54 protein-coding genes and 1 tRNA gene (2 of these 55 running past the window's edge) are annotated in these 56,900 nt (G+C 64.2%); 32 read left to right on the top strand and 23 right to left on the bottom strand.

Going from position 1 to position 56,900, the window contains the following annotated elements; all coding sequences use genetic code 11:
- From AB6802_RS01320 to AB6802_RS01330, 3 genes are all read right to left on the bottom strand, one after another.
- A protein-coding gene (locus AB6802_RS01320; protein ID WP_371008190.1) for an aldo/keto reductase crosses the window boundary here: on the bottom strand, positions 1-235 show its beginning. The gene continues 626 nt to the left of window position 1, outside the view; only the first 235 of its 861 coding nucleotides appear in the window; its start codon is at positions 233-235; the stop codon falls past the left edge of the window.
- 75 nt (positions 236-310) lie between these two features.
- Positions 311-700 (bottom strand): DUF305 domain-containing protein, encoded by a 390-nt coding sequence (locus AB6802_RS01325; protein ID WP_371008191.1) that lies wholly within the window; start codon positions 698-700, stop codon positions 311-313.
- 43 nt (positions 701-743) lie between these two features.
- Positions 744-3,245: a heavy metal translocating P-type ATPase gene (locus AB6802_RS01330; protein WP_371008192.1), complete on the bottom strand. Its 2,502-nt coding sequence runs from the start codon at positions 3,243-3,245 to the stop codon at positions 744-746.
- Between the two features lie 154 nt (positions 3,246-3,399).
- Here AB6802_RS01330 and AB6802_RS01335 point away from each other — a divergent pair, with 154 nt between their 5' ends.
- Genes AB6802_RS01335 through murJ form a run of 3 tightly spaced genes read left to right on the top strand, consistent with a single transcriptional unit; the run spans position 3,400 to position 8,729 of the window.
- Complete coding sequence (locus tag AB6802_RS01335) at positions 3,400-4,275, top strand: glycosyltransferase family 25 protein (RefSeq protein WP_371008193.1); 876 nt, start codon at positions 3,400-3,402, stop codon at positions 4,273-4,275.
- Between the two features lie 10 nt (positions 4,276-4,285).
- Positions 4,286-7,087 (top strand): [protein-PII] uridylyltransferase, encoded by a 2,802-nt coding sequence (locus tag AB6802_RS01340; protein ID WP_371008194.1) that lies wholly within the window; start codon positions 4,286-4,288, stop codon positions 7,085-7,087.
- A 40-nt stretch (positions 7,088-7,127) separates the two neighbouring features.
- Positions 7,128-8,729: a murein biosynthesis integral membrane protein MurJ gene (gene murJ / locus AB6802_RS01345; protein WP_371008195.1), complete on the top strand. Its 1,602-nt coding sequence runs from the start codon at positions 7,128-7,130 to the stop codon at positions 8,727-8,729.
- Here murJ and AB6802_RS01350 read toward each other — a convergent pair.
- Positions 8,704-9,108 (bottom strand): type II toxin-antitoxin system VapC family toxin, encoded by a 405-nt coding sequence (locus AB6802_RS01350; protein WP_371008196.1) that lies wholly within the window; start codon positions 9,106-9,108, stop codon positions 8,704-8,706. The genes murJ and AB6802_RS01350 overlap by 26 nt on opposite strands.
- Positions 9,108-9,353 carry a type II toxin-antitoxin system VapB family antitoxin gene (locus AB6802_RS01355; protein ID WP_371008197.1) on the bottom strand — a complete coding sequence of 82 codons (246 nt, stop codon included), beginning with the start codon at positions 9,351-9,353 and terminating at the stop codon, positions 9,108-9,110. Before AB6802_RS01355 ends, AB6802_RS01350 begins: the two co-directional genes overlap by 1 nt.
- Before the next feature lie 180 nt (positions 9,354-9,533).
- On the opposite strand from AB6802_RS01355, the gene trpS reads away from it, so the two are divergent.
- The 3 genes from trpS to AB6802_RS01370 all read left to right on the top strand — a co-directional run bounded on the left by trpS (position 9,534) and on the right by AB6802_RS01370 (position 12,011).
- Positions 9,534-10,601: a tryptophan--tRNA ligase gene (trpS, locus tag AB6802_RS01360; RefSeq protein WP_371008198.1), complete on the top strand. Its 1,068-nt coding sequence runs from the start codon at positions 9,534-9,536 to the stop codon at positions 10,599-10,601.
- Positions 10,602-10,742: 141 nt separating this feature from the next.
- A complete protein-coding gene (locus AB6802_RS01365; RefSeq protein ID WP_371008199.1) occupies positions 10,743-11,234 on the top strand; it encodes a universal stress protein in 492 nt (163 codons plus the stop codon).
- A gap of 207 nt (positions 11,235-11,441) precedes the next feature.
- Positions 11,442-12,011: a NifU family protein gene (locus AB6802_RS01370; protein WP_371008200.1), complete on the top strand. Its 570-nt coding sequence runs from the start codon at positions 11,442-11,444 to the stop codon at positions 12,009-12,011.
- A 146-nt stretch (positions 12,012-12,157) separates the two neighbouring features.
- Here the strand turns inward: AB6802_RS01370 and AB6802_RS01375 are convergent, their stop codons facing one another.
- Complete coding sequence (locus AB6802_RS01375) at positions 12,158-12,775, bottom strand: L,D-transpeptidase (protein WP_371008201.1); 618 nt, start codon at positions 12,773-12,775, stop codon at positions 12,158-12,160.
- A gap of 227 nt (positions 12,776-13,002) precedes the next feature.
- Here AB6802_RS01375 and cueR point away from each other — a divergent pair, with 227 nt between their 5' ends.
- From cueR to AB6802_RS01400, 5 genes are all read left to right on the top strand, one after another.
- On the top strand, positions 13,003-13,419 hold the full coding sequence (gene cueR / locus AB6802_RS01380; protein ID WP_371008202.1) for a Cu(I)-responsive transcriptional regulator: 417 nt from the start codon (positions 13,003-13,005) through the stop codon (positions 13,417-13,419).
- Positions 13,420-13,499: 80 nt separating this feature from the next.
- Positions 13,500-13,573, top strand: a tRNA-Cys gene (locus AB6802_RS01385).
- Positions 13,574-13,631: 58 nt separating this feature from the next.
- The gene (locus tag AB6802_RS01390; protein WP_371008203.1) at positions 13,632-14,132 is read left to right on the top strand and encodes an MmcB family DNA repair protein; all 501 of its coding nucleotides are present in this window, start codon (positions 13,632-13,634) and stop codon (positions 14,130-14,132) included.
- 188 nt (positions 14,133-14,320) lie between these two features.
- Positions 14,321-15,067 (top strand): SDR family oxidoreductase, encoded by a 747-nt coding sequence (locus AB6802_RS01395; RefSeq protein ID WP_371008204.1) that lies wholly within the window; start codon positions 14,321-14,323, stop codon positions 15,065-15,067.
- A 42-nt stretch (positions 15,068-15,109) separates the two neighbouring features.
- Positions 15,110-16,156, top strand: a complete 1,047-nt coding sequence (locus tag AB6802_RS01400) for an RNA polymerase subunit sigma-70 (protein WP_371008205.1) — start codon at positions 15,110-15,112, stop codon at positions 16,154-16,156.
- Positions 16,157-16,159: 3 nt separating this feature from the next.
- Here AB6802_RS01400 and nhaA read toward each other — a convergent pair whose 3' ends face one another.
- From nhaA to AB6802_RS01425, 5 genes are all read right to left on the bottom strand, one after another.
- Complete coding sequence (gene nhaA, locus AB6802_RS01405; RefSeq protein WP_371008206.1) at positions 16,160-17,350, bottom strand: Na+/H+ antiporter NhaA; 1,191 nt, start codon at positions 17,348-17,350, stop codon at positions 16,160-16,162.
- Between the two features lie 116 nt (positions 17,351-17,466).
- The gene (locus tag AB6802_RS01410) at positions 17,467-18,030 is read right to left on the bottom strand and encodes an ActR/PrrA/RegA family redox response regulator transcription factor (protein ID WP_371008207.1); all 564 of its coding nucleotides are present in this window, start codon (positions 18,028-18,030) and stop codon (positions 17,467-17,469) included.
- A 214-nt stretch (positions 18,031-18,244) separates the two neighbouring features.
- Positions 18,245-19,570, bottom strand: coding sequence for an ActS/PrrB/RegB family redox-sensitive histidine kinase (locus AB6802_RS01415; RefSeq protein ID WP_371008208.1), 1,326 nt, complete (start codon positions 19,568-19,570; stop codon positions 18,245-18,247).
- 144 nt (positions 19,571-19,714) lie between these two features.
- A complete protein-coding gene (hrpB, locus tag AB6802_RS01420; protein WP_371008209.1) occupies positions 19,715-22,177 on the bottom strand; it encodes an ATP-dependent helicase HrpB in 2,463 nt (820 codons plus the stop codon).
- 55 nt (positions 22,178-22,232) lie between these two features.
- Positions 22,233-23,123 (bottom strand): DMT family transporter, encoded by an 891-nt coding sequence (locus tag AB6802_RS01425; protein ID WP_371008210.1) that lies wholly within the window; start codon positions 23,121-23,123, stop codon positions 22,233-22,235.
- Positions 23,124-23,146: 23 nt separating this feature from the next.
- Here AB6802_RS01425 and AB6802_RS01430 point away from each other — a divergent pair, with 23 nt between their 5' ends.
- The 16 genes from AB6802_RS01430 (at position 23,147) to AB6802_RS01505 (ending at position 38,220) form a co-directional block, all read left to right on the top strand.
- Complete coding sequence (locus AB6802_RS01430; protein ID WP_371008211.1) at positions 23,147-23,845, top strand: PIG-L deacetylase family protein; 699 nt, start codon at positions 23,147-23,149, stop codon at positions 23,843-23,845.
- 233 nt (positions 23,846-24,078) lie between these two features.
- The gene (locus AB6802_RS01435) at positions 24,079-25,410 is read left to right on the top strand and encodes an ABC transporter substrate-binding protein (RefSeq protein ID WP_371008212.1); all 1,332 of its coding nucleotides are present in this window, start codon (positions 24,079-24,081) and stop codon (positions 25,408-25,410) included.
- Between the two features lie 219 nt (positions 25,411-25,629).
- Positions 25,630-26,577, top strand: coding sequence for a carbohydrate ABC transporter permease (locus AB6802_RS01440; RefSeq protein WP_371008765.1), 948 nt, complete (start codon positions 25,630-25,632; stop codon positions 26,575-26,577).
- A complete protein-coding gene (locus tag AB6802_RS01445; RefSeq protein WP_371008213.1) occupies positions 26,574-27,524 on the top strand; it encodes a carbohydrate ABC transporter permease in 951 nt (316 codons plus the stop codon). Before AB6802_RS01440 ends, AB6802_RS01445 begins: the two co-directional genes overlap by 4 nt.
- Complete coding sequence (locus AB6802_RS01450; protein ID WP_371008214.1) at positions 27,521-27,727, top strand: hypothetical protein; 207 nt, start codon at positions 27,521-27,523, stop codon at positions 27,725-27,727. Before AB6802_RS01445 ends, AB6802_RS01450 begins: the two co-directional genes overlap by 4 nt.
- A gap of 2 nt (positions 27,728-27,729) precedes the next feature.
- Positions 27,730-28,836 carry an ABC transporter ATP-binding protein gene (locus AB6802_RS01455; protein WP_371008215.1) on the top strand — a complete coding sequence of 369 codons (1,107 nt, stop codon included), beginning with the start codon at positions 27,730-27,732 and terminating at the stop codon, positions 28,834-28,836.
- On the top strand, positions 28,829-29,842 hold the full coding sequence (locus AB6802_RS01460; protein WP_371008216.1) for an ABC transporter ATP-binding protein: 1,014 nt from the start codon (positions 28,829-28,831) through the stop codon (positions 29,840-29,842). The genes AB6802_RS01455 and AB6802_RS01460 overlap by 8 nt, the downstream gene beginning before the upstream one ends.
- Before the next feature lie 48 nt (positions 29,843-29,890).
- Positions 29,891-31,528, top strand: coding sequence for a dihydroxyacetone kinase subunit DhaK (locus tag AB6802_RS01465; protein WP_371008217.1), 1,638 nt, complete (start codon positions 29,891-29,893; stop codon positions 31,526-31,528).
- A 10-nt stretch (positions 31,529-31,538) separates the two neighbouring features.
- The gene (dhaL, locus tag AB6802_RS01470) at positions 31,539-32,132 is read left to right on the top strand and encodes a dihydroxyacetone kinase subunit DhaL (RefSeq protein WP_371008218.1); all 594 of its coding nucleotides are present in this window, start codon (positions 31,539-31,541) and stop codon (positions 32,130-32,132) included.
- Complete coding sequence (gene dhaM, locus AB6802_RS01475) at positions 32,132-32,521, top strand: dihydroxyacetone kinase phosphoryl donor subunit DhaM (RefSeq protein WP_371008219.1); 390 nt, start codon at positions 32,132-32,134, stop codon at positions 32,519-32,521. The genes dhaL and dhaM overlap by 1 nt, the downstream gene beginning before the upstream one ends.
- Positions 32,522-32,540: 19 nt before the next feature.
- Entirely contained in the window at positions 32,541-32,843 is a 303-nt protein-coding gene (locus AB6802_RS01480) for an HPr family phosphocarrier protein (RefSeq protein WP_371008220.1), read from the top strand.
- Positions 32,844-32,884: 41 nt separating this feature from the next.
- Positions 32,885-34,459, top strand: a complete 1,575-nt coding sequence (ptsP, locus tag AB6802_RS01485; RefSeq protein WP_371008221.1) for a phosphoenolpyruvate--protein phosphotransferase — start codon at positions 32,885-32,887, stop codon at positions 34,457-34,459.
- 7 nt (positions 34,460-34,466) lie between these two features.
- Complete coding sequence (locus AB6802_RS01490; protein ID WP_371008222.1) at positions 34,467-34,898, top strand: hypothetical protein; 432 nt, start codon at positions 34,467-34,469, stop codon at positions 34,896-34,898.
- A 32-nt stretch (positions 34,899-34,930) separates the two neighbouring features.
- Entirely contained in the window at positions 34,931-35,917 is a 987-nt protein-coding gene (gene dhaK / locus AB6802_RS01495; protein ID WP_371008223.1) for a dihydroxyacetone kinase subunit DhaK, read from the top strand.
- A 286-nt stretch (positions 35,918-36,203) separates the two neighbouring features.
- Entirely contained in the window at positions 36,204-37,229 is a 1,026-nt protein-coding gene (locus AB6802_RS01500) for a nucleotidyltransferase family protein (protein ID WP_371008224.1), read from the top strand.
- A gap of 7 nt (positions 37,230-37,236) precedes the next feature.
- Positions 37,237-38,220, top strand: coding sequence for a methionyl-tRNA formyltransferase (locus AB6802_RS01505; RefSeq protein WP_371008225.1), 984 nt, complete (start codon positions 37,237-37,239; stop codon positions 38,218-38,220).
- A 9-nt stretch (positions 38,221-38,229) separates the two neighbouring features.
- On the opposite strand, the gene AB6802_RS01510 is transcribed toward AB6802_RS01505, so the two are convergent.
- The 3 genes from AB6802_RS01510 to AB6802_RS01520 are packed head-to-tail and all read right to left on the bottom strand — an operon-like array spanning position 38,230 to position 39,925.
- A complete protein-coding gene (locus AB6802_RS01510; RefSeq protein WP_371008226.1) occupies positions 38,230-39,210 on the bottom strand; it encodes a serine kinase in 981 nt (326 codons plus the stop codon).
- The gene (locus tag AB6802_RS01515) at positions 39,207-39,638 is read right to left on the bottom strand and encodes a lasso peptide biosynthesis B2 protein (protein WP_371008227.1); all 432 of its coding nucleotides are present in this window, start codon (positions 39,636-39,638) and stop codon (positions 39,207-39,209) included. Before AB6802_RS01515 ends, AB6802_RS01510 begins: the two co-directional genes overlap by 4 nt.
- Entirely contained in the window at positions 39,638-39,925 is a 288-nt protein-coding gene (locus AB6802_RS01520; RefSeq protein ID WP_371008228.1) for a PqqD family protein, read from the bottom strand. Before AB6802_RS01520 ends, AB6802_RS01515 begins: the two co-directional genes overlap by 1 nt.
- A 579-nt stretch (positions 39,926-40,504) precedes the next feature.
- Between AB6802_RS01520 and AB6802_RS01525 the strand changes: the two genes are divergently transcribed.
- The 3 genes from AB6802_RS01525 (at position 40,505) to AB6802_RS01535 (ending at position 44,488) form a co-directional block, all read left to right on the top strand.
- Positions 40,505-42,412, top strand: coding sequence for a propionyl-CoA synthetase (locus tag AB6802_RS01525; RefSeq protein WP_371008229.1), 1,908 nt, complete (start codon positions 40,505-40,507; stop codon positions 42,410-42,412).
- Between the two features lie 107 nt (positions 42,413-42,519).
- Complete coding sequence (locus AB6802_RS01530) at positions 42,520-43,599, top strand: acyltransferase family protein (protein ID WP_371008230.1); 1,080 nt, start codon at positions 42,520-42,522, stop codon at positions 43,597-43,599.
- A 121-nt stretch (positions 43,600-43,720) separates the two neighbouring features.
- Positions 43,721-44,488 (top strand): metallophosphoesterase family protein, encoded by a 768-nt coding sequence (locus tag AB6802_RS01535; RefSeq protein ID WP_371008231.1) that lies wholly within the window; start codon positions 43,721-43,723, stop codon positions 44,486-44,488.
- Positions 44,489-44,563: 75 nt separating this feature from the next.
- Here AB6802_RS01535 and AB6802_RS01540 read toward each other — a convergent pair whose 3' ends face one another.
- The 6 genes from AB6802_RS01540 to AB6802_RS01565 all read right to left on the bottom strand — a co-directional run bounded on the left by AB6802_RS01540 (position 44,564) and on the right by AB6802_RS01565 (position 52,200).
- Positions 44,564-46,945: a polysaccharide biosynthesis tyrosine autokinase gene (locus tag AB6802_RS01540; protein WP_371008232.1), complete on the bottom strand. Its 2,382-nt coding sequence runs from the start codon at positions 46,943-46,945 to the stop codon at positions 44,564-44,566.
- Positions 46,946-47,115: 170 nt separating this feature from the next.
- A complete protein-coding gene (gene galU, locus AB6802_RS01545; protein WP_371008233.1) occupies positions 47,116-48,012 on the bottom strand; it encodes a UTP--glucose-1-phosphate uridylyltransferase GalU in 897 nt (298 codons plus the stop codon).
- A 125-nt stretch (positions 48,013-48,137) separates the two neighbouring features.
- Entirely contained in the window at positions 48,138-49,088 is a 951-nt protein-coding gene (locus tag AB6802_RS01550) for a glycosyltransferase family 2 protein (protein WP_371008234.1), read from the bottom strand.
- Positions 49,078-50,013, bottom strand: a complete 936-nt coding sequence (locus AB6802_RS01555) for a glycosyltransferase family 2 protein (protein WP_371008235.1) — start codon at positions 50,011-50,013, stop codon at positions 49,078-49,080. Before AB6802_RS01555 ends, AB6802_RS01550 begins: the two co-directional genes overlap by 11 nt.
- The gene (locus AB6802_RS01560; RefSeq protein WP_371008237.1) at positions 50,013-51,002 is read right to left on the bottom strand and encodes a glycosyltransferase family 2 protein; all 990 of its coding nucleotides are present in this window, start codon (positions 51,000-51,002) and stop codon (positions 50,013-50,015) included. Before AB6802_RS01560 ends, AB6802_RS01555 begins: the two co-directional genes overlap by 1 nt.
- Positions 51,003-51,027: 25 nt before the next feature.
- Entirely contained in the window at positions 51,028-52,200 is a 1,173-nt protein-coding gene (locus AB6802_RS01565) for a glycosyl transferase family 1 (RefSeq protein ID WP_371008238.1), read from the bottom strand.
- 193 nt (positions 52,201-52,393) lie between these two features.
- Between AB6802_RS01565 and AB6802_RS01570 the strand changes: the two genes are divergently transcribed.
- Positions 52,394-53,893 (top strand): lipopolysaccharide biosynthesis protein, encoded by a 1,500-nt coding sequence (locus tag AB6802_RS01570; protein ID WP_371008239.1) that lies wholly within the window; start codon positions 52,394-52,396, stop codon positions 53,891-53,893.
- A 56-nt stretch (positions 53,894-53,949) separates the two neighbouring features.
- A complete protein-coding gene (locus AB6802_RS01575; protein ID WP_371008240.1) occupies positions 53,950-54,972 on the top strand; it encodes a phosphoribosyltransferase in 1,023 nt (340 codons plus the stop codon).
- A 33-nt stretch (positions 54,973-55,005) separates the two neighbouring features.
- Here the strand turns inward: AB6802_RS01575 and AB6802_RS01580 are convergent, their stop codons facing one another.
- The 3 genes in view from AB6802_RS01580 to AB6802_RS01590 are tightly spaced (at most 56 nt apart) and all read right to left on the bottom strand, a layout consistent with a single transcriptional unit that may run on beyond the window.
- Entirely contained in the window at positions 55,006-56,085 is a 1,080-nt protein-coding gene (locus AB6802_RS01580; RefSeq protein WP_371008241.1) for a glycosyltransferase, read from the bottom strand.
- A gap of 56 nt (positions 56,086-56,141) precedes the next feature.
- Positions 56,142-56,585 carry a hypothetical protein gene (locus AB6802_RS01585; protein ID WP_371008242.1) on the bottom strand — a complete coding sequence of 148 codons (444 nt, stop codon included), beginning with the start codon at positions 56,583-56,585 and terminating at the stop codon, positions 56,142-56,144.
- A gap of 11 nt (positions 56,586-56,596) precedes the next feature.
- Positions 56,597-56,900: the end of a GMC oxidoreductase gene (locus AB6802_RS01590; RefSeq protein ID WP_371008243.1), read on the bottom strand. Its footprint extends 1,142 nt past the window's final position; only the last 304 of its 1,446 coding nucleotides appear in the window; the start codon falls outside the window, past its right edge; it ends in the stop codon at positions 56,597-56,599.

Genomic DNA, 56,900 nt, shown 5'->3' on the forward strand with positions numbered 1-56,900 from the left:
GGCGCCCTTCCATAGCCTGCGCCACGACCTCCTCCGAGCCGCCGCTGGCATACATCTCCGCCGTGTCGATCAGCGTAATGCCGAGGTCGAGCCCGAGCTTGAGCGCCGCGACCTCATCGTCGCGGCGGCGCCGGTCCTCGCCCATCTTCCAGGTGCCTTGACCCAGCACCGGAACGGTTTCGCCGGACGGTAGCTTCAAGGTTCTGATCGACGAGGGACTGGTTGACGGGGGCATGGCTTTCTCCGCGTAGGGCCGGATCGCAGCACCGGCTCGATCGAAAATCCAGACCGAAGTCCTCGCCCCGAAAGGCTACTTCGCCGGATGCTTGGCGAGCCAGTCCCGCATTTGTTTGATCTCGGCCTCCTGCGCCGTGACGACGCCTTCGGCCAGCTTGCGGATTTCCGGATCCTTGCCATTGGCGATCACCACCTTGGCCATGTCGATAGCGCCCTGATGATGCGGGATCATGCCGCGGACGAAATCGACATCGGCATTGCCGGTGTATTTGATCATCATGTCCTTGTGCATCTTGTCCATCGCCTTCCTGTAGCCCGCGGTGGCGGGGCTTTGCGCGCCCATCGCCATCTTGGACATGTCGTGCTTCATCTCCTCCGAAGAGGCGGGCACGCTTTCGAGGAATACCGCAAGCAGCATTCCCGCCGCCATCAACAGCAGCACGATTTTCTTGGCCAAGGTCATTCAAGTCTCCTTTGTGGTTGGGTTTCGTATCTGGGGGTTTTGCTCAGAGTTTCAACGTTCTCAGCCGCAAGGCGTTGGCGATGACGGACACCGACGACAGGCTCATCGCCGCAGCGGCCAGCATCGGCGACAACAGCGTGCCGGTGAGCGGATAAAGCACGCCGGCCGCGACCGGCACGCCGAGCACATTGTAGAGGAAGGCAAAGAACAGGTTCTGGCGGATATTGCGAAGCGTCGCCTGGGCAAGCGTGCGGGCTCGCACGATGCCGTTGAGATCGCCCTTAACCAGCGTGATGCCGGCGCTTTCGACGGCGACATCGGCGCCGGTACCCATGGCGATGCCGACATCGGCGCTGGCCAGCGCCGGCGCATCGTTGACGCCGTCGCCAGCCATCGCAACGCCGGCGCCTTTGCCGCGCAGTTCATCCACCAATGCGCTCTTTCCTTCCGGAAGCAAGCCGGCGCGCACCTCGTCGATGCCGAGCTTGCTCGCAATCGCGCGAGCGGTACGCTCGTTGTCGCCGGTCGCCATGATGATACGCAGGCCCTTGTCATGCAGGGCTCTGATCGCCTCGGCCGTGGTCGCCTTGACGGGATCGGCAACGGCAACGACGCCTGCGAATGCGCCATCGACAGCGACGAACATCGCCGTCTTGCCCTCGGACTGCATCGCCTCGGCATTGGCCGCCGATGTTTCGACCCCGAGGTCGGCCATCATCGCGGCATTGCCCAATGCGACCTTTCTGCCCGAAACCGTGCCGGAAACGCCCTTGCCGGTGACCGCCACGAAGTTCTGGGCGTCCGCCACCTTCACACCGCGAGCGGCCGCGCCCTCGACGATCGCTTCGGCGAGCGGGTGCTCCGAACCCTTTTCGAGCGCGGCGGCGAGCGACAGCAATTCGTTCTCGTCGATACCGTCAAAGGCGACAATATCGGTCAGTCGCGGCCGGCCTTCGGTCAAGGTACCGGTCTTGTCGACGATCAACGTGTCGACGGAGGCAAAACGCTCGAGTGCCGCCGCTTCCTTGATCAGCACGCCGGCATGCGCGCCGCGACCGGTCGCGGTCATGATCGACATCGGCGTCGCAAGGCCGAGCGCGCAGGGGCAGGCAATGATCAGCACCGATACGGCCGAGACGATGGCGAAGACCAGGCTCGGCTCAGGGCCGAAAAGTGCCCAGGCGACGAAGGCCACAATGGCGACCAGAACAACCGCCGGGACGAAATAGAAAGACACGCGGTCGGCCAAGCCCTGGATCGGCGCGCGCGAACGTTGCGCTTGGGCGACCAGCTCGACAATGCGCGACAGCGTCGTCTCGGCGCCGACCTTGTCGGCGCGCATGATCAGTGAACCGTGCTTGTTCAACGTGCCGCCGGTAAGGGTGTCGCCTTCGTTCTTTTCGACCGGCAGCGGCTCGCCGGTGATCATCGATTCATCGATCGCCGAACGACCTTCCAGCACCATGCCATCGACCGGCACGGCGTCGCCGGGACGGAGGCGCAGGCGGTCGCCCGTCTTGACGCCGTCGAGCGGAACGTCCTTCTCGGAGCCATCGACGCCGATCAGCCGCGCCGTTTTCGGTGCAAGGTCGAGCAGGGCTCGGATGGCCGAGCCGGTCCGCTCGCGGGCTCTGAGCTCCAGAACCTGGCCGAGGAAAACCAGCGCCACGATGACGGCGGCCGCCTCGAAATAGACGGGGACGGCGCCGTCGTGGTCACGGAACTGATGCGGAAAGACATCCGGGAACGGCGTCGCGACAAGGCTGAATAGATAGGCAGCGCCGACGCCGAGCGAAATCAGCGTCCACATGTTGGGGCTGCGGTTGAGGATCGATTCCCAGCCGCGATGGAAGAACGGAAACGCCGCCCACAGCACCACCGGGCTCGCCAGCGCCAGTTCCAGCCAGGTCTTTTCCCGGCCATCGATAAAGCTTTCCAAGCTGACGCCCAGCATCGGCGCCATGGCAATGACCAGCAGCGGCAAGGAGAGTGCGGCGCTGGCCCAGAACCGCCGCGTGAAATCGATAAGCTCCGGGTTAGGCCCCTGTTCGCCGGTCGGCACGCCCATCGGCTCCAGCGCCATGCCGCAGATCGGGCAGGAGCCGGGCTTGTCGCGGACGATCTCGGGATGCATTGGGCAGGTGTATTGGGTGCCCTTCGGCGGCGGCTGCTGTTCCGGCTGGCCAGCAAGGTATTTCGTCGGCTCCGCGTCGAACTTGGCCTTGCAGCCCGCCGAGCAGAAGTAGAAGCCTTGGCCTTGATAGCGTGAAAAATGCTTCGCGCTGGCGCGGTCGACGCTCATGCCACAAACCGGATCGGTGGCCGTCAGGTAATTTTCGGGATCGGCAACGAATTTCGTGCGGCAGCGCTCGCTGCAGAAATGAAAACCCCGCCCGCCACGCTCGGCCGTCGGCTTGCCAGCGGCCGGATCGACAATCATGCCGCAGACAGGATCGCGCGTAATTGTTCCGGCGGCCGGCGCAGCTTCCTTAGCGGCGCAGCAGGACGCGCCATGGCCATGATGATGATGGTCGGAATGGGTCATGCTGTACGCCTCGGAATTCTCGAATTGAGGCTGAGGTAGTCCTTCCAGTAACTGGAAGGTCAAGGGCCGATTTTCGATTTTCCAGCCGCGCCGCCGCGAACACCGACCGACAAGCCGCGCCAATTAAAATCGATATCACGCCATGGCCGGTGTTATGGACATCGCCGTTTTTTGGTTGCATCAAGTCCGCCGGATGAAATGCCTCGTCATCAATCTCGACCGGTCCAGCGATCGGCTCGCCCACGTGGCGGCCGAATTCGACGGGATCGGGATTTCGTTCGAGCGAATCGCGGCTGTCGATGCGCGCGGTCGGCTGGACCTTGCCTCGATGCAGCAGTTGACGGGGCACGTCTCGCAGTCGCGCCTGACCGATGCCGAGATCGCATGCCTGCTCAGCCACAGGGTCTGCTGGTCGATCATAGCCGCCGGCGACGACGCTCATGTTGCCGTGTTTGAGGATGACGTCGTGTTCGCGTCCGCGGCCGGCGCCCTGCTTGCCGATGCAGGTTGGATCCCCGCCGATGCCGATATCGTCAAGCTGGAAACCTTCTTCTGGCCGGCCATGATCGGTCCCCGGCGCATCGCGGCCGGCCACGGGTTTTCGCTAAACAGGCTGTACAACCCGCATCTTGGCTGCGCGGGCTACATCGTGTCGAAGCGGATCGCCGGCGCCCTCGTCGACGCCACCAAGGAGATCGACATGCCGGTCGATCACGTGATCTTCGATCCGGTTCGCCAACGTCGGCCCGTCCGGAAAATCTATCAGCTCAGTCCAGCTTTGTGCGTGCAGAAGCAGCATCTCGAGGACGGCGCCCAGCTGCCGAGCCTGATCCCGGACGACCGGGACGGGTCGGGCACCGCGGTCAAGCCGCGACTATCCACGATGGCGAGGATGAAACGCGAGGTCGAGCGGCTCGCGCGCCAGCTCTACAGGATCTGCCGGCTGCAATTTTCGTCGATCGTGCCATTCGATCACCATGGCGAGCGAATGTACCGGCCCCATACACAGCGCGGGGAAAACGCGCTATAGACGCCGCCGAATGGCCAAGATCTCCCTGAAACTCGACGAAATCATCGATGGCGACGCCTTGCGTCGCGACATGACCGCGCTGACGGCGGCCACGGCCGGCGACGGCTCCGGGCCGACCGTCCGCGCGGCGGTTCTGCAATTGCTCAAGGTCCGGCTCGCCGAAGGGCGGAAAACAGCCGAGGCCATGCTGATGCAGGATGGCGGCGGCAATGCCTGCGCGGAGCGGCTGTCGCATCTGATGGATGAGCTGATCCGCGCGCTCTACGATTTCGCGGCAACCCACGTCTACCGTGTGAAGAACCGCTCGGCGGCCGAGCGCATGGCCGTGGTCGCAGTGGGCGGCTACGGGCGCGGCACGCTGGCGCCGGGATCGGACATCGATCTGCTTTTCCTGTTGCCCTACAAGCAGACGCCCTGGGGCGAGCAGATCGTCGAATACATGCTCTACATGCTGTGGGACATGGGCCTGAAGGTCGGCCACGCCACCCGCAACATCGAGGAGTGCCTGAGGCTTTCGCGCAGCGACATCACCATCCGCACCTCGATCCTCGAGGCGCGATACCTGTGGGGCGAGCAAAAGCTCTTTGACGAATTGCTGACCCGCTTCGACCATGAGGTGGTGCGCACGACCGGGCCGGAATATGTGCAGGCCAAGCTCGCCGAGCGCGACGAGCGCCACGCCAAGGCCGGTGAAAGCCGTTATCTTGTCGAGCCCAATGTGAAAGACGGCAAAGGTGGACTGCGCGACCTGCAGACACTGTTTTGGATCGGCAAATATTTCTATCGCGTGCGCACCGGCGAGGAACTGGTCGAAAAAGGCGTCTTCACCGAGGCCGAATACCGCGAGTTCCAGAAGGCCGAGGATTTCCTGTGGGCGGTGCGCTGCCACATGCATTTCCTGACCGGCAAGGCCGAAGAGCGGCTGCATTTCGACATCCAGCGCGAGATCGCCGAGCGGCTCGGCTACACCACGCATCCCGGCCTGTCGGCGGTCGAGCGCTTCATGAAGCACTATTTCCTCGTCGCCAAGGATGTCGGCGACCTGACCCGCATCTTCTGCGCGGCGCTCGAGGAAGAGCAGGCCAAGCACGTGCCTGGCTTCAACCGCATCTTCCTGACCTTCCAGCGCCGCAAGCGCAAGCTTGCCGGCACGTCGGACTTCATCGTCGACAACCACCGCATCAACGTCGCCGACGACGGCGTGTTCGAGCGTGATCCGGTCAATCTGCTCAGGCTGTTCTGGTTTGCCGACAAGCACGGGCTGGAGTTCCATCCCGACGCGCTGAAGCTGCTCACCCGCTCGCTCGGTCTCGTCAACAAGTCGCTCAGGCGCGACGAGGAGGCCAACCGGCTGTTCCTCGACATCCTGACCTCGGACCGCTACGCCGAGCTCAATCTGCGGCGCATGAACGAGGCCGGATTGCTCGGCAGGCTGATCCCCGACTTCGGCAAGATCGTCGCCATGATGCAGTTCTCGATGTACCACCACTACACGGTGGACGAGCATCTGATCCGCTGCATCGGCGTGCTGGCCGAGATCGAGCGTGGCGACGGCGCGAAAGTGCATCCGCTGTCGCATTCGCTGATGCCGGGGCTGAAGAAAAGCCGCGAGGCGCTCTACGTCGCGGTGCTTCTGCATGACATCGCCAAGGGCCGGCCGGAGGACCATTCGGAGGCCGGCGCCAGGATCGCGCGGCGCATATGCCCGCATATGGGGCTGTCCGCCGCCGATACCGAGACGGTCGCCTGGCTGGTCGAGAACCATCTGGTGATGTCGATGACAGCGCAGACGCGCGACCTCAACGACCGCAAGACGATCGAGGATTTTGCCTCCATCGTGCAGTCCGTCGAGCGGCTGAAGCTGCTGCTGATCCTGACCGTCTGCGACATCCGCGGCGTCGGTCCGGGCGTGTGGAACGGCTGGAAGGGGCAATTGCTGCGCACGCTCTATTACGAAACCGAGCTGCTCTTGACCGGCGGCTTCTCCGAAGTCTCGCGCGCCCTGCGCACGGCGGCGGCGCGCGAGCGGCTGGCCGAGGCGCTCGCCGCCTGGCCGGCGAAGGAGCGCAAGGCCTATGTCGCCCAGCACTATGAAAACTATCTGCTGACCGTCGACCTGCCGGATCAGCTGCGCCACGCCGAATTCATCCGCGAAGCGGACGCGGCCGACAAGAAGCTGGCCACCATGGTCAAGACGCATGAATTCGAGGCGGTGACCGAGATCACCGTGCTGGCGCAAGACCATCCACGCCTGCTTTCGGTGATTGCCGGCGCCTGTGCGGCGGCCGGCGGCAACATCGTCGACGCGCAGATCTTCACCACCTCGGACGGACGCGCACTGGACACCATCCTGATCTCCAGGGAGTTCGACCGTGACGAGGACGAGCGCCGCCGCGCCGAGCGCGTCGGCCGGCTGATCGAGGACGTGCTGTCGGGCAAGAGCTGGCTGCCGGAGATGATCGAAAAGCGCACCAAGCCCAAGCGCGGCGCCAAGGCCTTCCGCATCCCGCCGCTGGCCGAGATCCGTAACACGCTGTCCAACCGTTTTTCGGTGATCGAGGTCGAGGGACTGGACCGGCCGGGGCTGCTGTCCGAGATCACCGGGACGCTGTCGGACCTGTCGCTAGACATCGCCTCGGCGCATATCACCACCTTCGGCGAAAAAGTCATCGACACCTTCTACGTTACCGACCTCACCGGACAGAAGATCGACAGCCCGTCGCGCACCGCCACCATCCACAAGCGGTTGATCGATACGCTTGAAGGCAAAGCCGCCGAACGCAACGGCAAGGCCAAGGCGGCGGCCGAGTGATCATCCATTTGACGCAATTTTTCCGGCAGACCCCCCTAGCATGAGCCTTGTCAAGAAATTCGCCACCGTCGCCTCCGGCACGTTGATGAGCCGCGCGCTCGGCTTTGGCCGCGAGATGCTGATGGCGGCAGCGCTGGGCACCGGCCCGGTCGCCGACGCCTTCAACGCCGCCTTCCAGTTTCCCAACACCTTCCGCCGGCTGTTTGCCGAAGGCGCCTTCAACGCCGCCTTCGTGCCGCTGTTTGCCAAGGAGATCGAAACGCACGGCAATGAAGGCGCCAAGCGCTTTTCGGAGGAAGTGTTCGGTGTGCTGTTTTCGGCGCTGCTGGCGCTGACCATCGCCATGGAACTGGCGATGCCGCTGATCGTGCGTTACCTGGTGGCGCCGGGCTTTGCCGACATTCCGGGCAAGTTCGAGACGACTGTACGGCTGGCGACGATCATGTTTCCGTACCTGATCTGCATGTCGCTCGCCGCCATGATGGCCGGCATGCTGAACTCGCTGCGCCGCTATTTCGCGGCTGCCATCGCGCCGGCCTTCCTCAACATCATCCTGATCGGCGTGCTTGGCTATGCCTGGTATCACGGGCTGGACGCGCATGATGTCGGCTTCGGCCTGTCCTGGGGCGTGCTGGCGGCGGGTATCGTGCAGTTGGCCATCGTCTGGGTCGCGGTGCGCAATGCCGGCATTTCGGTCGGCTTCCGCCGGCCGAAGATGACCCCCAACGTCAAGCGGCTCTTGATTCTGGCGCTGCCGGCGGCGATCACCGGCGGCATCACGCAGATCAACCAGCTGATCGGCACGGCGATCGCCTCGGCGCAAAACAGCGCTGTGTCGTCGCTGGCTTACGCCGACCGCATCTACCAGCTGCCGCTCGGCGTCGTCGGCGTGGCGGTGGCGATCGTGCTGTTGCCGGAACTGTCGCGGGCGCTGAAATCGGGCAATCTGATCGAGGCCGCCAATCTGCAGAACCGCTCCGTCGAGTTCACTTTGTTCATGACGCTGCCGGCGGCCGCCGCGCTCTGGGTGATGTCGGAGCCGATCGTGCGGCTGGTCTATGAGCGCGGCGCCTTCGCCGCCAACCATTCGACGCCGACGGTAGCGGCAATCCTGGCCATCTTCGGCCTCGGCCTGCCGGCCTTCGTGCTGATCAAGGCCTTTACGCCCGGCTATTTCGCGCGCGAGGACACGCGCACGCCGATGATCTTCGCCGCCATCTCGGTCGCCGTGAACGTAACCACCGCTCTGACCCTGTTCCCCTCGATGGGCGCGCCGGGCATCGCGGTCGCTTCCGCCGTCGCCGGCTGGGTCAACGCGCTGATGCTGCTCGCCATGCTGATCAGGCGGGGACACTGGGGCCGCGACGTGCCGCTCTTGAAGCGCATTCCGAGGCTTGTGCTGTCGGCGGTGATCATGGCCGCGGCGCTCTTCTTCGCCGAGCATTATTTTGCCACGCAGATCGGGCCTGGTTCACCGCTGGTCGTGAAAGCGACGACCGTGCTGGCGCTGGTCGCGGGCGGTGCCGCACTCTATTTCATCGCCGCCTTCGCAACCGGCGGGGCCGATTTCGGCATGATCCGCAGGAACGTGAAGCGCGGGTCGAAGGCACCGCCTGTTACGGGACAGTCTCCAGATCCGTGAGCCTGAATTCGTCGGCTGTGGAGAGCATTGGAGAGGCGTAGTAGCGGGCGCAGGCATAGTGGAAACAATCCGCCAGGTTCAGGCGCATGGCGTTGCTGCGAAATCGTGATGCGGCCTCAATGGAGAGCGACGCTGCCTCGGGCGCGGGGGGAAGCTCGCGCAATGCAATTGCCCGCTCTTCGAGAAAGCGGCCCACAATTTCTGCACTTCTGGCGACCGGAATGGCCAGCTTTTCCGGTCGCGCTAGCGCCATCGCTGCCTCCCAAACGGCGATAGCGGAAGTAAACGGTGCCGACGCTTCGGTGACCGCGCGCGCGCAGCGCTCCGCTTCGACCTCGTTGCTTAGCATCGCGACGATGGCTGCTGCGTCGACAAACATTAGTCGTCGCCAGAGAATTCATCGTAGACCGAGCGAGGCAGCGGCTTGCGCGCCTGCTCGCTGAGCTTGATCCCAAACTCTCTTCGGAGCCGTGCTGCCGTTTCCAAAGGTGTTTCACGATTGCGGCGACGCTCCAATGCCTCTCGCATCGCAATCACGATCGCCTCGGTGAGACCGACGCCTTCAGCCTTGGCGAAAGCGCGTGTTAGCCGGTCGGCCTCCTTATTGTTGATGTTGATGGTCAAAGCTACATTCCTTTATGTAGCTTGAAAGATGTAGCTGGCGCGCAGGAATGTCAATACCCCGCTAGATCACAATCAGCCCGGAGCGTGCCTCTTGATCGGATGCCGTGCTTCGTCCATAAGCGCGCCGTCGAAAGACTTTCGCCGCGCGCGAAACGGCCCTCCACAAGCCATGAGGAACTCATGTCCGCCTTCAAGCCACTCGTCTTTTCGGGCGTCCAGCCGACCGGCAATCTGCATCTCGGCAACTATCTCGGCGCCATCAAGAAATTCGTCGCCCTTCAGGAACAGTCCGACTGCATCTATTGCGTCGTCGACCTGCATTCGCTGACGGCGCAGCTCGTGCACCAGGATCTCGGCGACCAGACGCGCTCGATCACCGCCGCCTTCCTCGCCTCCGGCATCGACCCCAAGAAGCACATCGTGTTCAACCAGTCGCGGGTCATGCAGCATGCCGAGCTCGCCTGGATTTTCAACTGCGTGGCGCGCATCGGCTGGATGAACAAGATGACGCAGTTCAAGGACAAGGCCGGCAAGGACCGCGAGAACGCCTCGCTTGGCCTGCTCGCCTATCCGAGCCTGATGGCCGCCGACATCCTGCTCTACCGCGCCACCCATGTGCCGGTGGGCGAGGACCAGAAGCAGCATCTGGAGCTGACCCGCGATATCGCGCAGAAATTCAACAACGACTTCTCCGAAAAGATCGCCGCACTTGGCGTCGGCATCGAGATGCAGGTCGGCGAAGAGACGGTGAACGGCTATTTCCCGATCACCGAACCGGTGATCGGCGGTCCGGCGGCGCGCATCATGAGCCTGCGCGACGGCTCCAAGAAGATGTCGAAGTCGGACCCGTCCGATCTGTCGCGCATCAATTTGACGGACGATGCCGACACCATCTCGAAGAAGATCCGCAAGGCCAAGACCGATCCGGAGGCCTTGCCGAGCGAGGTCGACGGGCTGGAAAGCCGGCCCGAGGCGGAGAACCTGGTCGGCATCTATGCTGGGCTCGCGGAAATCTCGAAGGAAGACGTGCTGAAGGAATATGGCGGCCAGCAGTTTTCCGTGTTCAAGCCGGCGCTCGCCGATCTTGCCGTGGAAAAGCTCGCGCCGATCGCTTCCGAAATGCGCCGCATCGAGGGCGACCGCGCCTATGTCGACGCCGTGCTCCAGGATGGCGGCAACCGCGCCCGCGCGCTCGCCGAAGGCACGATGAAAACGGTGCGCGACATCATCGGCCTGCTGCAGGACTGATCGCTCCTGCCGCGTTGACTTTCCATCGCCGATCCGGCCGGCGCTTTGCGCCGGTCGGGGCCATCGCCTCGCCGTACAGTGGCTTGCCGCCAGTCCGTGGCGGTGGCAGATTGCGGCCGAAACCATACCGAGCAGATAGACATGGTCTCCAAACGCCTCAGCCGTGAAGCCGGCCATCGCAGGAAATTCCTGACGATCATCGATGACACACCAGAGTGCGAGCGCGCCGTCGCTTACGCCTCGAAGCGGGCGCAGAGCACCAGCGGCGTGCTGGTGTTGCTCTACGTCATCGTGCCGGACGATTTCCAGCACTGGCTGGGCGTGGAAAAGATCATGCGCGAAGAGGCCACCGCCACCGCACGCGCGGCCTTGGATGGGTATGCCAACAAGGTGCGCCAGAAGCTCGGTATCGAACCGGAGATGGTGGTGCGCGAAGGCAAGCCGACCGAAGAGATCCACAAGCTGATCGAAGAAGACCAGGACATCGCCATTCTGGTGCTGGCGGCAGGCGCCGGCAAGGAAGGCCCGGGACCGCTGGTCGGCGCCGTGGCCGGCAAGGGCGCCGCCTTCCCCATTCCGGTCACCGTGGTGCCGCAGAACCTGTCCGACGAGGAAATCGAAAGCCTCGCCTAGGTGTATCGATCTTCAGGTGAGTCCGGCCTGCGAACGGCGGCTTCAGCCTGACCTGAATCTCGACACACCTTGATCCAGAGCACGGCGGCATGCAAAAACACTCCACCAGCCAGCCATGCGCGCGACGTGTTTCGCTTGAATGTCCAGCCGATAGAGCCTATTTAGAATTATTCCAAACTATCGGCCCTGAAGGGCCTGGAGATACCCATGTTCATCCAGACCGAATCGACGCCGAACCCGGCGACGTTGAAGTTCCTGCCCGGTAAGGAAGTATTGCACGAAGGCACCGCCGATTTCCGCGACGCCGACAGCGCTGGCGAGGCCTCGTCGCTGGCCGGCCGGCTGTTCGAGATCCCGGGCGTCACCGGCGTTTTCTTCGGCTACGATTTCATCACCGTCACCAAGGACGGCCCGGACTGGCAGCATCTGAAGCCGGCAATCCTCGGCGCCATCATGGAGCATTTCATGTCGGGCGCGCCCATCATGGCTCAGGCCGGCCCAGCCGCCGAGACCAGCGAGACCGGTGAGTTCTACGACAAGGCGGACGAAGAGCTGGTCATCACGATCAAGGAATTGCTCGACACCCGCGTGCGTCCGGCGGTTGCCCAGGACGGCGGCGACATCACCTTCCGCGGTTTCGAAAACGGCACCGTGTTCCTGCATATGAAGGGCGCCTGCGCCGGCTGCCCGTCGTCGACGGCGACGCTGAAGCACGGCATCCAGAACCTGCTTCGCCATTTCGTTCCGGAAGTGCAACAGGTCGAGCAGGTCGCCTGATAATTCTACTCCGCCGTCCGACTCGGCGGAGCGAATTCTCCCTATCCAAACAGCAAAAACAAAAAACCGGGCCCCAACAGCCCGGTTTTCTGTTTTTGGACGTCTTGTTGTTGCCTAGACGGTCCGCTTACGAAACTTTTCAGTGCCTACAGCACGATGACTTTGGCGCCGATCGAGGCGCGGTCGTAGAGATCGATGATGTCCTGGTTCATCAACCGGATGCAGCCCGACGACATGGCCTTGCCGATCGAGAACCATTCCGGACTGCCGTGCAGCCGGTAGCCCATGTCGCCGCCCTTGTTGAAGAGATACATGGCGCGGGCGCCGAGCGGGTTCTTCAGGCCCGGCTCCATGCCGCTGGCGAATTTGGCGAGCTCGGGCTGGCGCTTGATCATCTGCGAAGGCGGCGTCCAGGTCGGCCATTCGCGCTTCAGCGCGATATGGGCGGTGCCGTGCCACTCGAAACCCTCACGGCCGACGCCGATGCCGTAGCGCATCGCCATGCCGTCGTCCTCGATGAAGTAGAGGAACTTGTTCTGCGTATCGACGATGATGGTACCCGGCTTCTCCGAAGAGTCGTAGCGGACTTCCTGGCGATGATACTTGGCGGGAACCTTCTCGATCGGTATGCGCGGCAGCTGATAGCCGGCATCCGTCATCGCGCCATAGTTGTTGGTGAACAACTGACCACCAACCGTGCTGCAGCCGCTGATCGCGGTCGACAGCGCAAGGGCGGCGAAAACTGCAAACGACTTCAAGCGCATGAATAGGTCCGATGCCCCGCCTCGATGTCAGCGGCACGAGTCGGCCGCTTTGTTACCATCATTCATGCTGGCATTTCTTTTGCTTGCCAAGCGGGCACTGCCTATATGGATAGGCTTACGTGCCGGTAAGTGCCGTGCTGCGGCATTTCGGCAACAGCTGTCACAGGATTGTGAAGCAAAATCAATGAGCCTCTGTGAAGGGCCGCACAGAAACATAGGAGAGCGCCATGAATGTCGGTGATGCAGCCGAGCGTTCCGGCCTGCCGGCCAAGACCATCCGCTACTATGAAGAAATCGGCCTGATCCGCCCGGCGCGGGCCGAAAACGGCTATCGCGATTACTCCGGCGACGACATCCATCGGCTGGCCTTCCTGCGCCGCGCGCGCAATCTCGGCTTCTCAATCGACGATTGCAGGCAGCTCATGGCGCTTTACCAGGATCGCGGCCGCGCCAGCCACGACGTGCGCGAGATCGCCGCCGCCCATGTCAGGGCGATCGAGGAGAAGGTGCGCGAATTGCAGTCGATGCGCTCGACGCTGCAGACGCTGATCCACGCGTGTCATGGCGACGAGCGGCCGGATTGTCCGATCTTGGATGACATGGCGGGAGCGGCAGACGGCGACAGCAAGGCGGTGCACGCGTAGTCGACCGGTAAGCGCTCGCACGCCGTCAGGGATCGACCAAGTTGGACTAGCTGCTGATGAATTGGGCATAGAGGCAGCAAGGTCTGAGGGCGGGACGGTGACGCATCGGTCTGCAAAACCGACGTAATGGGTTCAATTCCCATTCAGACCTCCAGCTTACCGTTGATTTTACCGGGTTCAAACCGTGAACAAAATCTGGCATGGTGCAGGCCATGCCACTTATTTCCCCGATTCCCCTCAATCCCCTGATCGACGGCCGCCAGTCCGAGCGCGCCATGCTGGTGCGGCGCGGCGTGCAGCGGCTGCTCATGGAAATGGGCGCGCATGTGCTGCCGGAGCTGTCTTTGGCCACCGGGCGCCGTGCCGATCTCGTAGCGCTGACGCGGCAGGGCGATATCTGGATCATCGAGATCAAATCCTCGATCGAGGATTTCCGGGTCGATCGTAAGTGGCCGGACTACCGGCTGCATTCGGACCGCTTCTTCTTCGCAACGCATCCCGGCGTGCCTTCGGAGATCTTTCCGGAGGAATGCGGCTTCATTCTCTCCGACGGCTATGGCGCGGAAATCCTGCGCGATGCGCCGGAGCACCGCATGGCGGCGGCGACGCGTAAGGCGCTGATGCTTCGGATCGCCCGCGCCGGCGCGGCGCGGCTCCTGGCGGCGGAGCTTGCCGGCGTGGCGGTGCCGGCGCTGGATGGCGAGAGCGAGTAGCTTTCATTGCCAATATCCACGTGCCGGCCGACGCCCGGCATCAGGCGGCCTGAGCCAACCCTGCCAGAGGCCAACGAGAACGGGGGCTGGTGAAAAATTTCGTTCCGCACCGATGATTTCCGCTTGTCCCGTTTGTCTTAACCAACAGGCGGACCCGGATGCCCGGCTGCCCGGAAAGAGGTGATCACATGAAATCTCTGCAAAATCAGAATGTCGTCGTCGTCGGAGGCAGCCGGGGTGTCGGCCGCTCGATCGTGGAGGCAGCGCTTGGCGAAGGAGCGACCGTGCTTGCCGTCGCCCGTGGGGCCGCCGACCTGAAGCAACTCGCCTGGGAGCGCCCGGGCTTGCGGACCCTCAGCCTGGACGCGACGGCTGAAACCGCGCCGGAAGCGGTTTTCGATGCGCTTGCGCCTGATGTGCTGGTGCTCAGCGCCGGCGCGCTCGCCCCGTCCGCGCCGATACAGGAGCAGAGCTGGGAGGTCTTCTCGACGAACTGGGAGATGGACGTCAAGGCGTCGTTCCTGTTCTGCAGGGCGGCGCTTCAGGGGCGGCTCCAGCCGGGAAGCCGGGTGGTGCTGATCTCCAGCGGCGGTGCCTTTAGCGGCGGGCCGCCGAATTGCGGCGGCTATGGCGGCGCCAAGCGCATGCAGATATTCCTGGCCGGCCATTGCCAGAAGGAATCCGACCGGCAGGGCCTCGGCCTGCGTTTCATAGCGCTGTCGCCGGTCCGCATCATGCCGGGCACCGGTGTCGGCGATCGCGGCATCGCCGGGATTTCGGCCTATATGGGCATCCGCCCGGCCGACTTCCTGGCCAGCATGAGCGACATGCAGACGCCTGCCGATGTCGCGCGTGCCGTGGTGGCCTTAGCCACCGACCAGACCCAGGGCAGCTCTTTCAGCGTCAGCGGCAGTGGCCTTGCGGCGGCGGCATGAGGCGCGCAGGATGCCGGCCGAACGCAGCTCCCCGGACCGCGCATGACTGATGCTTCCGGCCCCATCGAGCCTTTGGGCCGGCCAGGCTGGCCGGCTCTCGACCGGCTGGCCTTCGAGCGCCTGACGGCGCTGCACCGCCGCGAGCTCAAGCTGCACTGCTACAGGATGATGGGCTCGCTGCATGAGGCGGATGACCTTGTCCAGGATACTTTGCTCAGCGCCTGGCGCGCGCGGTCACAGTTCGATGGGCGCGGTTCGGCACGCGGCTGGCTCTACACGATCGCCACCAACAGCTGCCTCAATGCGATCAAGGCGCGCTCGGCGGCTCGGCGGCTGCTCAAACAACCGGAGCAGACGCCCTCGGATGGGCCGGCGACCGGCGGACCGGTCATCGACCTGCCATGGCTGGAGCCTTATCCGGATGCGGAGTTGCCTGATGTCGTCGACCAGACGCCCGGGCCGGAGGCACGCTACGAAGCCCGCGAAGCCGTGCGGCTCGCTTTCGTCGCGGCGATCCAGTTGCTGCCGCCAAGGCAGCGCGCCGCCTTGCTGCTATGCGATGTGCTTGGATGGTCCGCCATCGAGACCGCGCAATTGCTGGGCGGAACGACCGCCTCGATCAACAGCGCCTTGCAGCGGGCGCGCACGACGCTCGGTGCGCGATACAGGCAGGGACGCCTGCCGCAGCGATCCCAGCCCGATGCGGAGGAAGGCCTGCTGCTCGAACGCTATATGCATGCATGGCAGGCCGACAATCTCGACGGACTTGTCGACCTGTTGCGCGAGGACGCCATCTACCACATGCCGCCCTGGCGGGAATGGTACCGCGGACGCCCGGCGATCGGCGCTTTCCTGGCAAGCGTCTGGGGCAATTTCGCCGGCTATCGCGCGGTAGCCATCGCGGCCAATGGCCAACCGGCGGTCGCGGTCTACGCGCTCGGCCGGGACGATTTGGCATGGCGAGCCCATTCGCTGCATGTGATTGAACCGGCCGACGGCAAGATCGCCTCGCTGACGATCTATGTGCCGCCGCTGGCGCCGAGATTGTTCCCAGCTTTCGGCCTGTCGCCGGAACCTGGCGTAACTTGAGGACTATCCCAAGTCCTCGTCCGCCCCGCCGGCCGCCGGCGCCATCAGCAGCACTGCCGCGCCAACCAGCGCCGCGATCAGCGACCCCGCCAGAATGCCGACCTTGACCGCGTCCTGAAGCGCCGGGTTGCTGGCGAAGGCGAGCAGACCGATGAACAGACTCATGGTGAAGCCGATGCCGCATAGAAGCGAAATGCCAATCATGTGCAGCCAGCCGGCGTTGACCGGCAGGTCGGCGAGGCCGAGCCGGATAGCAATTGCCGAGGAGCCGAAGACGCCGACCAGCTTGCCAAGCACCAGGCCGGCGGCGACGCCCAAAGTCAGCGGCTCGACCAGCGCGGCGGCGCTCAAGCCGCCGAGCGAGACGCCGGCATTGGCGAAACCGAAAATCGGGATGACGAAGAAGGGCACGAGCTTATGCAGGCCATGCTCGAGCCTATGCAGCGGCGAATACTCGCCATCGTGGCCGATGCCGGGACTACGCTCCAGGGGAATGGTGAGCGCAAGTGCCACGCCGGCGAGCGTGGCGTGCACGCCCGACTTCAGCACCAGCACCCACAGCACCGCGCCAAGCACCAGATAGGGGATCAAGTTCATCACCCGCATGCGGTTGAGCACGACGAGCACGGCAATGACCGCGAAAGCCGCCGCCAGATAGGCGAGCGACAGGCCGCTGGTGTAAAACAGCGCGATGATGATGACGGCGCCAAGGTCGTCGATGATGGCCAGGGCCGTGAGGAAGATTTTCAGCGAGGCCGGCACGCGGCTGCCGAGCAGCGACAGAACGCCCAGCGCAAAGGCGATGTCGGTGGCGGTCGGGATCGCCCAGCCGGAAAGTGCGGTCTGGTTGTCGCGGTTGATGGCGACATAGACCAGCGCCGGCACCAGCATGCCGCCGGCGGCGGCAATGCCGGGCAGCACACGGCGCGGCCAGGTCGAAAGCTGGCCGTCCAGCACCTCGCGCTTGATCTCCAGCCCGACCAGCAGGAAGAACACCGCCATCAGCCCGTCATTGATCCAGTGCGAGACGCTGAGCGGTCCGAGATAGGCATGCAGGACGGCGAAATAGGTCCCGGCCAAAGGCGAATTGGCGACAATCAGCGCCAGCGCCGCGGCAACCATCAGGATGATGCCGCCGGCCGCCTCGCCGTCGAGGAATTCACGCAGGATCGATTTTGGCTGCTCGTCTTGCATAGGCTCTCCAATGTCGGGGTTTCCCGATCGGCATCATTGGCGATGATGCGCAGGCATCATCGGCGACGCAAGTTGCTCCGCTTCGCGTCGCTACGCCCTAGGATGATGAAAGTGGCCTAGCGCGGCGCGCGCTTAGCCAGAATCCGCTGCAAGGTCCGGCGGTGCATATTCAGCCGGCGCGCGGTCTCGGACACGTTGCGGTCGCACATCTCGTAGACGCGCTGGATATGCTCCCAGCGCACGCGGTCGGCCGACATCGGGTTTTCCGGGGGTGCGGCGCGCTCGCCCGAGGTACGGGTCAGTGCCGCAAAAACGTCGTCGGCGTCCGCCGGCTTGGAAAGATAGTCGATCGCGCCGAGCTTCACGGCCGTAACCGCGGTGGCAATGTTGCCGTAGCCGGTCAGGATGATGGCGCGGGCGTCGTCGCGCTTTTCGCGGATGGCGGCCACGACATCGAGGCCGTTGCCGTCGCCCAGCCGCATGTCGACCACCGCATAGGCCGGCGGATGGGCGCGCGCCTTGGCGACCGCCTCCTCCACACTCTCGGCCGTCTCGACCACGAAGCCCCGTGTTTCCATGGCCCGGGCGAGCCGGGTGAGGAATGGCTTGTCGTCCTCGACGATCAACAGCGAGGTGTCATCGCCCTCAACCATTGCGCCAGTCGTTTCATCTCCGCTCATTATCGGCACCCTAACGACCTGGAGCGCTTTCGTATCGTTCTAGCGAACGCGCCTTAAGTCCCTGTTTCCAAGCATGTCCTTTTTCCCGGAAACACTGCACAGTTTCGGGCGACGTGCCTTACTTTTACGCAGATACAGTTCTGCAACAGCAATGTCCAATTTTTACAGCCGGCAACAGAGCTGCCATGCGGTAATTGCAAGGCTTGGAAATGCGCTAGGCATTGTCGAACATGGTCGCCGAGGCAAGGTCCTGATTGAGGAAGAGGCCGCGCGGCCAGGCGATCTGAACCACGGCGCCTTCGCCGAGCCCGCTCGAATTGCGGAAGTCGATGGTGGCGCCGGAGCGCTCGAGCAAAGTCTTGGCGATGAACAGCCCAAGCCCCAGGCCGCCGCCGGCCTCGGTGCCCTGTCGCGTCGACATATAAGGCTCGCCGATGCGGTCGATTATCTCCGGCGGAAAACCCGGGCCGTCGTCGATGATGGAAAAGGTGACTTTCTCATTGTCCCAGGCCCAGCTCACGGTGACCGACTTGCGGGCGAAGTCGACAGCGTTCTCGACCAGATTGCCAAGCCCATAGATGACACCGGGGCTGCGCTGGCCGACCGGCTCGGGGCCGATGCGCTCGCCGGGCCGCAGCCGGATCGAGATGCCGAAATCGCGGTGAGGCGCTGTCACCTCCTCGACCAGCGAGGTGAGCGGCATGCGCGACATATGCACTTCGCCTTCCGATGAAAGGCTGGTCAGCCGCTTCAGGATTTCGCGGCAACGCTCGCTTTGCGAGCGCAACAGCTTCACGTCCTCGCCGTATTTCGGATCCTTGCCGAGCGCCTTTTCCATCTCCTTGGCGACAACTGTGATGGTGGCCAAAGGCGTGCCGAGTTCATGCGCGGCGGCCGCCGCCAGCCCGTCCAGCGCCGAAAGATGCTGTTCGCGCTGCAGCACCAGTTCGGTGGCGGCAAGCGCATTGGCGAGCAAGCGCGCCTCGGCGGCGACGCGGAAAGCGTAGATGGCGGTGAAGGAGATCGAGGCGAAGACCGCCATCCACATGCCGGCGACATAGATGAACGGCATCGGCAAAGGCGAGCCCTCGTACCAGGGCAGCGGCTGATGGAAGAACACCAGAAGCGTGGCGGCGGCCATGACCAGCGCGCCCAGCACGGCGGTGAGGCGCAGCGGCAGCGACGCGGCCGAAATGACCACGGGCACGGAAAGCAGGACCGAGAACGGATTGGTCAGGCCGCCGGTCATATAGAGCAGGCCGGTGAGCTGGATGCCGTCGAAGGTGAGGATCGCGAAGGCCGAGAGCGGCGTCAGCCGGTGCGCCGCCGGATAGCGGAAGGTCAGCCACAGATTCATCCAGGCCGAGCAGGCGATCAGCGCAAAGCACATCGACACCGGCAGCGGGAATTTCAGGCCATAGGCAACGACCAGCACCGTCAGGCTCTGGCCGACGATGGCGAGCCAACGCAGGCGGATCAGCGTGTTGAGCCGCAGCCGCTGGCTTTGCTGGGAATCGGGCACGCGCAGGATGTTGATCATCGACTTACGATTATAGCCGCGCGATGGTGTGCGCTAGTAGCACTGTAAAGGTGGCAGCGGTGTTCCATCATTCGTCTCGGTGCGCCATGATGGGCGTTTACGCCAACCACCAAGGTTATACCGTTCGCTATCGTGGCCCCGTCGCTAAGTCCCGCGTGGCTTGGCGCGGCTGGTGGCGGTGGCCAGAAGCGGGTTTTCCGGCCAGACATGCCTGGGGTAGCGGCCGCGCATGTCGGTGCGCACATCCGCCCAGGAGCCGCGCCAGAAGCCCGGCAGGTCGCGCGTCGTCTGGATGGGGCGATGCGCCGGCGACAAAAGCTCCAGCGTCAGCGGCACCGTGCCGTTGGCGATCGAGGGATGACGGTCGAGGCCGAACAACTCCTGCACGCGGATCGCCAGCACCGGCCATTCGCCATCATAGCGGATCGGCACGTGGCTGCCGGACGGCGCGTCGAAATGGGTCGGCGCCAGCGCATCGACCTTGCGCTGCAGATCATGCGGGACCAAGGCCATCAGCGCCGCCGAGAGGATGGCGGGCTTGATGGCCGCGAAAGACGCGTCGCCGGCAAGGAACGGCACGAGCCAATCGTCGAGGCGGTTCAGAAGCCCGGCATCGGAAACATCCGGCCAGGGCGCGCCCAGGCCGCGATGCAGCCAGCCAAGCCGCTGGCGCAGCGTCTCGCCGTCCTTGCCCCAGTCGAGCAGCGACAGGCCATGCCCGCGCAACGCGTCTGTGATGGCGCGGTCGGCATCAGCGCCGGACGGCGCCGGCAGCATGCGTTCGGACAGCGTGATCGCGCCGAGCCTGGCGGTCTCGCGCACGCGCACAGAGCGCCGCTCGCGGTCGAAGCCGGCCTCGCGCTTCGTCTCGATGCGGTCGGCAAGGGCGGCGCGGATGTCGGCTTCGTCGACAGGCGCAGCGGCGGTGATACGGGCATTCTGCGCCTTGCCCTGCAAATCGGCGACGACCAGCCAGGTTTCGCCGGCCAACGGATCGGCGGCGTCGACCATGGCGCCGGAGCCGTTGGCGAGCACGAAGCGGCCCCGCTCGCCGCGCGCCCGTGCGACACGGTCCGGCCAGGCATGGATCAGCAAAGCGCCGGCCGAGGCCGCCTCGCCGCGTTGCCCCCCGCCAGCCTGTCTCGCCAGGCGCTCGACGAGTTGCCGCGCCGCATTGGCGCGCGGCGACTTCTCGCCGCGAAAGCGGATCAGCCGCCGTTCCAGATCGGCGCTGTCGCCGCCCAGCCCGCGCTCGGTAAGCAAAACGGCAAGTGTGGCCGCCGCGAGCGCCTGCCCGGTCTTCGCCGCTTCGGCCAGCATATGCGCCAGCCGCACCGGCAGCGCGAGCTTGCGCATGGCAGCGCCCGCTTCCGTCAAGCGGCCGGCATCGTCGATGGCGTGCAGCGCCTCGAGCAGCGTGCGGGCCTCGTTGAGCGCCGGCGCCGGCAGCGGATCGAGAAAGGACAGGCTCGACGGATCGGCGACGCCGAAAGCAGCACAATCTAGCAGCAGGCCGGACAGATCGGCCTCGAGGATTTCCGGCGGCGTGAAGGCGGGGAGTGCCGTGGTCTGTTCGGCGCGCCACAAGCGGATAGCGACGCCTGGCTGCGTGCGACCGGCGCGGCCGGCGCGCTGGTCGGCCGAGGCCTTGCTGACGCGCACCGTTTCCAGACGGGTCAGGCCGCTCGCCGGCTCGTAGCGCGGCAAACGCGACAGGCCGGAATCGATGATGACGCGGACGCCGTCGATAGTGATCGAGGTCTCGGCGATCGACGTCGCCAGCACCACCTTGCGCCGACCCGCCGGCGCAGGTTTGATGGCTTGATCCTGCGCCCGATTGTCGAGCTGGCCGTAAAGCGGCACGATATCGGTATCGGCGCCGGCAACGCCCAGAAGCCGTTCGACGGTGCGTTCGATCTCGCGCTGTCCGGGCAGGAAGGCGAGCACGCTGCCCGGCTCCGTGGCGAGCGCCGAACGGACCGCCCTGGACATCGCGTCCTCGATGGCCACGCCGGCCGGCCGTTCGTCGTAGCGGATGTCGACCGGGAAGGCGCGACCTTCGCTTTCGATCACCGGCGCACCGGAAAGCAGCTTTGCGACACGCGCGCCGTCGAGCGTCGCCGACATCACCAGCAGGCGCAGGTCGGGCCTCAGTGCTCCCTGGACATCGAGCGCCAGCGCCAGGCCGAAATCGCCGTCGAGCGAACGCTCGTGGAATTCGTCGAAGATCACCGCCGAAACGCCGGGCAGTTCCGGATCGTCGAGGATCATGCGCGACAAAACACCTTCGGTGACGACGAGGATTTTTGTGCGCGCCGAAGTACGGTTCTCCATGCGCATGGCATAGCCGATGGTGCCGCCGGGTTCCTCGCCGAGCAGCTCGGCCATGCGGCGGGCGGCGGCGCGGGCGGCCAGCCGGCGCGGCTCGAGCAGGACGATTTTACCTGTGCCGAGCCAGGCCGCATCGAGCAGCGCCAGCGGCACCAGCGTCGTCTTGCCGGCGCCGGGCGGCGCCACCAGCACGGCACTGTTGCCGGAGCCAAGCGCTTCGCTCAGCGCCGGCAGCACGGCGGATACCGGAAGCTCCGGCAAGGGTTTTGTCGTCATCGCGCCCGCATATCAGCGGTTGCGGTCGCCGCGCAATGTGCGAGGCCACGGCCGGTCAAAGCCTGGTCCGCGTAAACGGATTCCAGCGCACGGTGCCGAGCCTGACCTCCTCGCGAACCATCGTCAAAAGGCCGGATGCGCCGACGACGGCAAGGCCGACAAGCGAAACGGCGTCCGGATATTCCTTGAAAAACATGGCCCCCAGCACTACCGCCCAGATCATCTGCGAATAATGTGTCGGCGCGATGCGGTTGGCCGGCGCGTACTTGACCGCGAGCAGATGCAGCAACTGGCCACCGGCGGTGAACAGGCCGCCCAGCACCAACCAGGCCATTTGCCACAGATTGGGGAGCGAGAACGACGTCGCGGCGGCGCCGATGCCGTTGAACAGCAGGCCATAGCCGATCAACGTGCCCAACATGGTCGTGCGCTTTTCCTGTTGGGCGAGAGAGCGCATCAGGACGACGATCGTTGCGGCGACAAACGCATTGGCAAGCGCCGCGAGGTGGCCGAGATGCAATTCGCGAAAGCCTGGACGCACCACAAGCATGACGCCGACAAAGCCGGTGAGCACGGCCAGCCATCGCCAGGGACCGACCTTTTCCTTCAGAATGACGGTCGAAAGAACGGTGACCAGCATCGGCGCCAAAAAGATCAGCGCGTAGACCTCCGCCAGCGGAATGGTGGTGAAGGAATAGACGCTGAGCATGCCCGAGGCGATGCCCGCCAAGGCGCGGGCTTGAACTGCCCAAGGTCGCTTAGTGCGCCAGAAATCGCGCCAGCGCTCCTCGCCCGGTTTTGTAAAGAACAGGAAACAGCCGGCGAACAAGGTTACGAAGAAGCCGATCTCGAAGACGGTGAACTGTCCGCCCAAGCTCTTGATAACGGCATCGCTGCACGAATAGCTTGCATAGGCGATCAGGGCGAGCAGGATTCCGTTCGGCACTTTACCAATTCCGGGAGAGAGACGTGAAGATATTGGCGCTGGGCGCACATCCCGACGACATCGAGATCTTCATGTTCGGTACGCTGGCCGCCTATGCGGCGCAAGGCGCAGAACTCACTTTTGCCGTGGCTACGGACGGAGCCAAGGGCGGCAAGGGCGATCCAAAGGCGCTGGCCAGGACACGACGCGACGAAGCGGCCGCGGCGGCAGGCCTGATTGGCGCCGTGCCGCGCTTCCTGGACTTTCCCGACGGCGCGCTGATTGCCGACGCCGCGTTGATATCGGTGCTGAAAACGCTGATCGGCGAGGTGAACCCGGACCTCGCCATCACGCATGCGCCGAACGACTATCACGCCGACCATCGCGCGCTGTCGGACGGCGTACGCATCGCGGCCTCCTTCGCGGTGCCTGTGCTGCATGCCGACACGATGGGCGGCACCGGTTTTTCGCCGACGCTCTATGTCGACATTTCCGCCCACCGCGATGTCAAGACACAGGCGATCCGGGCGCATCGGTCGCAGATGCCGGAGCAATATGTCGAGAGGGCGCGCGTCCAGAATGAATTTCGCGCCGGACAGTGCAACAGCGTCCCCGGTTCACTGGCCGAGGCCTTCCGCTTCGAGCCTACATTTCCCTTCGCCGATATACGCGCATTGCTGCCGCCCGCGCCGCCGGTACGGCCGGTGACGCCCCAGACAAACGTCGTTGGCGAAGCCGGCTGAGCGATTAACGGTCCGGCTCTTCAACGGCATTTCCCAAACGATTTCAATCACCGGTTTCGTCATGCTGCGGCGCAGCAACGAATTCGCTTGCCTTGTTTAGTAAAAATTGCATCACTAAACAAATTACTAAACATCGCGACGCGCCGCGCCGCCATGTTTGGGCCCTCGGAGGAGCGAGGGTTGAGGGCTCTTGAAACCGTCATCCGGACGCGTTTCGCAAATGGGAGGAAGGCATGAAATCGACCTTGAAACTGGCGTTGGGACTGGCCTCGGCGATCTTTGCGTCGACAGCCGTCTCGAACGTCGCGCATGCGGAAGACCTGACGCTGTGCTGGGCGGCCTGGGATCCGGCCAACGCGCTCGTGGAACTGTCCAAGGACTTCACCAAGGAAACCGGCATCGGCATGAAGTTCGAGTTCGTGCCGTGGACCAATTATGCTGACCGCTTCCTCAACGAGCTCAACTCGCACGGTAAGCTCTGCGACCTGATCATCGGCGACAGCCAGTGGATCGGCGGCGCAGCCGAGAACGGCCACTACGTCAAGCTGAACGACTTCTTCGAGAAGGAGAAGATCAGCATGGACGACTTCGTGCCGGCAACTGTCGTCGGCTACTCGGAATGGCCGAAGAACACGCCGAACTATTGGGCGCTGCCGGCCATGGGCGACGTCGTCGGCTGGACCTATCGCAAGGACTGGTTCTCCAAGCCGGAACTGCAGAAGGAATTCAAGGAGAAGTATGGCTGGGATCTCGGCCCGCCGGCGACTTTCGACCAGTTGAAGCAGATCGCCGAATTCTTCCAGAAGCGGCAGATCGACGGCAAGACCGTCTACGGCGCCTCGATCTATACCGAGCGCGGCTCGGAAGGCATCACCATGGGCGCCATGGATGTGCTCTACAGCTACGGCTTCCAGTATGAGAACCCGAAGAAGCCCTACGAGATGGAAGGCTTCGTCAATTCGGCCGACTCGGTCAAAGGCCTGGAATTCTACAAGGCGCTTTACGACTGCTGTACCCCTCCGGGCGCATCGAACAGCTACATGGGTGAAGGCGTCGATGCCTTCAAATCCGGTCAGGTGGCGATGCACATGAACTTCGCCTTCACCTGGCCAGGCCTGCAGAAGGACGAGAATGTCGGCGGCGACAAAATCGGCTACTTCGTCAATCCCAAGGGTCCCGGCGGCGCCCAGTTCGCGCAGCTTGGCGGTCAGGGTATTTCGGTGGTGTCCTATTCCGACAAGCAGGAATCGGCGCTGAAATACATCAAGTGGTTCGCCAACAAGGACGTGCAGGCCAAATGGTGGTCGCTGGGCGGTTATTCCTGCCTCAACGCGGTGGTGAAGGATCCGAAGTTCCCGGCCAGCCAGCCCTACGCGCAGACCTTCCTCGACTCGATGGCCATCGTGAAGGACTTCTGGGCCGAGCCGAGCTACGCGCCGCTGCTGCAGGCCTCGCAGAAGCGCTTCCACGACTATGTCGTCGCCGGCCAGGGCTCTGCCAAGGATGCGCTTGACGGCCTGGTCAAGGACTGGACGCAAGTGTTCCAGGAGGACGGCAAGATGTAACCGGCTCCTCCCGAGCTAGGACCAGAGCAGATGATTTCGGGTCGAAAAGACCTGAAATCATCCGCTCCGGACCAAAGAGAGAGTGAGCATGATGTCGTCCGAAAACCGCTTCACACTTTTCGGCATCATGCTCTCGGTCCCGTGCCGCCCTTGGCACGGGACGCAGTTCAGATAAATTCCATGACAGAGACGACCCAAGTGACCGAAGCAGGACTTACCATGCTCAATCGGACTGCGGAGAACGTTGCCCGGGCGACCCCGGAACCGTTGGCCCGCAAGGTCCGGGGCATCAGCGACAAGGGCCTCGCCTGGCTCTTCATCTCGCCGACGATCCTGTTGCTGCTCGCCATCAACATCTTCCCGCTTTTCTGGGCGATCTATCTCTCCTTCACCAACTATCGCGCCAACCGGCCGAACGAGGTGGTGAAGAACCTCGGGCTCGCCAACTACCAGCGCATCCTCGGCGACCAGGACATCTGGATCGCCATGCAGACGACGGCGCATTTCGTGTTCTGGACGATCCTGCTGCAGACGCTTATCGGCTTTACGCTGGCCTGGCTGATCGACAGAAAATTCCGTGGCCACGCCTTCTGGACGACGATCATCCTGGTGCCGATGATGCTGTCTCCGGCGGTGGTCGGCAATTTCTGGCGCTTCCTCTACGAGCCGCAGATCGGCCTGTTCTCCTACGCTATCTCCTTCATCACCAGCATTCCGCCAACGAACATCCAGATGCTGTCCAATGTGGAGCTGGCGCCGTGGTCGATCATCATCGTCGACACCTGGATGTGGACGCCCTACGTGATGCTGATCTGCCTCGCCGGCCTGCGCTCCATCCCCGAATACATCTATGAAGCGGCCGAGGTCGACCGCGCCTCCAACTGGCGGCAGTTCTGGTCGATCACGCTGCCGATGGCGCTGCCCTTCATCATGCTCGCTGTGCTGTTTCGCGGCATCGAGAATTTCAAGATGTTCGACATGGTCAATCTGCTCACCGGCGGCGGGCCAGGCTCGACCACGGAGGTCGCCTCGATCACGCTGAAGCGGCAGGCTTTCGAGAGCTGGCGCACAGGCTATTCCTCGGCCTTTGCCATCATCCTGTTCGTCGCGGTGTTCGGCCTGGCCAACATCTACGTCAAGGCGCTCAACAAGGTGAAGCAGAGATGAGCCTGACCACCGCCCATTCCGTCGTCGCCCCCTCGGCAAACTCGAAGCGCATCGCCGGCACGATCATCGTGCTCTACGCCTTGATCTCGATCGTGCCGCTGCTGTGGATCTTCGCCACCAGCTTCAAGACGCCGCCGGATTCGATCGCCTATCCGCCCAAGGTCGTCTTCCAGCCGAGCATCGAAGGCTATTGCAACCTGTTCACCACCCGCACGCGGCAGACGCCGGAATACATCAACTCGCTTGGGCCGGCGACCGGCTTCTGCGACGAGACGGTGCGCAAGCGCAACATGGTGATCGCCGGGCCGTCGAACTTCCTGCCGCGCTTCGTCAACTCGCTGATCATCGCCTTCGGCTCGACCTTCTGCGCGGTCTTCCTCGGCACGCTCTCGGCCTACGGCTTTTCGCGCTTCAAGGTGCCTCTGGCCGACGACCTTCTGTTCTTCATCCTGTCGACGCGCTTCATGCCGCCGATCGCGGTCGCGATCCCGATCTACCTGATGTATCGCCAGCTTGGCCTCTCGGACACCGCGCTCGGCATGATCCTGCTCTACACCGCGGTCAACGTCTCGCTGGCGGTATGGCTGCTCAAGGGCTTCATCGACGAGATCCCGCGCGAATATGAGGAAGCCGCCATGATCGACGGCTACACCAGGCTGCAGGCCTTCTGGCGCACCGTGCTGCCACAGGCGACGACCGGCATTGCGGCAACCGCCATCTTCTGCCTGATCTTCGCCTGGAACGAATACGCCTTCGCCGCCCTGCTCACCTCGGGCACCGCGCAGACCGCGCCGCCCTTCATCCCGACCATCATCGGCGAAGGCGGCCAGGACTGGCCGGCGGTGGCGGCGGGCACGACGATCTTCCTGGTGCCGATCCTGGTCTTCACCATCCTGCTGCGCAAACAATTGCTGCGCGGCATAACCTTCGGCGCGGTGCGCAAATGAGCATGACCCAACCCACCAAGCGCAAATCACGCTGGCCCCGCTGGGCAAGGCGCAGCCTGATGGAAAACATCGCCACGGCGCTCATCGCCATCGGCTTCCTGATGCTGTTCCAGCCTTTCGCGCTGGCGCTCTACACCTATTCCTTCATCACCATGCTTGCCGGCACGGTGATGTTCATCATCGTCTCGAAGTTCCCGGAATAGTCATGGCCGAGATCCGCGTCCAACATCTGAGGAAGGCCTTCGGCGATTTCGTCGCCGTGCAGGACTCCAACTTCGTCGTCGAGGATGGCGAGTTCTTCGTCATGCTCGGGCCGTCCGGCTGCGGCAAGACGACGACCTTGCGCATGATCGCCGGCCTCGAACTGCCGACCGGCGGCCAGATCCTGCTCGGCGGCGAGGAGGTTACCATGCGCCGCGCCCGCGAGCGCGACATCGCCTTCGTCTTCCAGCTGTTCGCGCTCTATCCGCATATGAATGTGCGCAAGAACATCGGCTTTCCGCTTTTGGCGCAGGGCATGCCGGCAGCCGAGATCCGGAGCCGTGTCGACGAGACCGCGAAGCTCCTGCGTATCGACCACCTGCTTGAGAAATCGGTCTCAGGTCTTGCGGGCGGCGACCGCCAGCGCGTCGCGCTCGGCCGCGCCATCGTGCGGCGGCCAAAATGCTTCCTGATGGACGAGCCGCTCGGCACGCTCGATACCGAGTTCCGCGATCTTATGGTGCATGAACTGCGCGAGCTGCATAACCGCATCCACGCCACCACGGTCTATGTCACGCATGACCAGATGGAAGCGATGTCGATGGCCGACAAGATCGCCGTGATGAACCATGGCGTCATCGAGCAGTTCGGCACGCCGCGCGAAATCTACGACCGCCCGGCGACGATGTTCGTCGCCGACTTCATCGGCTCGCCGCCGATGAATTTCCTGCGCTTCGGCGGCGGGCTTGCCAAGGGCGCGAAAGAGATCGTCGTGCAAGGCGCGAAAGTATCGGTGCCGGAGGTGCGCGAGGACATCGCACCCGCCGATATGGCGCTCGGCATCCGGCCCGAGCACATCCGCTTCGACGATGGCTCGAAACTGCGCGGCGCGATCTACGGCACCGAATATCTCGGCACCACTCAGATTGTCGCTGTCGAGACCGCCGACGGCATCATCAAGGCGCGGGTGCCGGCGGAAATCCACCTCAATCCCGGCGAGCAGGTCGGGCTGTCCTTGAGCAGCGCGCGGCTGTCGCTGTTCGAGAAAGGCACCGGACGCGCGGTCCGGACCGCGATGCATGACACCGCAGCGGAGGCGCGCCATGGCTGACGTCCATATCCGGGGTGTGACCAAGGGCTTCGGCGAGACAGTCGCTCTCAGCAATCTCGATCTGCAGATCAAGGACGGCGAGTTCGTCGTGCTGCTCGGACCGACCGGCGCCGGCAAGACGACGACGCTGCGGCTGATCGCCGGCCTGGAGCGGCCGGACAGCGGCACGATCCATATTGCCGGGCGCAATGCAACGACGCTCTCACCGGCAGAGCGCGACACCGCTTTCGTCTTCCAGCAATATTCGCTCTATCCGCATCTGTCGGTCTTCGACAATCTCGCCTTTCCGTTGCGCTCGCCGGCGCGGCGCTTTCCGGAAGAGGCGGTGCGCCGCCGGGTCGAGGAAGTGGCGCGCATGGTGCGCATCGATCACAAGCTCGACAACCGCTCGACCAAGCTCTCGGGCGGCGAGATGCAGCGCGTCGCCATCGGCCGCGCGTTGGTTCGCAAGCCGTCGATCTACCTGATGGACGAGCCGCTGTCCTCGCTCGACGCCAAATTGCGCGGCGATCTGAGGCTGGAGCTGAAGCGCATCCAGTCGGAACTCGGCGCTACCATGCTCTATGTCACGCACGACCAGATCGAGGCGATGACGATGGCCGACCGCATCGGCATTCTTGCCAACGGCGTGCTGGTGCAGATCGGCACGCCGCGCACGATCTATTCCGAGCCGGCAAACCTTCACGTCGCGGCCCGCCTTGGCCAGCCGGCGATCAATCTCCTGCCGGCCGGTCTGCTACCCGACGGCGGCGCGCCGGCGGGCACGACGACGATCGGCGCCCGCACCGAGCATCTGTCGATCGAGAAGGCGGCGAACGGCCATGCCGACGGCGTCGTCGACTGGGTCGAGCATCTTGGCGACCAGAACCACCTGCATGTCACGGTCGGGGCGAAGAAGCTGGTGACACTGACCGATCCCGACACGCTGCTCGGAAAAGGCGACAAGGTGACGATCCGCTATCGCTCGCCGCTTTATTTCGGCCCGGATGGGCAAAGATTGATGTAGCCACCCGCAGATTCGCACTGATTGACGACCACGGACCGGACGATATCCATGAAGCACTTTTTCAACCGCAAAGAGACGATCGTCACCGAGGCACTGGACGGTTTTCTGGTCACCGCCGGTTCCGGCACGCTGGCGCGCCTCGACGGCTATCCCGAGATCAAGGTCGTGCTGCGCGCGGACTGGGACAAGACGAAGGTCGCCGTCGTTTCCGGCGGCGGCGCCGGGCATGAACCCTCGCATGCCGGCTTTGTCGGCGCCGGCATGCTGACGGCCGCGGTTTCGGGCGAGATATTCGCCTCGCCCAGCGTCGAAGCCGTGCTGGCGGCGATCCGCGCCACGACTGGCCCGGTGGGCTGCCTGCTGGTCGTCAAGAACTACACCGGCGACCGTCTCAATTTCGGTCTCGCCGCCGAGAAGGCGCGGGCTGAAGGTCTTTCCGTCGAGATGGTGATCGTCGGCGACGACATCGCGCTGCCCGACATCGCGCAGCCGCGCGGCGTTGCCGGCACGCTGTTCGTGCACAAGATCGCCGGCCATCTCTCCGAAGCCGGCTATGACCTGGCTTCGGTCGCGGCGGCGGCGCGCGCGGCGGCAAAGGACATCGTTTCGCTGGGCATCTCGCTCTCATCCTGCTCGATCCCGGGCCATGCGCATGAGGACCGTTTCGGCGCCAATGACGGCGAGCTCGGTCTCGGCATCCATGGCGAGCCGGGCGTCGAGCGCATCGCGCTGCAGAGCGCCAGCGCGTTTGTCGGCATCATGGCCGAGCGCCTCGCCGCGCGGCTCGATCCGGGCAGTCGCTATGCCTTGCTGATCAACAATCTGGGGTCAGTGCCGCCAATCGAAATGTCGTTGATCGCCAATGCCGTGCTGTCGTCCTCGCTGGCGAAAGGCGTGGCGCTGACGATCGGTCCCGGACATCTGATGACCGCGCTCAACATGAACGGGTTTTCGCTGTCGCTGATCCGGCTGGACACGGAGCGCGAAGCAGCGCTGCTGGCACCGGTCGGCCCGCATGCCTGGCTGCCGGCGAAGCCGGTGCGCCAGCCGGTGATCGTAGCGATCGGCAAACCTGCCGAACACGGGGTGAAGGCGACCAGCCGCGACGCCGGCGCGGCGCGGCTGATCACCGCCGTCTGCGAAAAGCTGATTGCGCTCGAGGAGCCGCTCAACAGCCTCGACGCCAAGGCCGGTGACGGCGACACCGGCTCGACCGTGGCGACGGGCGCGCGCAGCGTGCTCGAACGCATCGACGCGCTGCTGCTTGCTGACCGCGCCGCAACGCTCGCCGCTATAGGTGAAACACTCGGCATCTCGATGGGCGGCTCCAGCGGCGTGCTGCTGTCGATCTTCTTCACCGCCGCCTCGCAGGCGCTCGGCACCGGCGCGCCGCTCAGCAAAGCGCTGCTCGCCGGCCTCGACCGCATGGCCTTCTATGGCGGCGCCAAGGTCGGTGACCGCACCATGGTCGATGCGCTGGAACCGGCGCTGAAGGCGCTCGATACGAGTGGGCTGGAAGCCGCCGCCAAGGCGGCGCGGCACGGCGCCGACTCGACGACCGCCATGCAAAAGGCGAACGCCGGCCGCTCCGCCTATATCGGCAGGCAGCTCGACATAGCCGATCCTGGAGCTTATGCGGTGGCCGAGGTCTTCGCTGCCGTGGCGGCGCTGTTCGCTCCGGCGTGAAGGACCAGTGATGGCCGATTTCTCCCGATTGATCGCGGCGACGGCGGACACGATCGCGGCCCATGCCGAGGAATTGACCGCGCTCGACCAGGCGATCGGCGACGGCGATCACGGGCTGAACATGAAGCGCGGCTTCGAGGCGGTGCGCGCCGAAACCGAGGGCTTCGCGGCCAAGCCATTGCCCGAGGCGCTGAAAGCCGTCGGCGCGAAGCTGGTCATGACTGTCGGCGGCGCCTCCGGGCCGTTGTTCGGCACGCTGTTCCTGGCGCTCGGCAAGGAGATGCCAGTAGAACCCGATCGCGCCGGGCTGGCGACGGCGCTGGGCAAGGCAATCGAGGCGGTGGCGGCGCGGGGCAAATCGCAAGTCGGGCAAAAAACCATGCTCGACGTGCTGCAGCCGGTGTATGAGGCGCTGGCGCAAGGCAAGACGGCGGAGGAGATCGCCGACGCCGCCGACAAGGCGGCTGACGCCACCGTGCCGATGAAGGCCTTGCGCGGGCGCGCCTCTTTCCTGGGCGAGCGTTCGGTCGGGCATATGGATGCCGGAGCGCGTTCGACCGCGCTTCTGGTGCGCGCCGTCGCGGAAACTGTCGAGGGTCATTGATGAGCAATGTCGGGATCGTCATCGTGTCGCATTCACCCTTGGTCGCCGAGGGCACGGCCGACATGGTGCGCCAGATGGTGGGCAACGAAGTGCCGCTTGCCTGGTGCGGCGGCAACGGCCATGGCGGGCTCGGCACCAGCGTCGAGGCGATCATGGGAGCCATCGACGAGGCATGGTCGGAAGCCGGCGTCGCCATATTGGTCGATCTCGGCGGCGCCGAAACCAACTCGGAGATGGCGGTGGAGATGATCGGCGAGCCGCGCTCACACAAGATCATCGTCTGCAACGCGCCGATCGTGGAAGGCGCTGTGATGGCAGCGACAGAATCCTCCGGCGGCGCCTCGCTGAAGGACGTGGTGGCGACGGCGCATGAATTGTCGCCGGCGTGAACGAACGGGAATCGACTGAATGTCCGCATCCGCCGAAGCAACCGTTCTGATCACCCACGCGGTCGGCCTGCACGCGCGCCCGTCGGTGAAGTTCACCAAGCTTGCCAAGTCGTTCGCGGCCGAGGTGGAAGTGGCGGTGGCGGCCAACGGCCCCTGGCTCGACGCCAAGAGCATCGTCAAGGTGATGGCGGCCAAGGCGCCCAAGGGGACGATGCTGCACATCCGCGCCAAGGGTGACGGCGCAGGTGCCGCGGTCGAAGCGCTGGTCGATCTGGTGCAACGCGACTTCGACGAGGATGCGGACCATGCCCGGTCCGCTTGAGCCGAACCAAATTGGTTTGCCGACCGCAGGGAATGCGCGCCATGCGGCTTGAAGGCATTCCCGCCTCGGCCGGCTATGCCGAAGGCCCGCTGTTCGACCTTGATCGGCCTCGAGCCTTGTACAGCGCCAAGGCGAGCACGGCGGAAGAGAGGGAAGCGCTGGAGCTGGCGATCAGCAAGGCAATCGGACGGCTGACGGCCCTGGCCGAGGCCGCCGATGCCGACGCCGCCGGCATCCTCGAATTCCATATCGCCATGCTGGAGGACGATGCGCTGAGCGGTCCGGCGCTCGCGGCGATCGGCGCCGGCCGGCCGGCCGATAGCGCGTGGCGGGCGGCGCTCGACGCCGAGATCGCCGGCTATGACGCTTCGGACCAGGACTATTTTCGCGCGCGCGCCGCCGATCTGCGCGACATCCGCGACCAGGTGCTGCGGGCGTTGAGCGAGGACGGCGAGGCCACGGCGCCGCTCGGCGCCATTCTCTATGGCGAGGACATCGCGCCAACGCGCTTCCTCGAAACCGACTGGAGCGCGGGCGGTGGCATAGCGCTCAGAGCCGGCAGCACCGCCAGCCATGTCGCCATGCTGGCGCGCTCGCGCGGCGTGCCGATGGTGGTGGGTCTTGGCGCCGCGGCCGAAAGCGCCACAGGGCTTGCCCTGCTCGATGCCGAGCGCGGCGGGATCGTGTTCTCGCCGTCACCGGCCGAGATTGAAGCCTTCCGGGAATCAGCCTGCTCTTTCGCCGACAGGCAGGGCGCGGCGCAGACGTTCCTGACCCAGCCGGCGAAGACCAGGAGCGGAACCGCGGTGCGGGTGCAGGTCAACATCGCCTATCCGTCCGATGTCGACGGCATCGACATCGCGACCTGCGACGGGGTCGGGCTGATGCGGACGGAATTCCTGTTCGGCAAGACGCTGCCGGACGAGGAAACGCAATACCACGCCTACCGCAAGGTGCTGGAATGGGCGGGCAACAAGCCTGTGACCATCCGCACGATCGATGCCGGCGGCGACAAACCAATTGCGGGCTTTACCGTCGAGGAGACCAATCCTTTCCTCGGCCTGCGCGGCATCCGGCTGTCGCTCAAGCGGCGCGACATCTTCCGCGTGCAGATCCGGGCATTGCTGCGCGCCGCCATCCACGGCAATCTGAAGGTGATGTTTCCGATGATCGCCACTGCTGACGAGTATGACCAGGCCGCCGCGCTGTTTGCGGAGGAACAGGCCGGGCTTGTCGCGCGTGGCTTGGCAAACAAGCTGCCGCCGCTGGGCATCATGGTCGAGGTGCCGTCGGTGGCGCTGATGCCGGAGGCCTTCGCCAATGTCGCCTTCTTCTCGATCGGCTCCAACGATTTGACGCAGTATGTGATGGCGGCGGCGCGCGACAATTCGGCGGTCGCGCATCTGAACAGCGTGCATCATCCGGCCGTGCTGCGGCTGATCTCTGCGGTCGTCGACTTCGGGCGCGACAAGGGTATACCGGTCAGCCTGTGCGGCGACGCCGGCGGCGATCCAGCCGCCATCCCGGCGCTGCTTTCGGCAGGCCTGCGCGATCTCTCCGTCGCTCCGGCCCAACTCGCCATGGCCAAGGCGGCCATCGCGGACGTGGCGGTTTAGGCGCCGCATGGCCAAGATTGCCAAAACACCGGAGCCGGGATCGGAAGAGGCGATCCGCGCCTACAAGACGATCCTGTCGCATGTCATCGACCAGCGCCCCTCCGGCATGCGACAGCGCCTGGCCGATGCGCTCGGCAAACACCGGAGCTTCGTCACGCAGATTTCCAGCCCAACCTATTCGATCCCGATCCCCTCGAAACACCTGCCGGCGATCTTTTCCGTCTGCCATTTCAGCCAGGCCGAGCGCGACCAGTTCCTCGCTGCCTACCATCTGGCGCATCCCGGCAAGATTTCGGTCGCGGCCGGCATGCGTAAAACCAGGCATATCTCGGTCATCGTTCCCGATTTCGGCGACGACAAGCAGAACGCCGCGCTCGACCGGGCGGTCAACGATTTCATCCAGAAGATCACCAGCATCGCCGGCAAGAGTGGTGGCTGATCGCGTGGCGTAAGACTGTGTCGGGAGGACACATGAAGAAATTCCTGAACTCGGTCGATACGGTGCTGACCGAAAGCCTCGATGGTTTCGCGGCCGCCCATGCCGATATCCTCGTGCTGGGCGAGGCCCACAAATTCATCCGCCGGCGCGAGCTCAAGCCGGGCAAGGTGGCGCTGATCTCGGGCGGCGGTTCGGGCCATGAGCCGTTGCATGGCGGCTTCGTCGGCCACGGCATGCTCGACGCCGCCTGCCCCGGCCAGGTCTTCACCTCGCCGACGCCGGACCAGATGCTTGCCGCTGTCGAGGCCGTCGACACTGGCGCCGGCTGCCTGTTCATCGTCAAGAATTACGAAGGCGATGTGATGAATTTCGACATGGCGGCCGAGATGGCGGACGGCGTGCTGCAAGTGGTGACCAATGACGACGTCGCGGTTGAGAATTCATCCTATACGACCGGGCGGCGCGGCGTTGCCGGCACGCTGGTGGTGGAAAGGATCGTTGGTGCCGCCGCCGAGCAAGGCATGGCCCTGCCCGACCTCAAGATGCTCGGCGACCGTATCAACGCTGCGACGCGCTCGATGGGCGTGGCGCTGACCAGCGGCACCGTGCCGGCGGCCGGCAGGCCGACCTTCGACATCGGCGATGGCGAGATGGAATTCGGCGTCGGCATCCATGGCGAGCCCGGCCGGCGGCGCGACAGCTTGAAAAGCGCGGATGCCATCGCCGAGGAAGTCTGCGCGGCGATCACCGGCGATCTCGGCGATCACGCGAAAGGGCCGGCGCTGCTCTTGGTCAACGGCTTCGGCGGCACACCGTCGATGGAGCTCTATCTGATGTACAACAGCGCCCGCAAAATCTTCGAGAAGCAGGGCGTGACCGTGGCACGCTCGCTGGTCGGGTCTTACGTGACCTCGCTCGACATGGCCGGCTGCTCGATCACGCTCGCCATGCTCGACGACGAGACCATAGCACTATGGGACGCGCCGGTGCATACGGCGGCGCTGCGCTGGGGACTGTAGCGGCCGGGGCCAGAACCGAGGTTGCGAAATCCTATACTAGGCCGGTGTCTTTGACGGGATGGCCACCACGCTGGACAGCTTGCCCGCCTTGTGCAGCACCGGTGCCTGATACTTCTTCTTGATCATTTTCCGCATCCTTCAAACCCAAGGAGCAAAGAATGCAGGAAATCTGTTCGCGGTGTCAATTCATGTCAGCGCTTTGCTTTCGCGCTGCTGGCGTCCCTGATGCTTTTCTGCAACCATATCCGCGATATATGTCTGCCACGATCGAATGCCGACCGGATTGATGCTGCCATCTCTTTCGCCTGCCGACGAAAAACTGCTGCTCCGTTTTGCCGATCCTGATGCCTCGCCGGTTTCGGGCAAGGCGCTTTCGGCAAACGGCTTGTCGGCGCTGCTCGCCAATGCGGAATTCCACGGCGTGCTGCCGATCATGCTGCGCAAGCTCAGGGAGCTCGGCGACGCCAGCCTGCCGAAAGACGCCGCCTTACAACAGAGGCTCGGCGAATTGCGCGACCAGGCGACGATGGCGACCGGGCAGTCGATGCTGCTGCAGTATCATGGCGACCGCATCATGAAGGCGCTGGCGGCAAAGAACGTCCCGGCCCGGATCGTCAAGGGACCGGTGTTCGCGCGCAAGCTCTATCGCCAGCTTGCCGACCGACCGTTCACCGACATCGACATCCTTGTCGAGCCCGCCAGTATTGCCGAGGCCAACAGGACCATTGCCGAATGCGGCTTCGAACTCGGCAGCGACGAGGCTCAATCGCACGAGCTGCAGGAGTTCAAATGGCTGGAGAAAGAGAACTCCAGCCTGCTGATCGAGCTGCACGGCAATCTGGTGCACGACACCGGCATGCGGCGCCGGCTTTCGCTCGGCTTCCGTGAATTGCAGGCGATCGACGGCGGCCAAACCGACACGCCGGCGGCGCTGCTCACCATTGCCATCGTCCACGCCGCCGGCGGCCACAAGTTCCATCGGCTGCAATTGTGCGTCGACGTGCTGCAGGGCGTGCGCGCGCTGAAATCGCCGGAAGAGGAAACGCGCCTGCTCGAGGCCGCCCGGATGACCGGCATCGAACTCGAGCTGGCGACTGTCCTCAACGTCACCGGACGCCTGTTCGGCGCGCCGCTCGCGATCGAGCTCGCCAACCGCATCAAGCCGGACCTTTCGATACGGCTCGCCAAATGGCTGATCACCGGCAACATGCTGCTGCGCGTCAACTCGCGCGACAAGATGCGCTCGCGCCTGAGCCGCGACGCCTTCCGCTGGGTGCAGCGGCTTGCCCGGCAAAGACCGTATCCGGCCTGAGCGCGGAATGGACAACACGCTCTCGGCCGTTTTCGTCACCGAGGTTTCCTCCGTTACCGCCCCCATGCTGGCAAGCTGGGTAAACAAGGGCCATCGCATTGCGGCAATCGTCGTGCCTGGCCCACGTGCTGGCAAACACCGCAGTTTCAGCACCTTGCGCCGCCGCTGGCGCCGAAGGTTTGCACTGAGGTCTCAGCTTCGGCGCGCGATGCCGAGGCTGGTCGAACTGGGCCCGTCCAATGACTGGGATGCGATCAGGCAGCAAATCGGCACATTTGGCGCCGATCTCCTGGTCTGTTTCGGGTACGGCAAACTGATCCCGCAAACCGTTCTGAAGCTGTTTCCCAAAGGCGGCCTCAACCTGCATCCGGCGCTTTTGCCGCACTATCGCGGCCCTCATCCGATACATCGGCTCGTTATCGACCAGATGCATGATGCCCATGGCGGCGTGACCCTGCACAAGATGACTGCCGGCTTCGATGAAGGCGATATCATCGCGCAGGTGGGATTTGCCGCGGAGGACTGGCATTCGGCGGGCTCGGTCAAGCAGGCCTTGACCGAAGCGATGGCCATGCTGGTGGCGGAAGTCGTTCCTGAGTTCTGCCACGGCGAACTTGCCGGAGCGCCACAGCCGGACGGAACGTATGTCTGGGCGCGTCTCAGGCGCGATCCGTTGATCGTCGGCTTGCAAACCTCAAGCGAGCAGGTCGCCCGCCTGTGCCGCATCCTCGGATCGAGCGTTTCGGTCAATGTCCTCATAGAAGGTGAGCCGGTCCGGTTGGCTCAGCCTGTGCGACGCCTGGGCCCGCCGACCGGCCAAGCGTCGAAACGGCGATGGGGACTGGTGGAATTCGACTGCGCCGACGCGCGCGTCATCCATCTCGCCTATGGCAGGCTTTCCCGGCTGTTGTTGCGATGGCAGCCGAGACGCCGCCGGACTGGACAAGACCCACGATCTTTCGACATCAAGCGTTTTGGCATGACGGACTGACCGTGGGCCTCAGACTGGCAGCGCTTGCCGGATCAGCCCAGCCGCGTCCGCCGGTCTTTTGCCGACTTCCAGCGTGAAGGTCGGGATCGTCTTCACCAAGGCCGCGATCGTCGCCATTCGCCTTTTCTGCAGCGGCAAGAGACCGGTCATGCCGGTCCTCACATTGTCGGCGGCAAGCGCCACCATGGCATCCGTCCTGGCCAGCGGCAGCAGTCGGGTCTCGCCGTCGGCCGAGCGTGCAAGGTGCAAGACCGCGGCAATCGGCCTGGCGCGAACGTCCTCGACGCGGATGATCTCGCCGAGGCGTTCCAGCGAAACGGCCTGTTCGTCCTCGACGTTCCACGTATTGCCAAGACAGGGCGAGACGAAGGGCAGCATCGCCGCGGTGTTGCGGTGGATCTTCACCTGGCGCGGCATGCCCCAGGCCGTCACGCCTCCCGGCGCCGCGGCGAGGATCATGACATCGTCGGAGCAGAGGCCGAAGCCTTGCGATGCCAGCGCCAGCGATGTCGTCGATTTGCCGGTGCCGCTCGGCGCGTGGATCAGCACAAGCGCCTCGCTGTCGGGCAGGGTGAGCCCAGCCGTGTGGAGCATATGCTGTCCGCCGGCGTCGAGCGCGGCGTCGATCACCATCATCAGCAGCGTCCACTTGATCGTGCTGTCGGGTTGAACGCGGATTTCGGCCCAACGCTCCTCATCATGGATCGACACCGTCTGCAGGCCGGGAAAGATCAGGTGAAAGACGGCGCCGGCGTCGATCATCCGGCAATGGCCGTCGACCGGCACCTCGCCGTCGAAAGCCAACTTCCCTTCGGGGCTCTCCTGCAACTCCGATGTCTCGACGATGTTGACGCGAAAACCGGGCTCGACGGCTTCGCTGATGCGCAAGGAGCCGAGCGTCAGGTCGAAGCTCGGCCACAGATCGGCGCGCGCGGCGGTTACGCTGATGACCTGGCCCTTGAGGTCGTAGCTGAAGGTCTGATCGGTCAAGCGGCTGGCGCCTTTGCGCTGGATGGGTGGCGGTAGATTTCCACCATGCCGGGCTGGCTGGCGCTCACCACCGGCTTGCCGTCGAGACAGACCCAGCAATGCGCCGACAGGCGCGGTTCATGCATCGATTTCGCATCGACACCGAAATGCAGATCGGGATCGAGACCGGCCATACGCAGGAAACGAAACCCGAGCAGACCTTCCCTGAGACACCGGCGGTCGCGCATGAACCAGGGGCGCCGCACCGTCCGGTTGACGCGCTGCACGATGTAGGTCCAGGGCAAGTCGCGGTAGGGCGTAGGCAATTGCAGCGGCGCCAGTTTCAACACGCCTTCGAAGTCGCGCCGGCCGACAAAGGCGGGCATCAGCCGCGCGCTGAGCCACAGATGAGCGCGAAACAGCGCGCGCAGAAACGGTCCGTCAGCCATTATGCGCCCGGGTCGGCGAGGATGCCTTCCGCCACCAGCTCGGCGGCAAGTGCGGTCATGTCCTGGTCGAGCGTAGCCTTGTCGATTTCGAATTCATTCGACAGCAGGCCGACGATCTGGTCGAGGCTGCGCGCGCCGTCGACCTTGTCGAGAAAGGCTTCCGTCGTGTCGTTGCACGTATAGAGCTGGCCGCTTCGCGCCAGAAGCACCACGGCGCCATCGCCGACATGCTGCACCGAAGCGTCGTCCGCCATGCGCAACACCGTTTCCGAAGCTATTTCAGCCATACGCTCGCTCCATTAGCCGCGGATCAATTAGCGCGGCACCGTGGCGCCGTCCATAACCCGGCACAATAACGAAGACACAGGCCCCAGGCAGACCCGGTGTCTTCAGCCTTTCGGGCCGATCGGCCCACTTGGACCGGCAACGACGCTCGATAGCCGCTCTCGCTTGGCCAATATCGGCTTTTGGTAAGTTTTTTTCATCGAACCCCCGGGTAAACGGTCCACATCAGGAGGATGACGGCTGGTCGTGCCGGCTGTCAAGGCGACGGACTTTCCTTCGACTTGCCATCCTTCCCTTAAGTAAGCTATGAGTCCGCCGGGCTTTGGGGAGTTGATCGTTCATGCGTTACAATTGGGAACGGGCTCCGACGGCGTTCGAGCGCCATCGGAAGGCACTGGCCGCCGCTATTCTGATTGCCGGTGGCGTGGGGCTGATGCTGGCGGCATTGCCGCTTTAAGCTGCAATATCAGATGGCCTGATGGCATTCGACCGGAAATGACGTCCGGCGTTTGCCGGTGGCGTGAACGGCAAAACCGGCTTAAGGCTGCTCTCAGGCAACGAAATGTTCCTGGGAGGAATGAATGGCCTCACGCTACCATGAAGTCTATGCGGGCTGGAAACGCGACCCCGTAGGATTCTGGGCCGAGGCGGCAAAGGCAATCGACTGGTATTCGCCGGCCGAAACCATCTTCGATCCGGATGCCGGGGTCTATGGCCGCTGGTTCGTCGGCGCCACCTGCAACACCTGCTACAATGCGCTTGACCGCCATGTGGCGGGCGGGCGGGCCGACCAGCTGGCGCTGATCCATGACAGCGCCATCACCGGCACGGTCAAAAAATTCACCTATGCCGAACTTAAACGCGAGGTGATTGCGCTGGCCTCGGTGCTGAGGCACCGCGGCATCGGCAAGGGCGACCGCGTCATCATCTACATGCCGATGGTTGCGGAAGCGGCGATCGCCATGCTCGCCTGCGCGAGGCTAGGCGCCGTGCATTCGGTGGTGTTCGGCGGCTTTGCCTCGCACGAGCTCGCCACGCGCATCGACGACGCCAAGCCGAAGCTGATCATCACCGCCTCCTGCGGCCTGGAGCCCGGGCGCGTCGTCGCCTACAAGCCGCTGCTCGACAAGGCGATCGAGATCTCGAAGCACAAGCCCGACGCCTGTCTCATCCTGCAGCGCGAGCAGTTGCGCTGCGAGATGAAGGACAATTACGATTTCGACTATGCCGATGCGGTGGCCCGCGAGCGCGCCGCCGGCGCCAATGTCGACTGCGTGCCGGTGCTCGCCACCGATCCGCTCTACATCATCTACACCTCCGGCACGACCGGCCAGCCGAAAGGCATCGTGCGCGACAACGGCGGCCATATGGTCGCGCTGAAATGGACGATGGACAACGAGTTTGGCGTCAAGCCCGGCGAAGTGTTCTGGGCAGCGTCCGATGTCGGCTGGGTGGTCGGCCATTCCTACATCGTCTACGGCCCGCTGCTGCATGGCGCGACCAGCGTGCTGTTCGAAGGCAAGCCGATCGGCACGCCGGATGCCGGCACCTATTGGCGGGTGATTGAGCAGCATGGCGTGGTGGCGCTGTTCACCGCGCCGACCGCCTTCCGGGCCATCAAGGGACAGGATCCCAAGGGTGAATTTCTGCCGAAATACGATTTGTCGAAGTTCCGCACGCTGTTCCTCGCCGGCGAGCGCGCCGATCCCGAAACCATCAAATGGGCGGAGCAGAAGCTTGAGCGTCCGGTCGTCGACCATTGGTGGCAGACCGAAACCGGCTCGCCGATGACCATCAATCCGGCCGGGCTCGGCCTGTTGCCGGTTAAATACGGCTCCCCCGGCGTGCCGATGCCGGGCTACGACATCCGCATCCTCGACGATGCCGGCCACGAGGTGCCGCGCGGCACGCTGGGCAATGTCGTGGTTAAGCTGCCGCTGCCGGCGGGCTGCCTGCCGACGTTGTGGAACGCCGATGCCCGTTTCCGCCAAGCTTATCTCGAGGAGTTCCCCGGTTTCTACAAGACCGCTGACGCCGGCCTGTTGGACGAGGATGGCTACCTCTATGTCATGGCCCGCACCGACGACATCATCAATGTCGCCGGCCACCGGCTCTCGACGGGCGCCATGGAAGAGGTGCTGGCCGCGCATCCCGATGTCGCCGAATGCGCCGTCATCGGCATTGCCGACGCGATGAAAGGCCAGATTCCGCTCGGCTTCGTCGTGCTCAATGCGGGCGTGTCGCGCGATACCGGCACCATCGAAAGGGAGGTCGTCGGACTGGTGCGTGAGCGCATCGGGCCGGTGGCCGCCTTCAAGACGGTGGTGACGATCAAGCGGCTACCCAAGACGCGCTCCGGCAAGATCCTGCGCGGCACGATGCAGAAGATCGCCGACAAGGAAGACTGGGCGATGCCGGCGACCATCGACGATCCGGTGATTCTCGACGAGATCACCGCCGTGCTGAAGGGGCGTGGCATCGGGGTGTAGGTTGGCGCGGCCTCGCGTCTCGAATTCATCCCGCAGCGCAATCGTCTGTTGTGCAATGCAGCAATAGCCCTTAAACTCCGCACGGGGGGCCATTCCGAAGGCACGGCATGGCTCAGCACAAGACCACATTCGGCGGCGTCGACATATTGCGTTTCCTGGCTGCCGCCATGGTGATGTTCTATCACTACGGCTTCTGGGTCTGGGCGTACCCCGACGGCATTTCGGCGCGCGCCACCGGCGGCATCCCGCCGCATCCCGAAATGGGTTTTGTCGGCTCCGGCTGGGTCGGCGTGCAGGTGTTCTTCGTCATCAGCGGGTTCGTCATCGCCTTCAGCGCCGAGAACTCGACGCCGCTCAAATTCTTCGAGGCGCGTTTCAGACGGCTGGTGCCTGCGGTCTGGGTCTGCGCGCCGATCTCGGCGATCGTGCTGCTCACGGTCGGCCTGTCCTGGCCGACGGATGCCGTGATCCGGCTTGTCCGCACTGGCCTGTTCGTTCCTTTCGATCCTTGGGTGGACAGCGTCTATTGGACGCTCGGCATCGAGATCGCCTTCTACGCCATCGTCTGGACCCTGCTCAGGCTCGGCCGGTTCGACCTGATGGAAACCGCCGCCATCGTCATCGGCCTCGTCAGCACATTGTTCTGGTGCGCCTATTTCGTCTTCGGCCTGACCGATCTCGCCGAAACGCGCTGGCTGCAGCTGACGCTGGTGCATCACGGCGCGTTCTTTGCCGTCGGCGTGCTGATCTGGCTGATGCGCTTCAAGGCACTGACCATGCCGCGCCTCGCCTTCTGCGGAGTGTTTCTCATCGGCGGCGCGCTGCAGATCGCCAGTTCGGTCGATGTGCACAGCGTCAAAGTCGGGTTCGCGATGCCCTATGCGCCGCCGATCATCGTATTTCTGGTCGCTATCGCGCTGATGGCGTGGTCGCTGCGCCTCGATTTCTCCTGGAGCGGCTGGCGTCGCATCGGACTGATGACCTATCCGCTCTACCTCATCCACGACGTCGTCGGCGCGGCGATGCTGGGCGCGCTGCTGCGTGCCGGCCTGCCCTATCTTGCCGCGATCCCGATTGTCGGCGCCGCGATGGTCGCGGCGAGCTGGCTGATCGCGGCCGAGGCCGAACCGCGCATCCGGCTTTTGCTCGACCACACGCTGTTCCGCTACCGGCTGAAGGCCGCCTGAGCGTCCGCCCGCCAGGCAATCGTCGCGCCGTCAGGGGCGGCGCGTTGTCGCGGTGTGGAATTGTTTGCACTCCACATGATATCGAGGCGCAGTCCCAATGCGAGCACCCGAGCCTCAATCCGTGAGCCTGTTCCAGCGATCGAGACGACCCCGCGCCGCGCCGCGTGAACGGCTGGTCATGGATATGCGCGACACCGTGGTCTACGCGATCGGCGACGTGCATGGCTGCCACGACGAGCTGCGCGCGCTGGAGCAAAAGATCGTGCTGGACGCGCAGCAGTTCCGCGGCCGCAAGATCATCATCATGCTCGGCGACTATGCCGACCGCGGACCGAACTCGCGGCGCGTGATCGAGCACCTGATGGCGCCGGCGCCAAAAGGCTTCCTGCGCGTCTGCCTTGCCGGAAACCACGAGGTGGCGCTGCTCAACTATCTCGACGGCTATCTGTCGCGCGAACCCTGGCTCGGCTATGGCGGGCGCGAGACGCTGTTCTCCTACGGCGTCGACCCCGATCGCCTGGCCAGCCTCTATGCTTCAGGCGAAATCGATGCGCGTATCCGCGAAGCAATTCCGGCAAGCCATATCGACTTCCTGCGCACGCTTCCGGTCATGGTCTGCTCGGAGCAATTCGTCTTCGTTCATGCCGGCATCAGGCCCGGCGTCGCCCTCGAAGAGCAGGACGAGGATGACTTGCTCAACATCCGCGAGGCGTTTTTCCAAGCGGCACACCGTCTCGACCGCTGGGTGGTGCATGGACACACGATCGTCGACGCCCCGCTGCGTGACGGACGCCGCATCGATATCGACACCGGCGCCTTCCGGACGGGACGGCTAACCGCGCTCAGGATCGTCGGCAAATACGGCCGGCTGCTGTCGTCACGGGATTAGATGTTTTGTCCCGGCATTTGCTGGAGCGGTTCGCCGTTTCCGTGAACGGTGAAACGCTCCAGGAAGGCGCGCCGTTCAAGCGGCCTGCTTGGCGCGCGCTTCCGACTTTTCCAGATAGTAGGTCGAGTAGCGGTCGAAGAACCTTTCCGAGCCACCGAGCGAGCCGTATTTCGCCAGTTTCTTCAGGTCGACCTTGTTGAGCACCGCGCCAACGACCTTGTTGGCGATATAGGGCTCCGCTTCCAGCATCGAGCGCACCATGGCGCGCGGCGTGCGGCCCCATTCGGTGACCATCACGAAGCCGTCGACCAGCGGCGCAAAGGCCTTGGCATCGACAACCGGACCGAGCGGCGGCAGATCGACGATGATGTACTCGAACGTCTCCTTGGCGTTCTCGATGAAGCGCCGCATGCCAGCGGAGCCCAAAAGCTCGCTGGTGTGCGAAAACTGGCCACGCAACACGGCGGGAATGATGGCGAGCTTGGTCTGGCGGTCGACCTTGCCGACCGACTGCCAGGTCTGGCCGTTGACCACGGCTTCCATCAACCCTTGCTCGGCTTCCATGCCGAGGCTGCGGCTCAAGCCGGGATTGCGCAGGTCGGCGTCGATCAGAAGCGTCTTGGCGCCGTTGGCGGCAAGCAAACCGGCAAGGTTGGCCGCAACCGTCGACTTGCCTTCGCCGGGCAGCACCGAGATGACGCCGATCACCCGGCTGGCGCGATCCTCCATCACGACATCGAAAGCAATCTTGGCGTTGCGCAGCGTCTCGGAGAACATCGAGGCCGGCGCGTCGATGCTGACGCGCATGCGCGCCCGCTTCTCAGCCGCCGAGAGGCTGGCGACCTTGCCATCGGCGGGCAGGTCGTCGGGCTTGCTCTCCTTGGCCCTGCCGCCGCCGATGGTGGGCAGGTAGCCGAGGAATTTCAGGCCGACGCGATCGCGAATGTCCTCGCCCGTCCTGAAGAAACGCTCGTTGAACTCGTTGAGCCCGCCGAAGCCGGCGCCAAGCATCAGGCCAAGCACCAGCGACAGCGCGACCACGCGCAAGGTGCGGGGGCTGGAAGCCGAGAGCGGCATTGTCGCATCCGAAATGATGCGGACCTTGCCGACAGGGAAGGACTGCTGCTGCGAGGCTTCCTCATAGCGGCTGAGGAAGGTCTGGTAGAGGGTCGTCAGCGCCTGCGACTGCTGGTCGAGTTCCTTCAGCTTGACCTGCGACTGGTTGTCGATCGAGCTCTTGCCGGCGGCGGTGGAGATCTTCTCGCGCATCGCGGTTTCGCGCGCCTGCGCCACCTCATAGTCGTTGCGGTAGCTTTCGGTAAGCTGCTTCAACTGGCCGAAGATCTGCGCCGAGACGTCCGACTTTTCCTTGGCCAAGGCAATCGCCTGCGGATGATCCTTGCCGAAATTCGTCTCGACATCCTGCAATCGCTTGGCGATGGCCAGGTAGCGCGTCTTCAGCGCGATGATGACCGAGCTGCTCGGCTGGTCGGCGCCGATAGCCGAATCGTTGAAGGCGCTTTCCGAGCCGCTGTCGACGATCGCCTTGTATTGGTGATAGCGGGCGCTGGCACGCGCCGTGTCGGCCTGCGCCACGATCAGCTGGGCGTTGAGGTCGGAAAGCTGCTTGTCGCTCATCAGCTGACCGTCGCTGTTGGCGGACAGCCCGTGCTCGGCCCTGAACTTCTCCACCGCGAGCGCGGCTTCCTGCGAGCTTTGGCGAAGCTCCGACAGCCTGCCTTGCAGCCAGACGGCCGCCCGCTCGGTGGCGTCGAAGCTGGCGTTGAGCTGGTCGGCGAGATAGGCGTCGGCATAGGCCTTGGTGATGGCCGTGGCCAGAGCAGGATCAGCCGCCTGGTAGCCGATCGAAATCACGTAGCTGCGGCCGTTGCGCTGCGCCAGCACCTCGCTTTGCAGCTTCAGCACGGCGTAGTCGTGCGTCGCCGTTTTGATCATCGCCTCGCGCGTCGCTTCGTCGACATTTTCCATGCCGGGGATCTGGTCGGCCGAGCTGCTGCGGAAATAGCCGACTGCGCCGCGCAGGAAGCCGATGCCCTTGACCAGCGCCGACTGCGGCGGATTCATGAAGGCCGGGTTCTGGTCGAGCTTGAGCTTGTCGACCACCACCGAGGCCAGCCGCGCCGAGGTCAGGATTTCGATCTGGCTGAGCATCGAAGAGTCGGTCTGCATGGTGGCCGAGGCCGCCGAAATGTCGTCGACCACCTTGTTGAGGCCCTCGTCGATCAGGACGCTGGAAACAGCCGTGTATTGCTTGGGCGTGGTCTGCAGGTAGATCACGCCCAGGAACACCCCGATCAAGGCGCAAACCGCCACGACCTTGGCCTGTCTGGCGGCCATGCCAAGCAGGCGCTCGACGTCGATGAAGTCTTCACCCTTTTCCTGATCGGCGTTGGGCAATGGCATCCTCTTGTCGAGAGGGAAGTTGGCATAGTTCATCTTCGGTCCAATTCCAGGTTGCAGGCGCTATCGGCCTTGGTAGATCGGCGTCATGACCAGAAAAGACCGCGCGACATTAAAGCCAGGAGCGCGCTGGGCCCGGAGGCCCGAGCGCGCCGGCATGGCTGCCGCGCCATCGCAATTTCGCATATGCACCCAAAACATGGGCATTATGCGGCTACTTCCCGGCGCTCATGCGACCGCACGAATTGCTGCAGCATTTCGAGCACTGGTCCCTTCATGTCGTCGCGCGCCAAAGCGAAGGCGATAGTTGCCTCGATGAAGCCTTCCTTGGAGCCGCAGTCGAACATGCGGCCGTCGAAGGGCTGGGCGTAGAAAGGCTGGCTCTGCGCCAGGCGCACCATGGCGTCGGTGAGCTGGATCTCGTTGCCGGCGCCGCGCTGCTGGTTGCCGAGCAGGGCGAAGATTTCAGGCTGCAGCACATAGCGGCCGTTGATGTAGAAGTTCGACGGGGCATTGGCAGGCGCGGGCTTTTCGACCATCGATGTCACCTCGAAACCCGAGCCCACTTCGGCACCGCGACCGACGATGCCGTATTTGCTGGTCTCGGACGGATCGCAGCGCTCGACGGCGATGACATTGCCGCCGGTGCGTTGATAGAGATCGACCGTCTCGGCAAGGCAGCCGCGCCCGCCAAACGACACCATGTCGGGTAAGAGCAGCGCGAAAGGCTCGTTGCCGATCACGTCGCGGGCGCACCAGACGGCATGGCCGAGACCCTGCGGCGACTGCTGGCGGATGAAGCTGGTGGCGCCGGCTACGGGCAGCAGGCTTTCCAGCGACTCAAGCTGCGCCTTCTTGCCGGTCTGTTCCAGCGTGCCGATCAGTTCAGGATGCAGGTCGAAATAGTCCTCGATGACCGCCTTGTTGCGGCCGGTGACGAAGACGATGTGCTCGATGCCGGCCTCGAACGCCTCGTCGACGGCGTATTGCACGACGGGCTTGTCGACAACGGGAAGCATTTCCTTCGGCATCGACTTGGTCGCCGGCAGAAACCGCGTTCCGAGCCCCGCCACCGGGATGACTGCCTTCCTGACTTTCTGCATCTGCTATTCCTTCTGAGAGAAAAGATTTCTACCTATCGCTGGCTAATTCATGGTCGGAGCATGATCTTTTCCGAAAACCGGTTCCCACTTTTTGGGATCATGCTCTACAAAACTGCCCGCATGCTTCATCTCCCCACCCCCACGGCAAATCGAGCCGTAACCCTTCGCAACCGGGCCGCGATCGGCATTCCCATATGCCTGACCGCAGCCGGATCCCTGAGTGCCGCGCCGATCGCCTTGAGCGGCGCGCGCGCCTTGATGTGCTGAACCAATGACAGGAACGACGCCGCCTTGCGCAGGCTGCGGCCGCGCAAGACAAAGGCGGCCTTGGCCCTGTCGTCCATGCTATGCGCCGCGGCAAAGGCCGCGTCGGCTCGCGTCATCGCTTCGACATGGTGCAGTTCGAGCACGCGTGAAATCGAGCCGGTGCGGATGTGATAGATATAGCCGACACTCGGCTCGACGACGCAGCGGCCGCCCCTGGCCAGCGCGCTCGCCAGAAGAATGTAGTCCTCGCCGATGCGCAGTTTCTCATCGTAGCGCAAGCGGTTTTCTTCGAGGAAACGGCGCTGGAAGATCGGCTTCAGATAGCCGAGATTGAAGCGGGATTCGAAGACCAGATTGCCGGCGATGTAGTCGGCCAGGGAGATTTCGCGTAAGCCCTCCAGATAGCCGGCCGGGAACATGACGTCGTCGGGTGTGCCGTCCTCGCGCACGACCTGGACATTGTCGACAGCAATCACGGCGTCCGCCGCTTCGGCGCGGGCAATCATCGCCGCCAGACGCTCAGGCAGAACAGCGTCGTCGGAATCGAGCACGGCCACCCAGCGCCCGCGCGCCAAGTAGAGGCCGGCATTGCGGGCGCCGCCCGGGCCTCTGTTGGCGGGCAGCGCGACCACCTTCACGATGTCTTGCGGATAGGCGCGCGCGAGCTCAAGCGTGCCGTCGCGCGACTGATCGTCGACGACGATGATCTCTACGCTCACGCCGCGCTGGGCGATAGCGCTGGCGATCGCCCGGTCGAGGGTCGCCTCGGCATTGTAGGCCGCGATGACGAAGCTGACGTCAGGCTGCACGCTTGTCCCCTTCCCGCGGCGCAAGGCCGTACTGGCGGATTTCGCGGACCCCGACCAGGCCGCTGATGACACCGACATGCATAATGCCGCGCAGCATGCTGCGGTTCCGGCGAACCGGGCTGACGGCGGTCAGAGCGGCCATGCCGAAGCAATAGGCGGCCTTGGCGGAAGCCAGACCGATCTGGACGACGCGGCGCATGCCGCCGGCATTGTTTCCGATCAGATGGCCATGCGTCTGGCCGAAGCGGAAGCGGCGGCGGCGCAACCAGTCGAAGGCGGCCCTGGCGCGCGGCACGAGCTCATCGACAAAGGCATCCGGCGCGAAGGCGATGCGGCCGCCGGCCTTCACCATCTGGTCGAAGAATTCGGTATCCTCGCCGCCGCTCTGCCCGCGCGCCAGGCTGAAACGCCGGCCACGCAGGCTGGCATCCGCCATCCTCAACAGGACATTGCAGGTATAGCCGGTGCGGATCTCGCCGCGCACCCAGACCGGCAAGGTCGAATGGAAATCGCCCTTGCGCATCCAAGCCGGCGCATCCTGGCGATAATGGGCCCGGACCGGACCGAGCACCGCGGTGGCGCCCTTGGCGTCGGCCGTCGCCATCAGCTCGACGAGCCAGCCGGCGGAAGCGGTCTCGTCATCGTCGATGAAGGCGACGAAATCCGAAACGCTGGCATCGAGACAGGCGTTGCGGGCGACCGAGATGTTGCGCGCCGGCGCATGGCGATAGCGGATCGGCAGCTTCAAATCCTGCGCCAGTGTCTTGACCAGTTCCTGCGCCGTCGGCCCATCGTCATTGTCGGCAATGACGACGCCGATTTCGAAGCCTGCCGGCTTCTCCAGGGCTGCGATGGAGCGCAGCGTGTCGGCCAGTTCCGGCCGGCGGAACGTGCAGATGCAGATGTCGATCGAACGGCCGGCCATCACGCCACCTCGCGCTGGGACCGACCCAGCAAAAGCTGCTGCCAGAAACCGACCGACCAGCCGAAATGCATGACCATGGCCGACACGCCGATAAGGGCGAGGCCCGGATTGCGCTGGCCTATCGCGGTGACCGCGCCGTAGCCGAGACACACGGCGGCCCACAAAAGGAAAGGCACGGCGGCCAGCCAATGGACGAAGGAAAACAACGCAAGCAGCACCACCGGCGCCACCAAGAGCGGGATCATCTGGCGGACTTTCGGCACCATGCGGTGTTTCAGCACGTTCTTGGCGCGGCCGCGGCCATAGCCAAGGTACTGGAAATAGAGGCTCTTCAGCGTCGAGCGCGGATAGTAGACCATCTGCGTCCTGCCACTCATCCAGATGCGGTAGCCGGCACGGCGCAGGCGGTAGTCGAGCTCGGCATCCTCATTGTGGCTGAAACTCTCGTCGTAGCCGCCGACATCCCGGAAGGCGGCGATGCGTATCAGCGCGTGATGGCCGTGATCGACCCATTCGCCCTCGGACATGTGGCGATGCTTCGAGCCGCCGGTGCCGAGCTTGGAATTCTGCGCCGCCGCGACAGCTTTTTGAACCGCGCCAGTGCCGCTGGTGAGCATCGAGACGACGACCGAATCGGCGCCGGTCGCAAGGGCTTCCTCGACCAGCCTGTCGCAATAGTCGGCGGGATAACCGCCATGCGCATCGACGCGAATGAGATAATCGGCGCCATCGCCGAAGGTCGCCGCCGCGAGATTGATCGCCGCGCTTTGCAGGCGCTTTGGATTGGCGAGCAGGACGACCCGAGGGTCCTTGGCCGCGAACTTCTCAACGATGGCTTGCGTGCCGTCGACGCTGCCGCCGTCGGCAACGACAATGCGGGCGCCAAGCCTTGCCGCCGCCGGCCGCAACTGCTCGAGCAGCGCGCCGATATGCATCGCCTCGTTGAGGCACGGAATGACGATCAGGGTCGATGTGGCGGCATCGCTCATCGGCTTTTGTTCCTCTTGAGCCATATCAAGCCGCCGCCCCGGTCGCGAAAACGACAGGGGACGCGGCAAGGCCGCGCAGCTTGTCGACAAAGGCCAGGCAATCGCTGCGGTCGTAGCTCCAGGTCCGCGGATTGCGGCCAAGCACCCGCGACTTCAGCCCGCGAAACCGCTCCTGGTCCATCCGGCCGAGCATCGCGTCAAGGCCTTCAGGCGTGGCTTCCGGCAACAGCACGCCGATATCCCGCTCTTTCAGGAAGCGACCCGTTTCGGTGTCGGCCATCGAGATCGGCACGGCGCCGAAACGGCAGCCCTCATAAAGGCGGTTGGGCAGCAGCCACTCGGAATTCTGGCCGGCCTCGAAGAAATCGATCGCCCAGGAAAAATGCACCTCGCGGTAGATCGCCGCCATGTCCTCCGGGTTGCGATAGGGCCCGCCGAAGGAAAGCCACGGCTCTGCGTCGACGAAGCCATGGAAATCCGGGAATTCGGACAGCGCAGGGCGGCCGCGCAGCACGACCACGAAGCGTCCGTTCTGCCGGCGGGTGAAGTCAGCCAGCAATTCCAGCGAACGGCGGCAGCGCAACGCGCCGAACCAGCCGATGCGCCACGGCGGCGCCAGCGGTCTATCGTCCTCGAAAAAAGCGGCCGCCGCGATTGGCGCGGTGTCGAAATATTTGTTCTCGATCAACTCGACCGGGGCGTCGATTTGTCCGAATGGCTCGAAATAATTGGCGATGAAGGCCGGCGAACTGGTCACCAGCAGCTTCACGTCGCGGGCGAGATGGCGCTCGGCGCCGCGCAGCGTCCGGCCAACAAAATCGTTGCGCAGCACCAGGCGGTGGATGTCCAGGCATTCATAGACGATCGGCACGTCCGACCCCAAAGCGCCGTTGGCGCGGCGGGCAAGCGCCAGCATCTCGAGATTGCGCCCGATGATGAGATCGGGCCTGGCCACAGCGCCAAGCTTCGAGCCGATCGACATGGCGGCCTTGGCGACCGCGCCGATGCGCTGCGCGAATCGGCCGTCGCGCGTCGCGCCAAGGTCGATCGGCTCGACGCCTTCGATCTCGGCGACCGGACTGGTGGTGCGGCGGAATCCCGCCAGGGTAACCCTGGCGCCGCCTGCCTTGAGCATTTGAACCCTCCGGCGCACCGCCGGGTCGGAAACGTCATGCACAAGGTACAAGACATGCAGCATGCAACTCGACCGCTGTTGGCCCACCCATCGGGGATGCTAGTACAGGTTTTGCTGCATCGCAACATTTTTGGTGCGGCGTAGCAAGCGCCGCACGTTTTTTGTTGCACTGCAAAAACTTCTTGCGGTAGTTTGTCCGTGGCGGTGGGCGCCGGTCGCGACGATGTCGAACTGGCGTAAGATCAGGAATCCTAATTTGGAAACCAGTGCATTCGATCCGCCCGAGGGCTCCCTGCGCAAGTCGGTCGGGCGTGGCGCCGTCGTCACCGCCATGGCGCAAGGCGTGCGGGTGGCGACGCAGATGATCTCCGTCATCGTGCTGTCGCGGCTCCTGTCGCCACAGGATTTCGGCGTCGTGGCGATGTGCGCGCCGGTGCTTGCCTTCATTGCCCTGTTCCAGGATTTCGGCCTGACCCAGGCGACGATTCAGAAGACCGGCATCCGGCATGATGAGGTCAACTATCTGTTCTGGATCAACACGGCGGTCAGCGCGGCGCTGGCCTGCGTGCTCGCGGGTGCTGCGCCGCTGGTCGCCGCCTTCTACAGCGAGCCGCGCGTCACCGGACTGGTCGCCGCCTTCGGCCTGCAGATCATGGCATACGGTCTCGGCGCGCAGCATCTGGCGCTTTTGACGCGTCGCATGGAATTCTCGCGATTGGCCGTCATCGACGTCGCCAGCGCCGTTGCCGGCCTCGCCGTCTCGATCGCCTGGACGTTCATCGACCGCTCCTATTGGGCGCTTTTCGCCGGCACGCTGACCGGCGCGGTGCTGCCGACGCTCTGCTACTGGGCGTCCTCGCGCTGGCGCCCCGGCCTGCCGCGAAAGGTCGCAGGCATCGGCGAACTGATCCATTTCGGCGCCGGTATCACCGGCTTCAACTTCGCCAATTTCTTTGCCCGCAACCTCGACAATGTGCTGATAGGCAAATATTGGGGCGAAGCGCAGCTCGGCCTCTACGACCGTGCCTACAAGCTGCTTCTGTTCCCGCTCAGCCAGATCACCAACCCGCTGTCGAAGGTCATGGTGCCGGCATTGTCGCGGCTGAAGGACGAGCCGGACCGCTACCGCAGCGCTTATCTGCGCGTCATGCCGCTGATCCTTCTGGTGGCGCTGCCCGGCGTCGCCTTCGCCACCGCCATGTCCGACACGCTCATTCCCTTCGTGCTCGGCGAGCAGTGGCGGCAGAGCGCGGCGATCTTCTTCGCGCTCGGCTTTGCCGGCCTCTTACAGCCGCTCAACAATCCGGCCGGATGGCTGTTCGTCAGCCAAGGCCGGTCCGGCGATTTCATGCGCTGGGGCATCGTCACGGCGGTGACCTCGGTGCTGGCGTTCGCCATCGGCCTGCCCTATGGCGCGCTCGGCGTCGCGGTCGCCTATGCCACCAGCGAGTATCTCAGGACGCCTTTCCTGTGGCTCTATGTCGGCAAGGCAGGACCGCTCCAGGCCAGCCACATCCTTCGCGCTGCAACGCCTTTCGTGCTTGGCGCGCATCTGGCGCTCGCTGTGATCTGGTTCGCCAAACCGATGTTGCCGGCACAGCCGGTTCTCGCGCTGGCAAGTGGGGCGATGCTTGCTTACGCCATCACCATCCTCGTCGCGCTTCTTTTCAGCGCCGGCCGCGAGGCGCTGCGTGAAGCTTTGAAGCTGATCCCGGCGCGCGGCGGTTTCGCGGCCGCGCCAAGCGAGGCAAAATGAGCTTGGCTCCGCCAGCAGGCCGCAAAGCCGCTGATTTTTGAAGGTAAGGCGATACTATGAATTACCGATCGATCTCAGACATGAACGACGCTATCCTGCGCAATTTGCACCGGTTGCCGCGCGACATCGACCTGGTGGTGGGCGTGCCGAGAAGCGGCATTCTGGCGGCGACGCTGGTCAGCCTGACGGCCAACATTCCAATGACCGATCTCGACAGCTTCCTTGCCGGAAAAATCTACACGTCCGGCATCACCAAGCGGCGCGCGGCGCTCGACCGCCAGCATTCCGAAATGCGCCGGATTCTGGTGATCGACGACAGCGTCGCCGGCGGCAACGCCATGCGCGATGCGCGCGACAAGATCACCGCTGCCGGGATCGAGGGCGACTTCGTCTATGCCGCGGTGTTCGGCCTTGAGCCGCAGCACCATGGGACCGACATCGTGCTTGAGGTCGTGCCGCATCCACGCATGTTCCAGTGGAACTTCATGCATCACATCTTCCTCGAGCAATGCTGCGTCGACATTGACGGCGTGCTCTGCCTCGATCCGACCGAGGATGAAAACGATGACGGTCCGGCCTACGAGAAATTTCTCGCCACCGCGCGGCCGCTGCTCGGACCTACGCGCAAGATCGGCTGGCTGGTGACGAGCCGGCTGGAGAAATATCGCAAGCTGACCGAGGCCTGGCTGGCCAAACACGAGATCAAGTACGACCGGCTGATTATGCTTGACCTGCCAAGCAAGGCCGAACGGCAGCGGCTTGGCGCGCATGGCAGCTTCAAGGCGGAGTTCTACCGCAAGTCGGACGCCATCCTGTTCATCGAGAGCGAGCACGAGCAGGCGCTCAAGATCGCCCGTATGTCGGGCAAGCCGGTGCTGTGCGTCGAGACCAACATCGTCAGCTTCCCCGACGCGCTGTCGCTGCCGGCGCTCGAACAGGCGGCACGCAACCTGCCAGCCAGACTCCGACAGGTGAATTCGCCCGATGGGCGCAAGAAGGTCGTCAAGGCTGCCGCGCGCACCCTGCTTGGCGAGCGCGGCTACGAGATGCTGAAGAACCGCGTCAAGCGCCCGGCATAAGGCGACCTGCGTAAGTAAAATCTTACATAAACTTTAGGCAGCGCGCCGTTGACGCTTGCGCGCTGCATTATCGAGCAGACCGAAAAAGGTAGTGAACTGGCGGTCGGGATCGAGTTCCGGACGCTCCGAAAAGCTGCGGGCGGCGAGTGAGACCCGCTCATATTCCTGTTTGTCGTTCCACAGCCGCTTGATTGTGGCGACCCAGTCGGCGAGCGGCGCATCATAGTCCAACACCACACCGCCGGCGCCGATCGCCTCCGGCAGGCCGCCACGGCGCGAACCGACGACAGGGATGCCGCTGCAATGGGCTTCGGAGGCGACACGTCCCCACGCCTCTTCCCATTTGCTCGGCGCAAGCAGGATCTTCGTGCGGCCGTAGACCGTCTTCATATCGTTGGTGCGGTTTTCCAGCCTGATGTTAGCGAACGGCGCGATGGTCTCGTTGATCCTGGCGCGGTGATCGTCGTCCAGCTTCCAGCTCTCGACGAACAGGAAAGGTATCTCCGGGCAGGCCGCGGCAATGCGCACTGCAAGATCGAAGCCCTTTTCCTCGTAAGGGTTGATGAAGGTAACGAACTCACCAGTCGTCGCCGTGCTGTAGACGCCCGGATTGATGGTCGGCGGGATGACGGTGGAATCGATGCCGAACTCGCGCTTGTAGGTGCGCGCGGTGAATTCGGAATTGGCGATGTACTGCGCCGAATCCAGCTCGCGCAGATCGCCGCCCAGTTCGTGGAACTCGACATTCCTCAGATAGACGACCAGCGGCACGCCCTCGGCCTGCAGAGCCTTGCCGAGCGGAACCGACTGGTGGCACTGCACGACGGCGACGTCCGGTCGCAGCTTCTTGACGGCGAAGGTGGCGGCCTCCCAAGGAAACCAGGCGCGTATCACGGGGTAGCCCGGAAAGCAGTCGACGACGGCGCGCTGCCGCAACAGCTTCATCTTGGCGCGCGCCTTGAACCCGAACATGCCGTCGCCGAACAGGGCAGCCAGCACAGAGGCCTCGTGGCCATGCTCGATCAACTGCTCGGCCAGATGATGCGTGCTCGACTGGACACCGCCGCCGAATTGCGGGGGATATCCGTTGCCGACAGCAAAAAGCACTCTCATATCCGGCTCCTGGTCATACTTCTGTTCGGCCGCCGGCGCATGTCCGACGGAGAGTTTCAGGCACTTCGCGGGTCGAGATTGGCGAAGGGGTTGGTGCAGGGATGCCATCCGGTGAAGCGGATCGGATCGTTCGGCGAACTGCGCCAGGCATAATCGGTCAGCATGTGGAACTCGGCGATGACCCAGCGATCGAAATGGCGCAGGTCGCGCCGCTTCTGTCTCGGCAGCAGCTCGCGCGCCTTGCCGAGCTTCACCGTCTCGGCCAGCGTCACAACATCGGCCAGCCTGTCGCTCGGGAATATCCACGGGTTGCGGTTCTGGAATTCGAGCACGAATTGCTGCAGGTGCTCGATGCGCATGTTGAGCGGCCCGAAGTATTTTTCGAGCGTGACGCGGACCAGGTCCTCATCCGAGAAGGAGGAGACGGCCGCCGCAGCTATGCCAGTCGAGGCGACGCCGCCGGCAATGATGGCGAGGGCCGTGCGTCTTGTGATCTTCATCGAGCCCTCCCTCATGCCAGCCGGCCCGCCGCCCGCAACGACAGGGCCGCCGCGGTCAGGCTCGGATTGGCGCAGGAACAGGTCGGATAGGTGCTGGTGCCGACAACGACGAGGTTTCTGAGCTGGTGGTGGATCATGTCGCGGTCGATCACGGAATCGGCCGGTCCGGTGCCCATGCGCAAGGTGCCCTGGACATGCGATTCGGTTGGCCTGATGCCACGATCGAAAATCCTTTCGACCGGCAGCGGCTTGAGCAGGTCCGGCAGCCTTTCGAGCGCCTTAGCCATGCCTTTGGTCGCATAGTCCGACGCGCCC

The organism is Mesorhizobium sp. RCC_202 (assembly GCF_041355295.1).
Lineage (GTDB): Bacteria > Pseudomonadota > Alphaproteobacteria > Rhizobiales > Rhizobiaceae > Mesorhizobium.

Bases quoted from the DNA above. Each gene is read 5' to 3' on its own strand.
- AB6802_RS01480 (WP_371008220.1), top strand. From the start codon at position 32,541: ATGTCCGCATCCGCCGAAGCAACCGTTCTGATCACCCACGCGGTCGGC.
- ptsP (WP_371008221.1), top strand. From the start codon at position 32,885: ATGCGGCTTGAAGGCATTCCCGCCTCGGCCGGCTATGCCGAAGGCCCG.
- AB6802_RS01560 (WP_371008237.1), bottom strand. From the start codon at position 51,002: ATGAGCGATGCCGCCACATCGACCCTGATCGTCATTCCGTGCCTCAAC.
- dhaL (WP_371008218.1), top strand. From the start codon at position 31,539: ATGGCCGATTTCTCCCGATTGATCGCGGCGACGGCGGACACGATCGCG.
- hrpB (WP_371008209.1), bottom strand. From the start codon at position 22,177: ATGACGACAAAACCCTTGCCGGAGCTTCCGGTATCCGCCGTGCTGCCG.
- galU (WP_371008233.1), bottom strand. From the start codon at position 48,012: ATGCAGAAAGTCAGGAAGGCAGTCATCCCGGTGGCGGGGCTCGGAACG.
- AB6802_RS01325 (WP_371008191.1), bottom strand. From the start codon at position 700: ATGACCTTGGCCAAGAAAATCGTGCTGCTGTTGATGGCGGCGGGAATG.
- AB6802_RS01375 (WP_371008201.1), bottom strand. From the start codon at position 12,775: ATGCGCTTGAAGTCGTTTGCAGTTTTCGCCGCCCTTGCGCTGTCGACC.
- AB6802_RS01585 (WP_371008242.1), bottom strand. From the start codon at position 56,585: ATGAAGATCACAAGACGCACGGCCCTCGCCATCATTGCCGGCGGCGTC.
- AB6802_RS01400 (WP_371008205.1), top strand. From the start codon at position 15,110: ATGACTGATGCTTCCGGCCCCATCGAGCCTTTGGGCCGGCCAGGCTGG.
- AB6802_RS01530 (WP_371008230.1), top strand. From the start codon at position 42,520: ATGGCTCAGCACAAGACCACATTCGGCGGCGTCGACATATTGCGTTTC.
- AB6802_RS01390 (WP_371008203.1), top strand. From the start codon at position 13,632: ATGCCACTTATTTCCCCGATTCCCCTCAATCCCCTGATCGACGGCCGC.
- AB6802_RS01465 (WP_371008217.1), top strand. From the start codon at position 29,891: ATGAAGCACTTTTTCAACCGCAAAGAGACGATCGTCACCGAGGCACTG.
- AB6802_RS01500 (WP_371008224.1), top strand. From the start codon at position 36,204: ATGCTGCCATCTCTTTCGCCTGCCGACGAAAAACTGCTGCTCCGTTTT.
- dhaK (WP_371008223.1), top strand. From the start codon at position 34,931: ATGAAGAAATTCCTGAACTCGGTCGATACGGTGCTGACCGAAAGCCTC.
- AB6802_RS01440 (WP_371008765.1), top strand. From the start codon at position 25,630: ATGCTCAATCGGACTGCGGAGAACGTTGCCCGGGCGACCCCGGAACCG.
- AB6802_RS01365 (WP_371008199.1), top strand. From the start codon at position 10,743: ATGGTCTCCAAACGCCTCAGCCGTGAAGCCGGCCATCGCAGGAAATTC.
- AB6802_RS01395 (WP_371008204.1), top strand. From the start codon at position 14,321: ATGAAATCTCTGCAAAATCAGAATGTCGTCGTCGTCGGAGGCAGCCGG.
- AB6802_RS01410 (WP_371008207.1), bottom strand. From the start codon at position 18,030: ATGAGCGGAGATGAAACGACTGGCGCAATGGTTGAGGGCGATGACACC.
- AB6802_RS01435 (WP_371008212.1), top strand. From the start codon at position 24,079: ATGAAATCGACCTTGAAACTGGCGTTGGGACTGGCCTCGGCGATCTTT.
- AB6802_RS01575 (WP_371008240.1), top strand. From the start codon at position 53,950: ATGAATTACCGATCGATCTCAGACATGAACGACGCTATCCTGCGCAAT.
- AB6802_RS01450 (WP_371008214.1), top strand. From the start codon at position 27,521: ATGAGCATGACCCAACCCACCAAGCGCAAATCACGCTGGCCCCGCTGG.
- AB6802_RS01525 (WP_371008229.1), top strand. From the start codon at position 40,505: ATGGCCTCACGCTACCATGAAGTCTATGCGGGCTGGAAACGCGACCCC.
- AB6802_RS01335 (WP_371008193.1), top strand. From the start codon at position 3,400: ATGGACATCGCCGTTTTTTGGTTGCATCAAGTCCGCCGGATGAAATGC.
- AB6802_RS01340 (WP_371008194.1), top strand. From the start codon at position 4,286: ATGGCCAAGATCTCCCTGAAACTCGACGAAATCATCGATGGCGACGCC.
- AB6802_RS01445 (WP_371008213.1), top strand. From the start codon at position 26,574: ATGAGCCTGACCACCGCCCATTCCGTCGTCGCCCCCTCGGCAAACTCG.
- trpS (WP_371008198.1), top strand. From the start codon at position 9,534: ATGTCCGCCTTCAAGCCACTCGTCTTTTCGGGCGTCCAGCCGACCGGC.
- AB6802_RS01455 (WP_371008215.1), top strand. From the start codon at position 27,730: ATGGCCGAGATCCGCGTCCAACATCTGAGGAAGGCCTTCGGCGATTTC.
- AB6802_RS01580 (WP_371008241.1), bottom strand. From the start codon at position 56,085: ATGAGAGTGCTTTTTGCTGTCGGCAACGGATATCCCCCGCAATTCGGC.
- AB6802_RS01565 (WP_371008238.1), bottom strand. From the start codon at position 52,200: ATGCTGCATGTCTTGTACCTTGTGCATGACGTTTCCGACCCGGCGGTG.
- nhaA (WP_371008206.1), bottom strand. From the start codon at position 17,350: ATGCAAGACGAGCAGCCAAAATCGATCCTGCGTGAATTCCTCGACGGC.
- cueR (WP_371008202.1), top strand. From the start codon at position 13,003: ATGAATGTCGGTGATGCAGCCGAGCGTTCCGGCCTGCCGGCCAAGACC.
- dhaM (WP_371008219.1), top strand. From the start codon at position 32,132: ATGAGCAATGTCGGGATCGTCATCGTGTCGCATTCACCCTTGGTCGCC.
- AB6802_RS01555 (WP_371008235.1), bottom strand. From the start codon at position 50,013: ATGGCCGGCCGTTCGATCGACATCTGCATCTGCACGTTCCGCCGGCCG.
- AB6802_RS01505 (WP_371008225.1), top strand. From the start codon at position 37,237: ATGGACAACACGCTCTCGGCCGTTTTCGTCACCGAGGTTTCCTCCGTT.
- AB6802_RS01415 (WP_371008208.1), bottom strand. From the start codon at position 19,570: ATGATCAACATCCTGCGCGTGCCCGATTCCCAGCAAAGCCAGCGGCTG.
- AB6802_RS01330 (WP_371008192.1), bottom strand. From the start codon at position 3,245: ATGACCCATTCCGACCATCATCATCATGGCCATGGCGCGTCCTGCTGC.
- AB6802_RS01540 (WP_371008232.1), bottom strand. From the start codon at position 46,945: ATGAACTATGCCAACTTCCCTCTCGACAAGAGGATGCCATTGCCCAAC.
- AB6802_RS01490 (WP_371008222.1), top strand. From the start codon at position 34,467: ATGGCCAAGATTGCCAAAACACCGGAGCCGGGATCGGAAGAGGCGATC.
- murJ (WP_371008195.1), top strand. From the start codon at position 7,128: ATGAGCCTTGTCAAGAAATTCGCCACCGTCGCCTCCGGCACGTTGATG.
- AB6802_RS01370 (WP_371008200.1), top strand. From the start codon at position 11,442: ATGTTCATCCAGACCGAATCGACGCCGAACCCGGCGACGTTGAAGTTC.
- AB6802_RS01460 (WP_371008216.1), top strand. From the start codon at position 28,829: ATGGCTGACGTCCATATCCGGGGTGTGACCAAGGGCTTCGGCGAGACA.
- AB6802_RS01515 (WP_371008227.1), bottom strand. From the start codon at position 39,638: ATGGCTGACGGACCGTTTCTGCGCGCGCTGTTTCGCGCTCATCTGTGG.
- AB6802_RS01350 (WP_371008196.1), bottom strand. From the start codon at position 9,108: ATGTTTGTCGACGCAGCAGCCATCGTCGCGATGCTAAGCAACGAGGTC.
- AB6802_RS01520 (WP_371008228.1), bottom strand. From the start codon at position 39,925: ATGGCTGAAATAGCTTCGGAAACGGTGTTGCGCATGGCGGACGACGCT.